This is a genomic window from Kitasatospora sp. NPDC097643 (genome assembly GCF_040302625.1).
Taxonomy (GTDB): Bacteria; Actinomycetota; Actinomycetes; order Streptomycetales; family Streptomycetaceae; genus Kitasatospora.
Genome location: NZ_JBEOSA010000008.1, coordinates 1 through 57,671, shown reverse-complemented (window position 1 = coordinate 57,671; position 57,671 = coordinate 1). Strand labels below are relative to the sequence as shown.

40 protein-coding genes and 1 pseudogene (1 of these 41 running past the window's edge) are annotated in these 57,671 nt (G+C 72.4%); 25 read left to right on the top strand and 16 right to left on the bottom strand.

The features are described 5' to 3' along the window. On the bottom strand, positions 1-298 hold the 5' portion of the coding sequence (locus tag ABTY15_RS07970; RefSeq protein ID WP_350577903.1) for a DUF6544 family protein. It extends 503 nt beyond the left edge of the window; only the first 298 of its 801 coding nucleotides appear in the window; its start codon is at positions 296-298; the stop codon falls past the left edge of the window. A gap of 496 nt (positions 299-794) precedes the next feature. On the opposite strand from ABTY15_RS07970, the gene ABTY15_RS07965 reads away from it, so the two are divergent. After that, a complete protein-coding gene (locus ABTY15_RS07965; protein ID WP_350577900.1) occupies positions 795-1,226 on the top strand; it encodes a DUF7144 family membrane protein in 432 nt (143 codons plus the stop codon). Between the two features lie 105 nt (positions 1,227-1,331). Here the strand turns inward: ABTY15_RS07965 and ABTY15_RS07960 are convergent, their stop codons facing one another. From ABTY15_RS07960 to ABTY15_RS07945, 4 genes are all read right to left on the bottom strand, one after another. Continuing rightward, positions 1,332-2,204 carry a hypothetical protein gene (locus tag ABTY15_RS07960; protein WP_350577897.1) on the bottom strand — a complete coding sequence of 291 codons (873 nt, stop codon included), beginning with the start codon at positions 2,202-2,204 and terminating at the stop codon, positions 1,332-1,334. 657 nt (positions 2,205-2,861) lie between these two features. Next, positions 2,862-3,188 carry a carboxymuconolactone decarboxylase family protein gene (locus ABTY15_RS07955; RefSeq protein ID WP_350577894.1) on the bottom strand — a complete coding sequence of 109 codons (327 nt, stop codon included), beginning with the start codon at positions 3,186-3,188 and terminating at the stop codon, positions 2,862-2,864. A 397-nt stretch (positions 3,189-3,585) separates the two neighbouring features. Continuing rightward, positions 3,586-6,309: a beta-L-arabinofuranosidase domain-containing protein gene (locus ABTY15_RS07950; protein WP_350577892.1), complete on the bottom strand. Its 2,724-nt coding sequence runs from the start codon at positions 6,307-6,309 to the stop codon at positions 3,586-3,588. Positions 6,310-6,392: 83 nt separating this feature from the next. Beyond that, entirely contained in the window at positions 6,393-8,105 is a 1,713-nt protein-coding gene (locus ABTY15_RS07945) for a glycoside hydrolase family 27 protein (protein ID WP_502893446.1), read from the bottom strand. A gap of 798 nt (positions 8,106-8,903) precedes the next feature. Between ABTY15_RS07945 and ABTY15_RS07940 the strand changes: the two genes are divergently transcribed. Then, positions 8,904-9,422, top strand: a complete 519-nt coding sequence (locus ABTY15_RS07940; RefSeq protein ID WP_350577888.1) for a hypothetical protein — start codon at positions 8,904-8,906, stop codon at positions 9,420-9,422. Continuing rightward, the gene (locus ABTY15_RS07935; protein ID WP_350577885.1) at positions 9,422-10,078 is read left to right on the top strand and encodes a hypothetical protein; all 657 of its coding nucleotides are present in this window, start codon (positions 9,422-9,424) and stop codon (positions 10,076-10,078) included. The genes ABTY15_RS07940 and ABTY15_RS07935 overlap by 1 nt, the downstream gene beginning before the upstream one ends. A 34-nt stretch (positions 10,079-10,112) precedes the next feature. Here the strand turns inward: ABTY15_RS07935 and ABTY15_RS07930 are convergent, their stop codons facing one another. Together ABTY15_RS07930 and ABTY15_RS07925 are read right to left on the bottom strand one after the other, a co-directional pair. Further along, on the bottom strand, positions 10,113-11,489 hold the full coding sequence (locus ABTY15_RS07930; RefSeq protein WP_350577882.1) for a wax ester/triacylglycerol synthase family O-acyltransferase: 1,377 nt from the start codon (positions 11,487-11,489) through the stop codon (positions 10,113-10,115). Between the two features lie 235 nt (positions 11,490-11,724). Continuing rightward, the gene (locus ABTY15_RS07925) at positions 11,725-12,558 is read right to left on the bottom strand and encodes a ZIP family metal transporter (protein WP_350577880.1); all 834 of its coding nucleotides are present in this window, start codon (positions 12,556-12,558) and stop codon (positions 11,725-11,727) included. Positions 12,559-13,035: 477 nt separating this feature from the next. Between ABTY15_RS07925 and ABTY15_RS07920 the strand changes: the two genes are divergently transcribed. Then, the gene (locus ABTY15_RS07920; protein WP_350577877.1) at positions 13,036-13,704 is read left to right on the top strand and encodes a DUF4389 domain-containing protein; all 669 of its coding nucleotides are present in this window, start codon (positions 13,036-13,038) and stop codon (positions 13,702-13,704) included. Continuing rightward, entirely contained in the window at positions 13,701-16,259 is a 2,559-nt protein-coding gene (locus tag ABTY15_RS07915; protein WP_350577874.1) for a cation-translocating P-type ATPase, read from the top strand. Before ABTY15_RS07920 ends, ABTY15_RS07915 begins: the two co-directional genes overlap by 4 nt. 34 nt (positions 16,260-16,293) lie before the next feature. On the opposite strand, the gene ABTY15_RS07910 is transcribed toward ABTY15_RS07915, so the two are convergent. Both ABTY15_RS07910 and ABTY15_RS07905 read right to left on the bottom strand, forming a co-directional pair. Beyond that, entirely contained in the window at positions 16,294-19,215 is a 2,922-nt protein-coding gene (locus ABTY15_RS07910; RefSeq protein ID WP_350577871.1) for a cation-translocating P-type ATPase, read from the bottom strand. Further along, a complete protein-coding gene (locus tag ABTY15_RS07905) occupies positions 19,212-20,093 on the bottom strand; it encodes a universal stress protein (RefSeq protein ID WP_350577868.1) in 882 nt (293 codons plus the stop codon). Before ABTY15_RS07905 ends, ABTY15_RS07910 begins: the two co-directional genes overlap by 4 nt. A 169-nt stretch (positions 20,094-20,262) precedes the next feature. Between ABTY15_RS07905 and ABTY15_RS07900 the strand changes: the two genes are divergently transcribed. Next, on the top strand, positions 20,263-20,991 hold the full coding sequence (locus ABTY15_RS07900; protein WP_350577865.1) for an ABC transporter ATP-binding protein: 729 nt from the start codon (positions 20,263-20,265) through the stop codon (positions 20,989-20,991). Positions 20,992-20,994: 3 nt separating this feature from the next. Next, complete coding sequence (locus ABTY15_RS07895; RefSeq protein ID WP_350577862.1) at positions 20,995-23,928, top strand: ABC transporter permease; 2,934 nt, start codon at positions 20,995-20,997, stop codon at positions 23,926-23,928. Positions 23,929-24,068: 140 nt separating this feature from the next. On the opposite strand, the gene ABTY15_RS07890 is transcribed toward ABTY15_RS07895, so the two are convergent. After that, on the bottom strand, positions 24,069-24,626 hold the full coding sequence (locus ABTY15_RS07890) for a TetR/AcrR family transcriptional regulator (RefSeq protein WP_350577859.1): 558 nt from the start codon (positions 24,624-24,626) through the stop codon (positions 24,069-24,071). A 419-nt stretch (positions 24,627-25,045) separates the two neighbouring features. On the opposite strand from ABTY15_RS07890, the gene ABTY15_RS07885 reads away from it, so the two are divergent. Then, the gene (locus ABTY15_RS07885) at positions 25,046-25,276 is read left to right on the top strand and encodes an FAD-dependent oxidoreductase (RefSeq protein WP_502893445.1); all 231 of its coding nucleotides are present in this window, start codon (positions 25,046-25,048) and stop codon (positions 25,274-25,276) included. Next, on the top strand, positions 25,273-25,851 hold the full coding sequence (locus ABTY15_RS07880; protein WP_350577854.1) for a flavin monoamine oxidase family protein: 579 nt from the start codon (positions 25,273-25,275) through the stop codon (positions 25,849-25,851). The genes ABTY15_RS07885 and ABTY15_RS07880 overlap by 4 nt, the downstream gene beginning before the upstream one ends. 201 nt (positions 25,852-26,052) lie before the next feature. Here the strand turns inward: ABTY15_RS07880 and ABTY15_RS07875 are convergent, their stop codons facing one another. Further along, positions 26,053-26,586 carry a flavodoxin domain-containing protein gene (locus tag ABTY15_RS07875; protein ID WP_350577852.1) on the bottom strand — a complete coding sequence of 178 codons (534 nt, stop codon included), beginning with the start codon at positions 26,584-26,586 and terminating at the stop codon, positions 26,053-26,055. 165 nt (positions 26,587-26,751) lie between these two features. On the opposite strand from ABTY15_RS07875, the gene ABTY15_RS07870 reads away from it, so the two are divergent. Continuing rightward, entirely contained in the window at positions 26,752-27,255 is a 504-nt protein-coding gene (locus ABTY15_RS07870) for a flavodoxin domain-containing protein (protein WP_350577849.1), read from the top strand. A gap of 41 nt (positions 27,256-27,296) precedes the next feature. On the opposite strand, the gene ABTY15_RS07865 is transcribed toward ABTY15_RS07870, so the two are convergent. Together ABTY15_RS07865 and ABTY15_RS07860 are read right to left on the bottom strand one after the other, a co-directional pair. Next, the gene (locus tag ABTY15_RS07865; RefSeq protein WP_350577847.1) at positions 27,297-27,602 is read right to left on the bottom strand and encodes an MBL fold metallo-hydrolase; all 306 of its coding nucleotides are present in this window, start codon (positions 27,600-27,602) and stop codon (positions 27,297-27,299) included. 109 nt (positions 27,603-27,711) lie between these two features. Beyond that, a complete protein-coding gene (locus ABTY15_RS07860) occupies positions 27,712-28,158 on the bottom strand; it encodes an MBL fold metallo-hydrolase (RefSeq protein ID WP_350577845.1) in 447 nt (148 codons plus the stop codon). 159 nt (positions 28,159-28,317) lie between these two features. On the opposite strand from ABTY15_RS07860, the gene ABTY15_RS07855 reads away from it, so the two are divergent. The 10 genes from ABTY15_RS07855 to hypE are packed head-to-tail and all read left to right on the top strand — an operon-like array spanning position 28,318 to position 38,226. After that, complete coding sequence (locus ABTY15_RS07855) at positions 28,318-29,013, top strand: CBS domain-containing protein (RefSeq protein WP_350577842.1); 696 nt, start codon at positions 28,318-28,320, stop codon at positions 29,011-29,013. Further along, positions 28,970-30,124 carry a 4Fe-4S dicluster domain-containing protein gene (locus ABTY15_RS07850; RefSeq protein ID WP_350577831.1) on the top strand — a complete coding sequence of 385 codons (1,155 nt, stop codon included), beginning with the start codon at positions 28,970-28,972 and terminating at the stop codon, positions 30,122-30,124. The genes ABTY15_RS07855 and ABTY15_RS07850 overlap by 44 nt, the downstream gene beginning before the upstream one ends. After that, complete coding sequence (locus ABTY15_RS07845) at positions 30,124-30,930, top strand: FAD/NAD(P)-binding protein (protein WP_350577828.1); 807 nt, start codon at positions 30,124-30,126, stop codon at positions 30,928-30,930. The genes ABTY15_RS07850 and ABTY15_RS07845 overlap by 1 nt, the downstream gene beginning before the upstream one ends. Positions 30,931-30,935: 5 nt before the next feature. Beyond that, complete coding sequence (locus ABTY15_RS07840; RefSeq protein ID WP_350577825.1) at positions 30,936-31,715, top strand: NADH-quinone oxidoreductase subunit B family protein; 780 nt, start codon at positions 30,936-30,938, stop codon at positions 31,713-31,715. Continuing rightward, positions 31,712-33,007 carry a Ni/Fe hydrogenase subunit alpha gene (locus ABTY15_RS07835; protein ID WP_350577822.1) on the top strand — a complete coding sequence of 432 codons (1,296 nt, stop codon included), beginning with the start codon at positions 31,712-31,714 and terminating at the stop codon, positions 33,005-33,007. The genes ABTY15_RS07840 and ABTY15_RS07835 overlap by 4 nt, the downstream gene beginning before the upstream one ends. Further along, entirely contained in the window at positions 33,004-33,501 is a 498-nt protein-coding gene (locus ABTY15_RS07830) for a hydrogenase maturation protease (RefSeq protein WP_350577819.1), read from the top strand. The genes ABTY15_RS07835 and ABTY15_RS07830 overlap by 4 nt, the downstream gene beginning before the upstream one ends. After that, a complete protein-coding gene (gene hypF, locus ABTY15_RS07825) occupies positions 33,498-35,783 on the top strand; it encodes a carbamoyltransferase HypF (RefSeq protein ID WP_350577816.1) in 2,286 nt (761 codons plus the stop codon). Before ABTY15_RS07830 ends, hypF begins: the two co-directional genes overlap by 4 nt. After that, positions 35,784-36,065, top strand: coding sequence for a HypC/HybG/HupF family hydrogenase formation chaperone (locus ABTY15_RS07820; protein ID WP_350577814.1), 282 nt, complete (start codon positions 35,784-35,786; stop codon positions 36,063-36,065). Next, on the top strand, positions 36,062-37,165 hold the full coding sequence (gene hypD / locus ABTY15_RS07815) for a hydrogenase formation protein HypD (protein ID WP_350577811.1): 1,104 nt from the start codon (positions 36,062-36,064) through the stop codon (positions 37,163-37,165). The genes ABTY15_RS07820 and hypD overlap by 4 nt, the downstream gene beginning before the upstream one ends. Next, positions 37,162-38,226, top strand: coding sequence for a hydrogenase expression/formation protein HypE (gene hypE, locus ABTY15_RS07810; RefSeq protein WP_350577808.1), 1,065 nt, complete (start codon positions 37,162-37,164; stop codon positions 38,224-38,226). The genes hypD and hypE overlap by 4 nt, the downstream gene beginning before the upstream one ends. A 103-nt stretch (positions 38,227-38,329) precedes the next feature. Here hypE and ABTY15_RS07805 read toward each other — a convergent pair whose 3' ends face one another. Next, complete coding sequence (locus tag ABTY15_RS07805) at positions 38,330-38,758, bottom strand: aquaporin (protein ID WP_350577806.1); 429 nt, start codon at positions 38,756-38,758, stop codon at positions 38,330-38,332. A 266-nt stretch (positions 38,759-39,024) separates the two neighbouring features. Between ABTY15_RS07805 and ABTY15_RS07800 the strand changes: the two genes are divergently transcribed. Beyond that, positions 39,025-39,702 (top strand): helix-turn-helix domain-containing protein, encoded by a 678-nt coding sequence (locus ABTY15_RS07800; RefSeq protein ID WP_350577804.1) that lies wholly within the window; start codon positions 39,025-39,027, stop codon positions 39,700-39,702. 108 nt (positions 39,703-39,810) lie between these two features. Here the strand turns inward: ABTY15_RS07800 and ABTY15_RS07795 are convergent. Further along, positions 39,811-39,948 (bottom strand): annotated as a pseudogene (locus ABTY15_RS07795) (exodeoxyribonuclease III); the annotation flags it as partial. A gap of 315 nt (positions 39,949-40,263) precedes the next feature. Next, complete coding sequence (locus tag ABTY15_RS07790; RefSeq protein WP_350577799.1) at positions 40,264-41,316, bottom strand: helix-turn-helix transcriptional regulator; 1,053 nt, start codon at positions 41,314-41,316, stop codon at positions 40,264-40,266. Positions 41,317-41,476: 160 nt separating this feature from the next. Here ABTY15_RS07790 and ABTY15_RS07785 point away from each other — a divergent pair, with 160 nt between their 5' ends. The 4 genes from ABTY15_RS07785 to ABTY15_RS07770 form a co-directional block, all read left to right on the top strand. Then, on the top strand, positions 41,477-41,899 hold the full coding sequence (locus tag ABTY15_RS07785) for a VOC family protein (RefSeq protein WP_350577794.1): 423 nt from the start codon (positions 41,477-41,479) through the stop codon (positions 41,897-41,899). A 99-nt stretch (positions 41,900-41,998) separates the two neighbouring features. After that, positions 41,999-43,093 carry a winged helix DNA-binding domain-containing protein gene (locus tag ABTY15_RS07780; protein ID WP_350577791.1) on the top strand — a complete coding sequence of 365 codons (1,095 nt, stop codon included), beginning with the start codon at positions 41,999-42,001 and terminating at the stop codon, positions 43,091-43,093. 24 nt (positions 43,094-43,117) lie between these two features. Further along, positions 43,118-44,305 (top strand): FAD-dependent monooxygenase, encoded by a 1,188-nt coding sequence (locus ABTY15_RS07775; RefSeq protein ID WP_350577787.1) that lies wholly within the window; start codon positions 43,118-43,120, stop codon positions 44,303-44,305. Positions 44,306-45,662: 1,357 nt separating this feature from the next. After that, positions 45,663-57,671: type I polyketide synthase (locus ABTY15_RS07770; RefSeq protein ID WP_350577784.1), on the top strand; the 12,009-nt coding region annotated here is incomplete at its 3' end.

Here is a 57,671-nt window from a genome sequence, read left to right as displayed (position 1 = left end):
GTGCCGCGAGGACCTGCCGGGCCCGGAAGCTCCGCCAGCCCGCCAGCCGGATCCTGCCGCGGAGCTCCAGCCCGACAGCCGGGTGGCAGAGCGTCCCGGCCGGGACGGCGTGCCGGAGCCAGCGGCGCGCAGGCTCCGGCAGGGCGTCGAGTGCGGCCGGCTCGAAGCGGTACGCCGAACCGCCCGAGAACAGTGCCGACCAGGCGGCGCGGAGCGAGTCGGGCAGCACGCGCGGTGGCGGGAAGCGGTCCGACGCCGCGGACGCGGCAGCGAGGTCGGTAGTGCCGAGCCCGGTCATGGCGGTGCCTCCGTCGCGGATTCCTGTCTGCCGCTACCCACGCTAGGCGGAGAACCGTGCGCTGCGCCGGGCCGAAAGGCCCGGACCTCCCGGGTCCAACGTCGTCCGGCCGTGAGCCCTTACGCAATGACGTACTTCGTATAGATATCAATTGTCACACGAGTAAGCCGTCCGTCAAGGCCCTGGCTCGGTGATCTCCGTTGGCGCCCCCGGCGTGCACGCCGACAGCCACCACCGGCACGCGTCCTCTCCGCCCGGGACACCCGGGACATGACGGTGCGTCACCCGTCACTCCTGACTGTCGGGGCCCCTCCCCTTCACGGGCGGTGTGATCGACAAGGCCAGGCCGTCCGCACGGCGCGGTGGGCCGTACGGGCGCCCTGCCAAGCGCTCTCGGAGTAGCAGTCAGGAGCCTGCCATGGCAGCGTGGAAGACAGGAGGACTCCGCACGGGTCGCGATAAGTCGGCGACAGCACTCTTCCGAAGGAGACCTGAAATGGCCAGCAACGCCACGGGAGCACCGACGAGTGCTCGAACCTCCCGGAAGCCCTTCGCTACCGGTCTGACCGTGTTCGCCGCATGCCTGATGCTCTTCGGCGGCACGATGGCGATCTTCGAGGGCATCGGCGCGATCGTCAATGACGACCGGTACGTCATCACCGGTAGTTACGTCTACAAGTGGGACAGCACCGGTTGGGGCTGGATGCACCTCATTCTCGGCATCCTGATCGTGCTGGCAGGCTGCGCGCTGTTCACCGGCGCCGTGTGGGCACGGGCCATCGGCGTGGTGATGGCGGGCCTCAGCATGATCGCCAACTTCCTCTGGCTGCCCTACTACCCCTTCTGGGCCATCGTCCTGATCGCCCTCGACGCCTTCGTCATCTGGGCGCTGACCGCCGGCACACACCGGGGATCCGCCGGAGGCTAGAAGAGCAGGAGCAGGAGTTGGGACACCCGCCGTCGACCTCGGCCTTCGCGGGCGTCGGGGTCGCGCTGCTGGTGACGTTCCTGGCCGGTCTGCTGGCCAAGCGGGCTAGGGCCCAGCCGCAGCCTGCGGACCGGACCGGGGGATAGTGGGCCGGTGGCGGGCTTCCTCGGTGCGCTCGGGGAGCAGGAGGACGGCGCCGACGAGGAAGCACAGTGCACCGATCAGGGTCTGGGTGTCGGCCCGGTCGACGTTGTGGACCTGGCCGGTGACCGGGTCGATGTAGCCGGCCACCGCGGAGACGCCGAATGCGACGGACCCGATCAGGTTGGCGAGCGTGATCCACCAGGCCCAGGACCGGGGGCGCCAGGCGAGCCAGCCGTGGCAGGCCTCGTACCAGGCGAGCGCGCTGGCCACCAGGAAGCAGACGGAGCCGATCGCGTCGGGCCGCCACACGTGCTGGTGCGCGGCCTCGGCGGACAGGTTGTCGGCCATGGCGAGACCGGTGCTGACGTTGAAGTAGACGGTTCCGACGAGTTGCACCGCGGTGGCCCACCAGTCGATCCGGTGCGGCTGGTAGGTGAAGAACCGCCGGTGGTGGGGGTTCTGTGCCGGCGGTGCGGCGTCGACCGTCTCCCGGTAGCAGAGGAAGGACGCCGACGTGAAGAACAGGGAGCCGACGAAGTACGTGACGGTGTCCCCCCGGGTGCCGACGGCGTCGGCATAGCCGGGGACCGAGCCGACGGCGAACAGCAGCGACCCGACGGCGAACAGGACCGCGATCCACCAGCCGCGGGCTGCGGGGGCCCACCAGGTGGAACCGGCGGCAGGCTGCTGGTGCTTGCGGTGACGGCGCGATCCGCGACGGACGACCGTGCTGTCCTCGCGGACGTGGTCGACGAACGTTGCCGGGGCTCGGTGGTGGCGGCGGGCGGTGCGCCCCCGCGCGGTCGGTGGCGTTGCCCTGCCTGCTCGGCTCATGGTCCCTCCTTCGGAAGCCGGGGCGGGTCATGCCGCTGCCGGCATGGGTGAGGCGCGTTCCCGAGGCCCTCACCGACCGAAGGCAGTGAGAATGACGGACGAGATCGGTCGAGTCGGTTGGTTCACCATCGGTGTCACCACGATGGCACTCGCTGGCGCCGGCCGTGCCGTGGCCCGTACCGGGCGCATCGCCAGGGAGGCGCTGCGGACGTCGGCGGCGGAGAGCCGCGCTGCCGCGTCGGGTCGCCGGACTCTCGAGTCGGCCAGCGGAACGGGCGGCTGGGTCCTGTTCAGTGCCCTGATTCCGGCAGGTGCGGTCGTCCGCCGCTGGCCGGCTCCGAGACGATCGTCAAGGAACTCATGGAGCCGGCGGCTCAGTGACCGGCACCGGGCGGACACCCGTGCGCGCCCTGTACGGGGCGCAGCGATCGCAGCCCGGGCGCTCTTGGGCAATGCACCTGGGGCGACCGTCGGTCGCGACACGCAGCAGGTTGGCCGATTGTCAGCGCTGCGGGGTAGCGGGTGCCACTCCGCTGTCGGCCGTGACCGTCGGCTCCGCGCGCCCGGTGCCCGCACAGGCACGCGCCCAGTGTCGGCCCGGGCGCGTGCCGGTGCGGCCTCCCCAGCGCTGAACTCCGTCGGGCGGCTGTAGGGCGCCTACGCCTTGTTGGACATGTCCTCGTTGGCGACGGCGATGGCGATGCCGAGTGCTTCGGCGATGTGCCCGGCGGCGGACATGACGCGGGCGGTGCCGACGATCGGGGCGATGGCGACCAGGACGTCCTGGAGCTTGTCGGCGGTCAGGCCGCTCTTCATCGCGGGTTCGATGTGGGCGAGGTAGGAGAGCGGGGGCGCGTCCATGGCGGCGAGCGCCGCGATGCGGGTCAGGATGAGCATGTCCTGCGGGAGGCCGCAGCGCTCGATCGAGTCCATGGTCATGGCGGCGAGGGTGTCGAGGACAGGGGTGTCGGATTGCGTGGTCACGTGGATCTCCTCATGCGGGGGCGCCTCCGCACCGGCCGGGTCCTTCAGACGCGGGGGACCGGGCTGGTGCCGGCAGCGGCGTGGAATCGGCCGTGCTCAGACCTTAGGAACTGGCTCGGTCGGCTGCAGGGCGGTCGGGGCGTTCGGGTGACGCTGTTCCGGGGCCCCGCCCTCCCGGTCGGATCTCTTCGGGGTGGTCGCGATGCGAGCCGACGATCTGCTCCGGCGGGAGATCTGCCTCGAGGGCGCTCCCGAAGCCGTGCTCGACCCGGCCGTGCTCGACCCGGCCGTGCTCGACCCGGCCGTGCTCGGGGCGGACGCGGTGACAGCCGCGACGGAGCGGCTTCCTGTGTGGCGCCGCGGTCGCCCTGCGGCGACCGCGGGACCCGACGTCGGATCAGATGAACCGCCACAGGTGGTCGCTGGTGCCGTTGTCGTCCCAGAGCACGGCCTGCGCTCCCGCGGCGGTGGAGGCACCGGAGATACCGAGGACGCGGCCGCTGCCGGCGCACTGGATCCGGAAGGTGTCGCCACCGCCGTGGCGCAGACGCCACCGGTGGTCGGCGGCGCCGTTGTCGGCCCACTGGACGATCCGGGTGCCGTTGGCGGTGCCGCCGTTCTCCACGGCGAGGACCTTGCCGCTGTTGGAGTTGCGCAGGCGCAGGTAGCCGCCGGTGTCGAGGTCGGCCGTCCAGAGGTGGTCGGCGGTGCCGTTGTCGTCCCACTGGATGGCGAGGCCGCCGTCGGCGGTGGACATGTTCTGGATGCCGAGGACCCGCCCGCTGGCGACGTTCTGGATCCGCCTGGCCCCGACGGGGGCGAACTGCCACTGGCCGGCGGCGGCACCGCTGTCGGGCAGCTGTACGGCTGCGGCGCCCTGGGCGGTGGAGCCGCCGGCGATGCCGAGCAGCTTCCCGGTGTGGACGTTCTGGACCTTGTGGTAGCCGTTGCCGGCGTCGACGACGGTCCACCGGTGGTCGGCGGTGCCGTTGTCGGCCCACTGGAGGATCGGGGCGTTGTCGGCGGTGGACATGTCCCTCACGCCGAGGACCTTGCCGCTGTTGACGTTGCGCAGCCGCAGTGCGGTGCCGTCGACGACGAGGGCCCAGTTGTGGTCGGCGGTGCCGGTGTCGCCCCACTGCAGGGCGAGGCCGCCGTCGGCGGTGGACATGTTCTGGATGCCGAGGACGAGTCCGCTGGCCGCGTTGACCAGACGGAAACTCGCACCGCCGGTCCGCCAGTAGACGGTGTAGTTGAAGCCCTGGGCGTCGTGGAACGGGCCGAGGTCGACCGTCGCCCCGTCGGCGGTGGCCGTGAAGGCGAGGGCGGTGCCGCTGGTCCGGGTGATCGTGGCGGCGTCCAGGGCCGGGAGGGCGGACAGTGCGGTGCTGCCGTAGTTGCCGGCCAGGACGATGGGGCCGTAGGTGATCGCCGCGACGTCGGGGCTGTCGTTGGCGGCTTGGAGGGCCACCCGCATGGGGAGCTTCACGGTGACGGTGTCGCCGGAGACCCAGGATCGGGTGAGGGTGGCGTACGTGCCCGGGGCGGGCGCGACGCTCTGCGCGACGCCGTTGACGCTGACGACGGCGCCCGAGGTCCACCCGGGGATGCGGACGCGCAGGGACCACGTACCGCCGACACTGCCGGTGACCTTGAGCGTCGTGGTGTCCTCGGCCGGGAACGCGGTGGTCTGGGTGACCGTGATGCCCCGCTGGGTCCAGTCCAGGATCGACGGGAGGAACAGGTTCACCGTGAGGGTGGTGCCGTCGTGGAAGTAGATGGAGTCCATCAGCTTGGTGTTGGACTCGACCCCCGTCCCCTGGCAGCACCAGAAGCTGCTGTAGTCGGTGCTCCAGGTGCCGCCGCCCCAGGCCGGGCCCTTGCCCCGGCGGCCGCCCGGGTTGAGGGAGCTGAAGTACGTGATGTGGCCGTGCGGGTCGGCCGGGTTCTGGGCGCCGATGACGTGGTTGAGCAGCGCCTTCTCGTAGAAGTCGAAGTACGGGGCCCGGTCCGGGCTCAGCTGCCACAGCTCCCGGGTCAGCTTGAGCATGTTGTAGGAGTTGCAGAGCTCGCAGGTGTCGTCGGTGAGGTAGCCGGAGATGGCGTTCGGGGCCCGGAAGTGCTCCGCCTGGCTGTTGCCGCCGATGGCGTAGGTGTGCGCGCCGGTGGTGATCGACCAGGCGTTGGCGGCGATGTCGCGGTAGCGGGTCGTCCCGGTGGCCTTGTACTCGCGGACGGCTCCGATCCACTTGGGCACCTGCGTGTTGGCGTGGATGCCGTTGAGCTGGTCCAGGTTCGCGGCGAGCGGGTCGAAGGCCGCGGCGTGGTCGAACCGCTGAGCGACCGTCAGCCAGCGGGTGTCACCGGTCTGTTGGTAGAGCGCGGCCAGCACGTCGTTCATGCCGCCGAACTCGGTGCCCAGCATCGACTGCATCGTGCCGTAGCCGAGCGCGGCGGTGCGGCGGTCGACCCAGCCGGCGAGCGCGAGGAGCACGTCGCGGGCCTGGGTGTTGCCCAGGAGGCGCCACACGTCGAGCAGACCGGCCATGGTCTTGTGGACGCAGTAGTACGGGACGTTGCCGTTGCTCAGCCTGCCCGCTTCGAGGCTGGCGAAGTCGGCCTCGGGGAAGCCCGACAGGTAGCCGGCGGAGAAGCCCGCGGCAGCGTTGTTGGCCTGGCACTTGGCGAGTTCGGCCACCATCCGGTCGGCCTTGTCGCGGCAGGTGGTGTCCCCGAGCGCGGCCGCGGCCTGGGCCCACGCCGCGAGGAAGTGGCCCTGTACGTGGGTGCGGAAGGGGAACCCCGGGTCGTCCCAACCCCCGTTCGCGGCAGCGGCATTGGTGGAGAGCCGGTGGTTGGCGCGGAAGTTGTACAGCAGGCGGTCGACGTCGATGAAGCGGAGGTAGGCCAGGGTGCGGTTCTGGTTGTCGAGCCATCGGCTGCTGGTGAGCCGGACCTGACCCAGCTCGAACGGGAGCGCCGACACTCCGACGTCGGACCTGATCGGGGGCGTCTGCGCCGCGGCGGAGACGGGGCCGAGGGCGGGGCCGGCGGCCGCGGCCACGGCCGCGACGCCGGTCGCCCTGAACATGGTGCGGCGGCTGAAGGGTCGAGCCGGCATGGCGAACTCCAGGGTGCGTGAGAGAGGCCCGGTAGCGGAGATCGGCTGGGGAGCCCTTCGGGCGGAAGTCATCCGAGCGGAAGTCATCCGAGCTTCCACTGCTGGTTGGTCTGGCCGTTGCAGGTCCACAGGTCGATCAGCGCGCCGTTGGCCGTGGATTTGGCGGTGACGTCGAGGCAGAGTCCGGACTGGGCACTGGTGATGGTGCCGTCGGCGTTCACCTTCCACTGCTGGTTCGCCTGGTTGTTGCAGGTCCAGATCTCGACCTTGGTGCCGGGCGCGGTCTGGCCGTTGTACGCGTCCAGGCACATCTGGGTGCCGCCCGAGACGAAGGTCAGCTGGCCGGAGGGGGTGCGGGTCCAGGTCTGGTTCGGTTGGCCGTTGCAGCCCCAGATGATCACCTGGGTGCCCGGGGTGGTGGTCGAGTTCGGCACGTCCAGGCACTTGTCCGCACCGACCGCGCGCACCGGGCCGGCCGGGTTCGTCCCGCCGCCGGTGCCGCCCGAGACGCGGAACATGGTGGTGCCGTGCGCCGGAACCGAGGCGCTGATGGTGCCGGTGGTGGTCGAAGTCGCGCCGGACCACAGGTCGGTGAGGCCGTAGCCGGAGGCGTCGGTCTTCCCGATCGCGGCGGCGGAGGTGCTGATGGTCGCGGTCGATCCGGTCTCGTTGAACAGGGCCACCGAGACGTCGCCGTTCGCCAGCGGCTTGGCCAGCACGTCGAGACCGCCGGCGGAGGACACCAGGGTGCCCTGCTTGCCGAGCGGGTCCTGGTCCACCGCGATCACCCGGGCATTGGTGAGCGTGGCCAGGGTGGTCGGACCGGCCGAGGCGATGTTGGTGCCGGCGATCAGCGGAGCCGCCATCTCCGCCCACAGGCTGAACTCCGAGCGGGCCTCGGTGTCGGTGAGCGGGCCGTTGCCGACCTCCAGCATGTCCGGGTCGTTCCAGTGACCGGGCCCGGCGTAGGCGGCCAGGTTCACGTTGCTGTGGAAGATCGACAGCATGCTGGAATAGCTGGCGTTGATGTCGCCGGTGGTGCGCCAACTGTTGCCGACGCCGGCGCCCCAGGTCCACACGCTGTCCTCGCCCCAGCTGCACAGGCTGAACAGGATGGGCCGGCCGGTCGCGGCCAGGGCGTCGCGCATCGTGGTGTAGCGGGTCTGCGCGGGCGCCTTGTTGCCGTTGGGGCAGGTGTTCAGCCAGCAGCCCGGCCCCGCATAGCAGTTGTCGTACTTGAGGTAGTCCACGCCCCAGGCGGCGAAGGTCTGCGCGTCCGTGCTCTCGTGGCCCAGGCTGCCCGGGAAGCCGGCGCAGGTCTGCAGTCCGGCGTCCTCGTAGATGCCCAGCTTCAACCCCAGCGAGTGGACGTAGTCGGCGGTGCCCTTGATCCCGTCCGGGAACTTGTTCGGATCAGGTACCAGGCGCCCGTCGGAGCCCCGGGTGTGGGTCATCCAGCAGTCGTCGATGTTGACGTACTCGTACCCGGCGCTCTGCATGCCGTTGTTGTGCATGGCCAGCGCCGTGTTCTTGATCAGCGGCTCGGAGACGTCGCAGCCGTAGGCGTTCCAGTCGTTGAAACCCATCGGCGGCGTGGTCGCCAAACCGTTCCCCAGGGCCGCAGCCGCCGGGGCCGCGCCCAGGGCCGCGCCCAGGGCCGCGGCCGGTGGAGCCGCGCCCAGCGAAAGCAGCGGAATCGCCAAGGACAGGAGTAACGCCGAGAGTACGCAGGCAAGCGTCCTCCGCGGCCGTGTGCGCGCCGATGGCCGGGTGACGCGCAGGTCCGCGTGGAGCATGTGATCGCCTCCTGGTGGAGTAGTTGTGAGCATGACAAACGCATTTCGGTGGACGGCCCCGAAGAAATGGAGGACTGTGCGCCGGCATTTCCGGTGCGGCTTCCCCGGCATGTCCGGGCGTCGAATCCAGCCCGGGTCTCCGATTCGCCCTCGTGGATGCCGGAAGAAGCGGAAGAAGTCGGCGAGTTGGCGCGACTCCTCGCTCGCCGTCCGGCCGCGCAGCGCCCCGGGTGGCCGCACGAGGCCCGTCGGCGGCCGGTCGTGGCGCTCAGGTCCGCATGCCGTCCTCCCGATCGGCGGTGGATTCGACGATTGGATGTTAGCGCTAACAATCAATCGCAAAAAGATCACCGGGGGAATGCCCCCGGCGTCGGCCAAGGGGAGCTTCCAATGCCCTGCGCGCAGTGTCAACCCTTCTTGCAACAATGCGCGCCCGGTGGCCTGAATCGCCCCGGGTTCGGTGGAGATTTCAGGTTGTGGCCGTGGCCGGGGGTTTCGTGTTCGTCAGGTAGTAGTTGGTGTCGTACTCGACGGCGATTTTGTGATGCCGCCCTCGAGTCACCCCCGCTGCAGCGCAGCAGTCCGATGGCGCCACCGCGTCGGATGAGTGACTGTCGAAGTGTGCGCGAACACCGAGCCATGGTCGGGCCGACCGTCATCGCGTCCGTCGCGGTCGTCTTGGTCCTGCATGCCCTGGTCCTGCGGCCGAGGATGCTGACCTGGGGCGCGACGAGCGAGGAGGCTGCGCGGTCCTATCCCGGGGATGACCTCGTAGCTGGTGCCGGGAGCGGCTCGACCATGGCCACGACCCTGCCCGCGCCGCCGTCGACGGTGTGGCCGTGGCTGGTGCAGATGGGCTGCGACCGCGGCGGCTGGTACAGCTGGGACCGGCTGGACAACGGCGGACGGCCGAGCGCGGATCGTATCGTCGCCGCGTGGCAGAGCCTGGCGGTAGGGCAACGGCTTGCATCGGTGCCGAGCGGCCGCGCCTGGTTCACGGTCGCGGTACTCGTGCCGGAACGGACCCTGGTGCTTCGCGACGACACGAGTGTGCCGTCGGGCCGCCCGTTTGATCCGACCAACGAACGCGCGCCGCGGGCGTTCGTCAGCTCGGTCTGGGGCTTCCACCTCGAACCGGCGGGCCCGAACACCCGCCTGATCGTCCGCACGTTCGGCCGGAGCCGCCCGCGCGTGCTCACCGGACCGACCGACCTGCTGTTCTGGGAACCCGCCCACTTCGTGATGCAGACCCGCCAGTTCCGCAACCTGCGCACGCGGCTCCGGCGGGCCGTGACCGGGCATCCGGGGAGGCCGTGATGAGCGCCGACTCCACCTTCGATCCGGCGGGCGGCACGCTGCTGCTGGACGGTGCGCTGCCCGAGTTCGGATTCTCCCGGCTCGAGTACGTGGCGGTCGCCGCGGCACCCCCTGTGGTGTACGAGGCGGCGCGAGGGCTGGACCTGCTCACCCTTGATTCCCCGCTCCTCAACGCGGCCATGTGGGCGCGCGGGCTGCCGGACCGGCTGCGAGGCCGGCCCATCCCCACCCCGCCGTCGATGCGCGTGGCCGACCTGTTCGACGGTACCGCGGAGGCGTGGGAGGACCAGCCCTGGGTGGCGCTGGGCGAGAGTCCCGGGCGTGAGCTCGTCTTCGGGGCGGTCGGCAAGCCGTGGCAGGCCTCGATCGACTGGCGGCGGGTCGAACCGGAGGAGTTCGCGTCGTTCGACGAGGTCGGCTGGGCGAAGATGGCGGCGGCTTTCGTGGTCCATCCGTACGGCACCCGGCGGTCCCTGCTCACCTACGAGGCGCGCACGGCCTGCACCGATCCGGAGTCCACCGCCCGCTTCGGCCGCTACTGGAGGCTCGTCTCCGCGGGCGTCGGCGTCGTTCTGCGCGGGACACTCCGAGCGATCAGGACGGCGGCCGAAGAACAGGCCGGAGCTCATCGGTCGGACATGCCGCCAGCCCGGTGACTCGATCACACGGGCAGCGCGGTGCCTCTTGCTATTACCCCGCTTCGGCATGTGGCCGGGAGGGCCTGAACGCCTGGAGGTGTTTCCGCACGCCGTCGGCGAGGACCTCGACGTCGGGACAGGCGTTCGCGTCGACGACCACGCCGATGTTGAACTGCTCGGCGTAGGAGAGCGCGGCGATGGCGAGGGTGAAGTTCCCGGTGATCGGCACCACTGGGAAGATCTCGGTGATCCGCGCTCCGGCGAGGTAGAGCGGGATCGGAGGGCCGAAGATGTTCCCGACGTAGAGGTTCGCCCAGCGCTGATGGCCGAGGCCGCGCATCATGGCCCGCTGGACGAAGCGGTTGCGCCCGAGGATTCCTTCGGGCGGGCCGACGACGTAGTGCTTCTGTCGGGCGCTCGCAGCGGCGATCAGCCGCAGTCGGCGGACCGGATCGGGCTCACCGATCGGGAGCGGAACGAACATCATTCCGGACCGGTTGCCGCGTGCCCAGCCGGATTCCTCCTGGTGCAGGGATACGGGCACGAAGGCCCGCAGGACCAGGTTTTCGACGCGTTCCCCGTGGCTGAGCAGGAGTTCTCGAAGACCGCCGGCGGTGGCCGCCATCAGCACGTCGTTCAGTTTCACCTCGTGGCTGTGAGCGATCTGTTTGACGTCGTCGAGACTGCTGCGGACGAGCGCGAGCCTGCGGTGCGGACCAACGGGGATGTTGAAGCTCATCTGCGGCGCTCGCCCCTTGAAGTAGTTCTCGCGTACCGCGGGCCACCTGTCCCGGGCCTGGTGCAGCGTGGTGGCGGGTCGCCGGAGCTTCGACAGCGTGCCTTCCGTTGCTTGGACACGCCCACGGAGGTTGTCCTCGAACAGGTCGCGGTTGGAGGGCGCCGGCACCGGGGTCCAGGGCCGGGCGGGCGTCGTCGGCGCATCAGCGCTCGGATCGAGGAACGCGCCGAGCAGAGCCACGCCCGCCGCGCCGTCGGCGATCGTGTGGTGCACCTTGATGAACACGGCCACCCGGTCGCCGGTCAGGCCGGGCAGGAACCACATCTCCCACAACGGCCGCGACCGGTCGAGGGGAAGCGCCCGCAGGTGCTCCACAGCCTGAAGAAAACCTGCCTCATCGGGAGGAGCGGCGAAGGGGAGGACCCGGACGTGCTCGGTGAGATCGAAGGCCGGGGTGTCGACCCACAGCGGCCGGCCGAGCCCGCGCCGAGGTGTGAGGAGTAGCTGACGGAACCGAGGGACCAGAGGCAGACGGCTTCCGATGATCTCGCGCGCCGCTTCGACCCGGAAGCGACCGTCCGGATCGAGCAGCGCGGTGCCATCGAGGATTGCGAGGGCGCCGATGACCTCGGGCCAGCCGAAATCATCCGACCACAGGAGCATGAGATCCTGTGGGCTCAGCCGTTCCATGACCGGTAGCCGGGCCTTGGGCTGAGTAGGTCCAGGCGTACCGCTGACCGCATTCATGACCTCACCTCCGCCCGGGACGAAGATCAGGAACCTGCCTGCCGCGCTTTCAATTGTCTCGCTCGCCCGAGTCGCGGTAGAAGGTCGCGAAGTCCGGCCGTGAGGAGAAGCAGCTGGCGGGACGCGAGACTACTGGCGGGGTGCCCTGATCTGCGCACGGCTCTGGCTAGGCCGGGCTTCACACTCCGGCGGCGGTGACGACGGCGTCGGTGGCGAAGCCGAGCAGGAGGCCCGCCAGGATCATCCAGGTGGTCAGTTCCTTCATGCCGGCACGGCGGGACACCGCGATCAGCTCGATGATCACGTAAATGATGGAGCCGGCGGCCAAGCCGAGGAAGGCGACGCCGGCGGTCTCGTTGACCACCTGCTGGCCGATCAGGGTGCCCACGAAGGTGGGGCCGCCGCCGATGAGGCCGAGCAGCACGAGGCTGCCCCAGGACGGTCGCTCGCCTGTTGCGGCCAGCGGGGCGACGATGCCGAAGCCCTCGGTGGCGTTGTGCAGGCCGAAGCCGATGATCAGCAGGACGGCGAGCGAGACCTCACCCTTCGCGGCGGAGTTGCCGATGGCGAGACCTTCCGCAAGGTTGTGCAGGCCGATGCCGATGGCGATCATCAGGGCAAGACGGGCGGCCCTGGATCTGGCTCGGGGAGCAAGCTGTTCGGTCAAGGCCGACGCACCCGGACCCTGCGACACCGAGAGCCGCGATGCCTGACGGCGGGCGATCCACCGGTCGTAGTACACCAGGCCCATCAGGCCACCGGCCAGGCCGGTGGTGAGCACAAGGCCGCCGGTGACGGCGCTGGCCCAGCGATGGTCGCCGAGTGCGGCGTCGGTCGGTTCCCAGGCGGCCGTCAGGATGTCCCAGAGCAGGAAGAGCAGGATGCCGATGGCGACCGCGTTCAGCGCAGTCCTCAGCCGTGGAGCAGGGCGTTGCAGGCGTCCGACCGGAAGGCCGAGGAAGATGGTGAGGCCGGCGACGGCGCCGAGCAGGGCGATCTGCGGACCGGACATGATGGGCTCCGAGAAGCGACGGCCAGGGCAGACTGGATCAAAGGTAAGCCTTGCCTAAGAAGTCTTGCTCTGTCTGCTCCCGGTCGCAATCCCGGGTCTGGACGAGCACGGCCGGTCCCGGCTGTTAGGCCTGGTCGCCGCGGACGACGACGACCGGGCACGGCGCGTGCTTGGACGGGGACGATCCGTCGACGCCGACGACGATCCGTCGCTCGTGAGGGACTGCGGTGTCCATCTCGTACCTGCTCTCGGCTCGGGAGGAATGCGGTCGCCCCTGATCCGACCGTGCACTGCCGGGTGCCGCAACCCAAAGGGCCGGCCGCCCCCACCTCGGGACCCGTCCGGCCCTCGCGCGAGGGTCCCGAGTCAGGGCGAGCATGAGAGATGTGCGAGAAAGCGCCCGCTCGGGATACGCCCACGGCACAGCCAAGGTCGGCCATGCCCCTCCCTGGCGTGTCGCTCAGGAGGTTGATCGCCATGGCTGCTCCCGCCCCGTCGCCGGTCCGAGTGGAAGCCCGGCTGGATCTGCCGCTCTCGCGCTGGCTCTGGCTGGTGAAGTGGGTCCTGGTCATCCCGCACTTGATCGTCCTGTGCATCCTGTGGGTGGCCTTCGTTCTGCTGACCGTGGTCGCGTTCTTCGCGATCCTGTTCACCGGCCGGTACCCGCGCGGCATCTTCGACTTCAACGTGGGCGTACTGCGCTGGTCCTGGCGGGTGTCGTACTACGCGTACGGAGGCCTGGGCACCGACCGTTACCCGCCGTTCAGCCTCGGTGAGGAGCCCGACTATCCGGCGCGGCTGGACATCGCCTACCCCGGTGAACTCTCGCGCGGGCTGGCGCTGGTGAAGTGGTGGCTGCTGGCGCTGCCGCACTACCTGGTGGTCGGGGTCTTCCTGGGCGGCTTCCGTGAGGTGTGGGGTGGCGGGCTCATCGGCCTGCTCGCGTTGTACGCGGGTGTTTCACTGGCCGCCACCACGCGGTACCCCATGGGTATCTTCGACCTGCTGGTCGGAATGAACCGGTGGGTGTTCAGGGTCGCCGCGTACGCGGCCCTGATGACCGACGACTATCCGCCGTTCCGGCTCGACCAGGGCGGCTCCGATCCGGCCAGCGGCCCCGTTGCGGGGGAGTGGGCCGAGCGGTGACAACCGCTGCCCATCGTGCGGGGCTCACCGAGCAGCAGGCGCAACGGCTACTCGCGGATCACGGGCCGAACGAGGTCGGTGCACCACCGAGCCCGCCGCTGTGGTCGCGCGTCGCCGCCCAGCTGCGCGACCCGCTGATCCTGGTCCTGCTCGCCGCGATCGTCCTCACCGTGGCGACCGGTGACCACCCCGACGCGATCGTGATCGGGCTGGTGATCGTGGTCAACACCTCGGTGGGCGTCGCCCAGGAGATCCGAGCGGCCAATGCGGTGGCCGCGCTGTCCGCGCTCTCCGCGCCCACGGCGCGGGTGCTGCGCGACGGTGAGGAGCGGGAGGTGGCGGCCGCCGCCGTGGTACCCGGCGACGTCCTGCTCCTCGCCGAGGGGGCCGTCGTCCCGGCCGACGCCGAACTGGTGGAAGCCTCCGCGCTGCTGGTGGACGAGTCGATGCTGACGGGGGAGTCGGTTCCGGTGGAGAAGGACGTGGTCGGTGCCGTCGGCCTCAGCGCCGGGACGACGGTGCTCCGCGGCAGGGCGGTCGCCGTCGTCACGGCCACCGGTCCGTACAGCGCGCTGGGTCGGATCGCGACCTCGTTGCACCCACGGCCCCGGCCGACGCCGCTGCAGCACCGGCTGGCGGGGCTGGGCCGAGTGCTGGCGCTCGTCACGGTCGGCCTGTGCTCGGTGGTGTTCGCGCTGGGGTTGGTGCGCGGCCAGGCACTGGAGGTGACGGCGGTCACCGCGATCAGCCTTGCCGTCGCAGCCGTCCCCGAGTCGCTGCCCGCCGTGGTGACGCTCGCGCTGGCGCTCGGCGCGCGCCGGATGGCTCTGCGGCACGCCGTCGTCCGCAAACTTCCGGCGGTGGAGACGCTGGGCTCGGTCACGGTCCTCGCGACCGACAAGACCGGCACGCTCACCGAGGGCCGGATGGTGGTCGAGCGGCTGTGGGCACCCGGATGGCAGGCGACGGTCACCGGCTCGGGCTACCAGCCGGTGGGGGAGGTCCAGACAGAGGGCACTGCCGCACTGCCGGCGGCGCGGACCCTGTTGCGGGTGACCGCACTGTGCAATGACGCCGCCCTGCGGCCGCCCGAGGGGGACGACGGTCAGTGGACCGCCCTCGGCGACCCGACCGAGGCCGCGCTGCTGGTGGCCGCGGTGAAGGCCGGATGTGACCTCGCGCGCCTCGCCGAGGAGTACCCCCGGGTCGACGAGCTGCCCTTCGACAGCATCCGGAAGCGGATGGCCACCGTGCACCGCACCCGCTCCGGCCAGTGGGAGATCTGCCTCAAGGGCGCTCCCGAGGCCGTCATCGACCCGGCCGTGCTCGCCGCCGACCCCGATGAGCTGGAGCAGACCCGGCAGGCGGCCGCCAGGCTCGCCGCCGACGGCTACCGGGTGCTGGCTGTCGCGTCGGGGCTGCGGGACGAGGCCGGTGGTCCGGTGGAGTCGAAGCTGCGGCTGCTCGGACTGGCCGCGCTGAGCGACCCGCCCAAGCCGGCGGCCGCCGCGACCGTCGCGGCCTGCCGCCGGGCCGGCATCACCCCGGTGCTGATCACCGGGGACCACCCCGCCACCGCCCGCGCGATCGCCGGCCGGATCGGGCTGCTGGAGGACGGGGGGAGGGCGGCCGAGGTGGTCACCGGCCGGGAACTCGCTGCCGGGGCCGCGCCGGACCTGTCGCGGGTGCGGGTCTTCGCACGCACCGATCCGCAGCAGAAGCTCGACCTCGTCGAAGCCTGGCGCGCAGGCGGAGCGGTCACCGCGATGACCGGCGACGGGGTCAACGACGGTCCGGCATTGCAGCGGGCGGACATCGGGGTGGCGATGGGCCGCCGCGGTACCGAGGTGGCCAGGCAGGCCGCCGACCTGGTTCTGGCGGACGACGAACTCGCCACCGTGGTGGCGGCGGTGGAGGAGGGCCGGCGGGTCTACGACAACATCCGCCGCTTCCTCGTCTACGCGCTGTCAGGCGGCGCGGCGGAGATCCTGGTCATGCTGCTGGGCCCGTTCATGGGCCTCGCGCTGCCCCTGCGAGCTGGCCAAATCCTCTGGATCAACCTGCTCACCCACGGGCTGACCGGGGTCGCGGTCGGCGCGGAGCCCGTCTCCGGCCGGGCGATGCAGCGTCCGCCACGGCCGCCGAACGAGCATGTGCTGGGGGCCGGCGTGTGGCAGCGTGTCCTGTGCCTTGGAGCGGTGGTCACACTGGTCGCGCTGGGGGCGGGCCGGTGGGCCCACTGGGCCGGACACGCCTGGCAGAGCGTGCTCTTCCTCGCCCTGCTGACGGCGCAGCTGGGTGTGGTGCTCGGCCTGCGGGAGCGACTCTTCACGAGGGCGAATCCGCTCCTCCCGCTGGCTGTCCTGGCCTCGGCGGGGCTCGGTGTCGCGGCGCTCTACGTGCCGTTCCTCCAGGACGTGTTGGAGACCGAGCCGGTGTCCTGGGCGGACGGCGGCGTGGTGACCGCCGCCGCACTGGTCGCCTTCGCCGCCGCTCGTGCAGCCGGCCGACCGGAACGGGAGGGCCTGGCCGGCCCCGGTGCTGGGAGGCGGTGAGGAGCCGGGTGGTGCCGTGAGCTGGGCAGCGAGATCAGAGTGTCCGGTGCCCGTGCTCGGCAGCGATCCTGCGGGCGTGGGCGACGATCTCGGCCGCCGCGTGCTCGCTGACGCCCAGCGCGTGGACGAGGCGGTGGGCGCTCCAGCCGTGGCGGGCGAGCAGGACGGTCAGCGGGTGGTGGGCGGGCTCCTCGGCGGCAGGCCGGGCCGGCGGGGGCGCAGGCGGCACTGGGATCGCTGTCGTGCGGCGCCGCACGAGGGCACGCCGCAGTTCGTCCGCGCCCCAGACCACGAACGGGAAGGGGACCACGATCGCGAGTTGCGCGGGGCTGAGCGCTGCGGTGCCGAACACCCGGTGCAGGGCGGGGACATAGACGATCGCGGCGGCGAATGTCAGGGCGAAGGCGATGCCGCCCAGAAGGTGCGGGTTGCTGAAGGCCCCGATCGTGCGCAGTGCGGCACGCTCGGTGCGGGCCGCGAAGGCGGTGCCGATCTGGCAGAAGACGATGCCGAGCCAGACGACGGTGGTGGCCTGTTGGTACGGCAGGTGCAGCGCGGTGCCCGTGCCGGTCGGATCGCCGGGGTGCCAGCCGCCCGTGGTGAGGGTGAGGAAGTAGCCGCCCATGACGAGGGCGGCGGAGATCAGCCCGAGGAACCCCCAGGACCGGGCGAGCATGGCGCCTCGGATCACCCGCTCGTCACGAGGGCGGGGTGGACGGTCCATCAGTCCGGGCTCGGCCTTCTCCCGACCGAGGGCGAGGGCGGGCAGGGTGTCGGTGCCGAGGTCGATGGCGAGGATCTGCATCACTGTGAGCGGGAGCGGGATCGCGCCGCCGGCGAGGGCGAACACCAGGAAGGGGACGACCTCGGGGACGGCGTGGGTGAAGATGTAGACGATGAACTTGCGGATGTTGTCGTAGGTGCGCCGCCCCTCCTCCACCGCCGCGACGATGGTGGCGAAGTTGTCGTCGGTGAGGACCATGGTGGCCGACTCGCGAGCGACCTCCGTGCCGGAACGGCCCATGGCGACGCCGATGTCCGCTCGCCGCAGGGCGGGCGCGTCGTTGACCCCGTCCCCGGTCATCGAAACGGTGTGTCCCTCGGCGCGCAGCGCGTCGGCGATCCGCAGCTTGGCCTCCGGCGAGGTGCGGGCGAAGATCACCTCCTCGCCGCGAGCGAGCAGGGCGTCCAGCCGGTCGTCGGGCATCGCGTCGAGCTCGGTGCCGGTGACGATACGCATGCCTCGGTGGCCGATGCCGACCTGCTCGGCGACGGCCGCTGCGGTCAGACCGTTGTCGCCGGTGACCACGTGCACGGTGATCCCGGCCCGATGGGCCTGCTCGATCGAGCGACCCACCTCTGGCCGGGGTGGGTCGGCCATGGCGACCAGGCCGATCAGGCACAGGTCGTGCTCGGCCTCCTCGCGGCGGCTCGGCGGTTCCTGCCCAGGGGTGAGTGGCCGCCGGGCCACGGCGAGCACCCGGAGCCCGCGTGCGGCCAGCCGGCCGACGGCGTGGACCACCTCGGTGCGATCCGCGGGGGTGAGCGGATGCTCGGTGCCGTGGTCGAGCACCCGGGTGGCGTGGGCGAGGACCTCCTCCGGAGCGCCCTTGGTGTGCAGGACGACCGTGCCGTCGCGGGTGTCGGCGGTGGTCATGAGCTTGGTGTGCGGGTCGAAGCGGAACAGTGCCCGGCGCTCACGGTCGCGTCGGTCGATCGGTCGGGGCGTTCCAAGGCGTGAGGCCAGGTCGAGGAGGGCGAGTTCGGTCGGGTCGCTGTGCCCGGCCGCCGGGTCAGCCGTGGTGCAGATCGCTGCTGCGTCCGCCAGCAGACATACCTCGGCGGGTGCTTCTGACGGCCCGCCGACGGCGTGTTCTCCGGTCGGGGTCCACACCGTGGTGACGCGCATCCGGTTCTCGGTCAGTGTGCCCGTCTTGTCGGTGCAGATCACCGTGGTGGAGCCCAGTGTCTCCACGGCGGAGAGCCGCTTGACCACCGCTCCGCGTCGGGCCAGCTCGCGGACCCCGGTGGCGAGTGCCAGCGTGATCGTCGGCAGGAGGCCCTCCGGGACGTTGGCCACCAGCAGGCCGATCGCGAAGCTCACTGCTGCCGCGAGCGAGAGACCGGCGGCCAGGCCCATCGGCAGGAAGGCGAGACCGACCCCCACGGCAATCACGGCGATCAGCCGGGCCACCCGCTTGACCTGGTGCTCCAGCGGGCTCTCCTCGCGCCGGGTGCGCTGGCTGAGCGCGGCGATCCGGCCCAGCTCCGTGTGCATGCCGGTGGCGGTGACCACGGCCAGAGCCTGCCCGCCGGTACAGGCGGTGCCGGAGAAGAGCAGGTCACGAGCGTCCAGGACCAGGCCCTCATGGTCGACGAAGTCAGCCGAGCGCACCACGGGCACCGACTCGCCGGTCAGCGCCGAAAGATCCACCTCCACACTGCCGGACAGGAGCCGAGCGTCGGCCGAGATCCCTCCGCCTTCCTCCACGAACAGCACATCACCAGGGACGAGAGCGACGGCCGGCACCTCTCGGCGCGCCCCCTCCCGCACCACGGAGGCCTGCTCGGGCAGGAACGCGGCCAGCGCCTCCACCGCCCGTTCAGCCTGCTGTTCCTGGGCGAAGGCGAGCAGGGCGTTGAGCAGGATGACCACGAGGATCGCAACCGCCAGTGCGAGCGTGCCACTGACTGTGGCGAGTACGGCGGCGAGCGCCAGGAGCAACGCCAGCGGGTGGGTGAACTGCTGCGCGAGCTCCCGGGGCCAGCGCCGGACTCCGCGCCGGGCGAGGGCATTGGGACCGTACACGGCCTGACGGCGGGCCGCCTCACGTTCCGGCAGCCCCCGTGGCGAGGTCCGCAGATCCCGGAAGAGCAGGGCCAGCGGCTCACGCGGATCCGGCGCGGCGTCCAGGAGAGGCGCCTGCTGCCGGGTGCCGGGCCCGCCGCCGGTCATGCCCCGGAACCGTCCGGGGCGGGCACCGTGATGATCGGGCACTGGGCGCGGTGCAGCAGCCCGTGCGGGACGGATCCGAGCTTCATGCCGGTGAAGCCGCCGTGGCCCCGACGGCCGACCACGACCGCGAGCGAGTGTTCCGCCGCCTTCGCCAGTTCCTCGACCGGATGGCCGCGGATCACCTCGTGGGTCAGGGCGACGTCGGGATGCGCGGCGATTCGGCCGGCCGTGTGCTCGGACAGTTCCCGCCGCAGGGTCTGGACGGCGGTGTGCTCGTCGATGCTCGCGATCAACTGGGACTGCCACACCCACACCGCGCGCAGGGCCGCTCCGCGCCGGCTCGCGAAGTCGAAGGCGAAGTCCACGGCTGCGGCGGACGACCGGCTGCCGTCAACGCCGACGACCACGTACGGCGGATCCTGGGTCACGTGCTCCGGATCGCGCACCACGACCACCGGGCAGGCGGCCTGCGCGCTCACCGGGACGGTCACGGAGTAGGTGCTCAGGACCTCCTCCAGCCGCCCCATCCGGCGCGATCCCAGGACGACCAGTTCGGCGTGCGATGACTCCCGGCAGAGGACCTGACCCGGATTCCCGTCGATGACGGATGTCACCACCTCGAGGTCCGGGTGACGTTCACGGACCACGGCGGACGCCTTGTCGAGCGCTTCATCGCCGAGCTCGCGCAGCGCCTTGCGGTACCGGGCCTCCTCGAATGCCCGGAGATCCCGGATCATCACCGGTACCGCATGGACCAGCCGCAGGGGCAGCCCCCGGCGTTCCGCTTCGTCGCCGGCCCACACCGCCGCCATCGGGCCCGGATGGGCCGCGTCCACGCCGAACACGATCGGACGGCGCTCGCCGGCTTCTGCTGGCATGGCTTCCTCCACCGGTCGGGACGGGATGCCTTCGCCCGCCTCACTCGCACCGTACGGTCGCCGGCCGGGCGCGGACAGGGCCGACCGGACCTCCGGTCGGGGCCGTCCAGACCTTCAGGTGACCGGACCGCCCGACGGACGGTGAAGAGGTGTGGAGGAGGTGAGCCCGGTGACCGAGACCGAGACCGAGAGCAGGTCGCGCCCGCTGCTGGCGGCCACGGGGGTACGCAAGGTCTACCGCACGGGGTCGGTCGAGGTGACGGCGCTGCGCGATCTCGACCTGACCGTTGAGCGGGGCGAGCTCGTCGGGGTGATGGGCCCCTCCGGCTCGGGGAAGACCACCCTGCTCAACTGCCTCTCCGGCTTGGACGACATCGACGCCGGCCGGGTCGAGGTCGACGGCCGCGACCTGTTCGCGATGTCGGACGCGGAGCGGACCGAGCACCGGGCCCGGGCGATGGGCTTCGTCTTCCAGGCGTTCAACCTGATCCCCGTGTTCTCCGCCGCCGAGAACGTCGAACTGCCGCTGCTGCTCACCGGGACTCCGCCGCGCGAGGCCCGCGCCCGTGCCGAGGCCATGCTGGAGCGGGTCGGCCTGGGCCATCGTGTCGCCCACCGGCCCAACGAGCTGTCCGGCGGTGAGCAGCAGCGCGTCACCATCGCTCGTGCCCTGGTCGCCCGGCCCGCCGTGGTCTGGGCCGACGAGCCCACCGGAAACCTCGACAGCGGCATGGCAGAGCAGGTGATGGAACTGCTCCAAACGCTCAACCGTGAGGAGGGCCAGACCATTGTGCTGGTCACGCACGACGAGGCGATCGGACGACGGCTGCCCCGGCTGGTACGGATGCGCGACGGCCGCCTGGTGGCTGACACCCTCCAGGCGTTTCCGGTGGGCTGAGCCGTGTACCCGAACCTCCTCCTCCCGCTGCTCGGCCTGCTGGCCGTGGCCCTGCTGGTCCTGCTAGCGGTCGCCGTGCGCCAGCCGGTGGTACGCCGGCTGGCGCTGCGCCAGGTCGCCCGGCGTCGTACGGAGGCCGCCCTGGTGATCACGGGCTCCATGCTGGGCACCGCGATCATCGTCGGCGCCCTGGTCGTCGGTGACACCCTCAACTTCTCGGTCCGTCAGGAGGCTTACCGGACCCTCGGACCGGTGGACGAGCGGATCGTCAGCACCGACGCCTCCGCCGGTCAGGCCGTCGCCACCCGGTTGCAGGCGCTCGCCGCCGACCCGAAGATCGACGGGGTACTGAGCGGCGAGGTCGCCCAGGCTGCGGCCGCGAGTACCGGCGGTGGTCGACCGACGGCCGAACCGCGCGTACTGGCCTGGCAGTTGGACCTGAACACGGCAGGCCGCTTCGGCGCGGCCGGCGGTGACTCCGGGCTGCGCGGACCGACCCCGCCGCCCGGGCAGGTGGTGCTGAACGAACCGCTCGCGCACGCCCTGCGGGTCGGCAGCGGCCAGCTGATCACCCTCTACCTGTACGGGCATCCGACGGACTACACCGTGGCACGGGTCGTCCCCCAGGAGGGCCTGGCGGGCACCGGCCTCGGTGGCCGGGTCAACCGCAACGTCTTCCTGCCGCCCGGAGCCCTGGACAGCGCCGCGCGGGCCGCGGGCGCGCAGCCGCAGTCGGTGACCCTGGTGTCCAACCGCGGCGGCGTCGAGTCGGGCGAGAAGCTCACCGACACCGTGACCTCGGACATCCGTACCGCGCTCGGCGCCGACGCGAGCCGGGCGGCCGTCGACACCCCCAAGCACACCGTGCTCGAGGCGGCCAAGAAGACCGGCGACTCGCTCGGTGCGTTGTTCCTGATGATCGGCAGCTTCAGCATCATCGCCGGCGCCCTGCTGCTGGTGAACATCTTCGTGATGCTCGGCGAGGAGCGGAAACCGCAACTGGGCATGCTGCGCGCGGTCGGACTCAAGCGCTCCCGCCTGATCGGCTCCTTCACCCTGGAGGGCGCGCTGTACGCGATGGCCGCCGCCCTGCCCGGGGTGGCGATCGGCATCGGCGTCGGCTGGGCCGTAGCCCTGGTCGCCGCCCAGATCTTCCGCAGCTGGTCGACCAGCGGCAGCGGGCTGGACATCGTCTTCTCCGTCACCCCGACCAGCCTGCTCAACGGCGCCGCCCTCGGCTTGGTGATCGCCCTCACCGCCATCGCCGCCACCAGCACCAGGATCAGCCGCTTCAACGTGATTGCCGCGATCCGCGACCTGCCCGCCGACACCGGGCGCAGGCCCCGTCGCCGGTTGGTCGCCGTCACCAGCACGCTCAGCGTCCTCTGCGCTCTCGCGGCGATCCCGGCGGTCGCCCGGAGCCAGGCCGAGCAGACCTACCTCCTGCCCGCCCTCGCGATCGGACTCGCCGTCCCCGCCGCGCGGCGGGTGCTGCCGCGGCGCCTCGTCGACAGCCTGGCGGCCGGACTGGTGCTGACCTGGACGCTGGCCGCGAGCGTGATCCGCCCGCGGATCTTCGACACGCCGTCGATGGCGGTCTACGTCCTCATCGGCACCCTCGCCGCCTTCTCCGGCGTCGTCCTGGTCAGCGAGAACCAGCAACTGCTGCTCCGCCCGCTGAGATGGCTGATGAACCGGCCCACGCAGCAGGGCCTGGCCACCCGCCTCGCCGCGGCCTACCCACTGGCCAAGCGGTTCCGCACCGGCTCGACCCTGGTGATGTACACCCTGATCGTCCTCGTCCTGGTACTGCTCACCCAGATCACCGGCATCATGAACGCCGGCATCGACCGGTCCGTGGCCGACGCGACCGCCGGGTACACCCTGCGCCTGGACTACAACCCGCAGGCGGGCCAGGACCCACTGGCCGATCTGCGCGGCCCGTCCCACAGCGGCCAGATCGCCGCCGTCGCTCCGCTGCTCAACGCGCGCGGCCAGTCCACCGACCCCGGCCACCGCACCGCGCAGCCGCTCGAGACCTCGGTCGTCGGAATCCCCGACGGCGCCGCCACCGGGATCGCCTTCCATGACCGGCTCCCCGGGCTGGCGAATGACACGGCGGTCTGGGATGCCCTCGCCGACCACCCCGACTACGTCGTACTCGACGGCTTCTTCGGCGCCACCGGCGGTCCCGCCGGCAAGTTCTACGCCCCCGGAGACACCCTCACCCTCACCGACCCGCTCACCGGACGCGCCGAACAGAAGACCATCGCAGGCGTCCTCAACAGCGGCCTCGCCTTCTACCCGGGCAACGGCACCAGCGCCACCGTCTACCCGCTGATCGAGAGCGAGCAGAGCGCGGCCGCGCAGTTCGGTCCCCAGGCACAGACGGCCAGTGCCCTGGTGCGCACCGCGCCCGGCACCTCGCCGGACGCCCTGGCCTCCCAGTTGCAGGGCGGTCACCTTTCCGCGAGCCTGGTGGCCACCCCGATCGCCACCGACGTCCACCGGCTGTTCGCCGCCAACACCGCCTTCTTCCGGCTGATGCAGGGCTTCCTGGCCCTCGGCCTGCTGATCGGCATCACCGGCCTCGGGGTGGTGATGGTCCGGGCCGTCCGCGAGCGGCGCCGCACCATCGGCGTGCTGCGGGCGCTGGGCTGCCAGGCCCGGACGGTCGAGCGGTCCTTCCTCTGGGAGAGCGGATTCGTCGCACTGGAGGGCACCGTCCTCGGCAGTGTGCTCGGGGTGCTCACCACCTGGCTGATGTACCAGAAGAGCTCCGCCTTCGCCGGCCTGAACGGCGGCTTCCCGATCGAGTGGGGCGCCATCGCACTGCTCGCCGCCGTCACCTTCGCCGCCTCCCTGCTCGCCGCCCTCGGACCCGCCCGCCACGCCGCGCGCATCAGACCCGCACTGGCCGTGCGTCTCCCGGACTGACCGGCTGACGGCCGGAAGTGCTGAGTGAGCTGCGGTCGGCGGGGAGGATTCCGGTGCCCGGTCTTCGGCCTTGGCCGGTGCCGCTCCTGCCCCGGGTGAGCCGGGGCCACCGGCGACGGACCGGTCGGAGACCGTCGCTCCTAACGCTCCGGACGGTGCTTGGCAGTCGCGCCATCCAGCAGGATCGCCGTGATGAAGTCCGGGGCTTGGCGGGTGCCCATGTGGCCTTCGAGGGTCAGCTCCCATGCGGTCTCGGCCAGGCCGCAGAATGTTGAGGCCAGCCAGGTGGCCGGCATGTCCTTGCGTAGCAGCCCCGCGCCTTGGCCGCGTTCGACGAACTCGACAGTGCGGGTGAAGATCGTCTCGGCGCGCGCGCTGGCCTCGGGTACACCCAGGACGTCGGGTTCGACGTAGACCAGGTTCCACAGCTGGGCGAACGGCGGGTAGTCGGCGACGAGTGCGGCCAGGGCCCGTTCCGCGGGGATGGTGTCGGCCTCGGCCCGGGTCAGGGCCCGGTCGCAGTCGTCGAGGATCTTCTGTGCCATCGCCTGCACCAGGTGCTGGCGGGTGGGGAAGAGACGGACCAGGGTCGCCCGGCTGATGCCCGAGCGTGTGGCGATGACCTGCATCGAGGCCGCCCGGTCCTTGGCGAGAATCGGGATCGCCGACTCCAGTACTTCTGTCGCGTCGGTACGCATCGCCGCGCCCAACCCCCAATGCCTCTATTGACACATCAGTGTGTCAATATATCCTCTGCTGTATCAGCCTCATTGTACTGAAGGTCGGCATGCCGCTGATCGGTGTCCGCGCGGCGTAGGCCGGTGGACCCCGACCCCATCCCCGCTGCCATGCATGGACGGGGTGCCCATGAAGCCCGTGCGGCTTCCTCGCCCACGGGCGGCTCGCCGAACGCAACGGAGCGTTCGATGACGTTCCTCTGTCAGTCCGTGTCAGATCGCAGATTGGTTCACAGTCATGACGATGCATCGCCGGCGCTTCTTGCAGAGCGTGGGCCTGGGCCTGCCCAGTCTCGCGCTTCTTGCCTCCCCGGCCGCCTGCGACGACAACGGGAGACGGCGAGGAGAACGGTACGCCGGGCTCGTCCGGGCGGCAGAAGGTGATCGTCGTCGGCGCCGGGATCAGCGGCCTGGGCGCGGCCCGACACCTGGTGGACAAGGGGCACGAGGTGTCGGTGCTCGAAGCGCGCGACCGGATCGGCGGGCGCATCTGGACCGGTCAGCAGTGGTCCGGCACATCACTCGATCTCGGGGCGTCGTGGATCCACGGCGTCGACGGCAACCCGATCGCTGACCTGGCGAAGAAGGCGGGCGCCAAGAAGGCGGGGTGACGGTCACCACCGACAAGGCCGCCTTCCAGGCCGACCACGTGGTGGTCACGCTGCCGCTGGGCGTCCTGCAGAGCGGCGCGGTCACGTTCGGCCCGGGCCTACCCCAGGCGAAGACCACCGCCATCGGCAAGCTCGGCACGGGCGTGCTCAACAAGTGCTACCTGCGCTTCCCCAAGGTGTTCCGGGCGGGTACCGACTGGCTGCAGTACGTGCCCACCGTGGACAAGTACGGGCAGTGGGCTCAGTGGATCAACGTCGCCCGCCCCACCGGCCAGCCGGTCCTGCTCGGCTTCAACGCCGCCGACTTCGGCCGCACCATCGAGGGCTGGAGTGACACCCAGATCGTCGACAGCGCTATGGCCACCCTGAAAACCATCTACGGCAGCGGCATCCCCGCCCCGACGGACCATCAGATCACCCGCTGGGCCTCCGATCCGTACGCGTGCGGCTCGTACTCGTTCACGAAGCTCGGCGCCACGAGAACGGGTTCTGGTCCGACTTCTGTTGGACCAGAACCCGTTCTGCTGAACAAAGCCACTTGGGCTCCGGAGTCGGATGCGCAGCTCAGTACCTGACAATCGTTCAGGCACATGAGGCACACGCGTAGCCGTCCGACCGCTACAGCGAACGGGCTGTCGTTCGGGAACCACCACTTCAACGATCGCACGTCATCGGTTGTTGTTGTCGCCCACCGTTGTGCCTGCCGGTTCGTGCCGCAAGCACCCCCGGAATCCCGGAACCTGTCTGCATCCATCGTTCACACGGAGTGAGCGGTGTCAGCCGGCTGCGAGTGCCTGTGCAATCTCCCGGCCCCAGTCGTCGACCTCTGCCCAGTCGCGATGGTCGCCGAACCGCCCGCCCATCAGGCGGAAGACCAGGCGCCCCGTGACCGGCCAATGGCCGGGCTCCACCGCGCCAGCGAAATCGTGCTCGCCCAACGGGCGGACGGCTCGCCGGATGGGGGCCGCCTGCTCAGGCAGATGCCGAGCCCGCATCCTCCGCAGTCGCCGGGCCATGCGTGGGTGGAAGGCGCTGCTCCGCTCGCCCACGAGGCTGACGCTGAACAGCCACACCGGGCGCTGCGCGAGCGCGTCCGCGTTCCGCCGGACGAACTCCTCGGCCTCGGGCAGCCACCGCCCGTCGTGGATCGCGCTGCCGAGCACGGCGGCGTCGAAGGCGCTCGGGTCAGGGGCGTGGGACAGCGCGCTGACCACAACCTCGTAGCCATGGCCGCGCAGGTCGGCGGCGATCCGCTCCGCAATGCCCGTTGTGGAGCCGTGCGCGCTGGCACAGCCGACGAACAGTCGCATGACGACCTCCCGGTGGGGCTCCGGCATCCGTATCTCAATGGCACCCGTTTGCGCCGGCTCCCGGCAGGGCCGGCTGGTCGGAAGTCCGGGGGCGTTGGGCCCTTTCCGGCGCGAGTCGAGCGGCTGACCCTGATCGTGAGGGACCGAATCCACGGAGGAATCACCATGAAGAAGCAACGGATCCTGGTGGCCTACGGCAGCAAGCACGGTGCCACCGCGGGGATCGCCAAGGAGATCGGCCGCACGCTGGAACAGGACGGCTTCGAGACCGCCGTGGTCCCCGCCGGAGACGTCCGGGACGTGTCCGAGTACGACGCGGTGATCCTCGGCAGCTCGCTCTACGCCGGCCACTGGCACCGTGATGCCCTGCACTGCGCCCACCGCAACGCCGAGGCTCTGCAGGACCGGCCGGTATGGCTGTTCAGCAGCGGTCCCCTGGACAGTACGGCCGAACAGCGCGAGATCCCACCCGTGCGGGCTGCCGCCAAGGAGATCGAGCACCTGCACGCCCGGGGCCATGTCACCTTCGGCGGGAGCATCACCGCGGAGACGCCCGGGTGGATCGCCCACAGCATCGTGCGGCACGGCAAGGGCGGCGACTACCGCAGCCCCGAGCACATCCAGCGCTGGGCGCACCAGGTCGGTGACGAGCTCCGGAACGAGGGATAGCGGCTGGGCCGACCGGCCCCGCAGCAGGTCCTTGCCGGGCCCTACAGCGGGGCGCGGCTTCCCCGACAGACCGAGGTTGCGTGGACAGGCACGTAGGTGCCGTACATCTTCAGCACCCGAGCTCCGTCCACGAGATCGCGCGCGCGAGTGCCCCCGGCGGCAAAGCCGACCACGACCACGGTGTTGCGCGGGTCGGGCAGCAGACGGCGCAGGTGGTGCACCACGCGCCCGCCGGTGGCCGTGCCGGAGGCGGAGACCAGGATCGACGGCACGCTGGAGTGCTCCAGCGCCATCGACTCCTGGAGGGAGCGGATGAGCTCGAACGGCTCGGGGTCGAGGGCCGCCACCCCCCGCTCCAGGATGTCGGGCCGGAGTTCAGGGTGCGCTCGATCGCCCGGGCGAACCACTCTCGGGCGGCTGTCTCCTCGTGGTGCCGGTTGCCGTACGTGGACTCCATCAGCAGCACGTCGGCGCCGCCGAACGGCTCCGGTGGGAGCAGCAGGGGTGGACGGGTCGGCCGAGGTCGCCGCTGACGGCCAGGGTGTGACCGTCCTCCAGCGTCAGATGCGCCCAGGACGAGCCGAGGATGTGCCCGGCGCGGTGGAGGCGGAGCACGGCGCCGTCGGTGATCTCCACGTCGGTGTCGTGCGGGACGGGGTCAAGAAGGTCGAGCGCGAGTTCGACGTCCTGTTCGTCGTAGAGAGGTTCGGCGGGGCGGTGCTTGGACCAGCCGTGCTGGTTGGCGTGGTCGGCGTCCTCCTTGAGGAGGTGGGCGCTGTCGCGGAGGATCAGCTCGGCGATCCGGGCGGTGTACGGGGTGGTGAGCGCCGGTCCGCGGAACCCGTCGGCGACCAGGCGCGGCAGGTAGCCGCAGTGGTCCAGGTGGGCGTGTGTGAGCACCACGGCGTGCACGTCCTTCGGGTCGAGCGGGAGCGGTCGGCGGTTGCGCCGGCGCAGCTCCGCGTGAGCGGCCCAGGAGGTGGGACCGAACGGCCCTGTCCGGGCCGAGCGGCGGGGCGGAGAGTTTGAGTACCGGCACCACCCTGCGGAGGAGTGATGACCATGCAGCACCGCAGCGTCCACGACGTGATGACCCAGGAGGTCATCACCGCCCGGTCCGGCACGCCGTTCAAGGAGATTGCGGCGCTGTTCCACCGCAACGACATCACCGCGATCCCGGTCATCGACGACCAGGGCCACCCGATCGGGATGGTCTCCGAGGCCGACCTGATCCGTAAAGCGGCCGTCCTGCCCGACCCGGAGGGACGCACCCCGGGACGGTGGCTCGACGCGAAGGACCGGGCCCGCGCGGAGGCGGAGACCGCGGGCGGCCTGATGACCAGCCCGGCTGTCACCGCTCGTGCCACGTGGTCCGTCCCGGAGGCCGCACGCCAGATGGACAAGCACAAGGTCAAGCGGCTGCCAGTGGTGGACGACGTCGGCCGGCTGGTCGGCATCGTCAGCCGCCGCGACCTGCTCCAGGTCTTCCTGCGGCACGACGCCGCGATCCGCGAGGAGATCACCCACGACGTGCTCGGCCAGACCCTCTGGCTGGCCCCCGGAGACGTCCAGGTCGTCGTCCGCGACGGCGTCGTCACCCTCACCGGGCGCCTCCCGCGCCGCAGCATGATCCCGATCGCCGAGCAGCTGTGCCGCGCCGTCGACGGCGTGGTGGCCGTGCACCAGACGCTCGACTTCACCGAGGACGACACCGATGTCCACCTTGAACAGCCCCACGCCTACCGCTCCGGCCGCTGACCGCGAGCTGGACGAGCAAGGCCTCGAGGCGTTGTTCGAGGCTCTGCAGCGACGCGGGCTGACGGTGGTCGGGCCGACCGTGAGGGGCGACGCGATCGTGCTCGCCGAACTGTCCTCGGCCGACGAACTGCCGTACGGCTGGAGCGTGGAGGTCGAAGCGGGCACCTACCGGCTGCACCGCCGCCCGGACCGGGCCGCGTTCGCGCACTCGGCCGGGCCGCAGTCCTGGAAGACCTTCCTGCACCCGCCCCGCGCCCGGCTCTGGCAGGCCGACCGCGCCGAGGACGGTGCTGTCACGTTGCGCGAGGACGACACCCCGCCGCCCCGGTACGCCTTCCTCGGCGTGCGGCCCTGCGACCTGCGGGCGATCGCTGTCCAGGACCGGGTGTTGACCGGCGGGCGGTACACCGATCCTGTGTACGGGCCGCGCCGGGCCGCGGTGTTCCTCGTCGCCGTGGAGTGCACCGAGCCGGGTGGGGTCTGCTTCTGCACCTCCATGGGCACCGGCCCCGGCCTGCCCGGGGGCGCCGTGTACGACCTGGCGTTGACCGAGACCGTGGACGAAGACGGGCTCCACTACCTGATCCGTTCCGGCAGCCCGGACGGTGACGAGGTGCTCGCCGAGCTGCCGACCCGTCCCACGGACGGCGAGACGGCCCGAGCGGCCGTCCGGGAGGCCGCCGGACGGATGGGCCGGGCGATGGACGCTACCGACCTGCGCACGCTGATGGCCGGCACCATGACCGCCGAGCGGTGGGACCAGGTCGCGGGCCGCTGCCTGACCTGCGGCAACTGCACGATGGTCTGCCCGACCTGTTTCTGCACCACCACCGAGGACACCACTGATCTGACGGGCGATCATGCCGAGCGCTGGCGCCGCTGGGACTCCTGCTTCGACCTCGACTTCTCCTACCTGCACGGGGTCGGCCCGGTGCGTTCGTCCGCCCGAAGCCGCTACCGCCAGTGGCTCACGCACAAACTCGGCACCTGGTACGACCAGTTCGGCTCCTCGGGCTGCGTCGGCTGCGGGCGGTGCATCGCCTGGTGTCCGGTCGGCATCGACCTCACCGAGGAGGTCGCCGCCCTGCGCGAGGAAGCCGGTGAACCCTGATGCACGCCGTGACCCCGATCCCGTACCGGGTGGCGGCGCGCCGCCACGAGAGCGCCGACACCGTGACTCTCGACCTCGTCCCGGCCACCGAGCCGCTGCGTCCGTTCCGCCCGGGCCAGTTCGCGATGCTGTATCCGTTCGGGGCGGGGGAGATCCCGGTCTCGGTCAGTCGCATCGCCGACGGGGTGCTGGGGCACACCGTGCGCGCCGTCGGAAAGGTCAGCGATGCACTCTGCCGGGCCGAAACCGGGTGCTGGATCGGCGTGCGGGGGCCCTACGGCACCGTCTGGCAGACACCGCCGGCCGGTAGCGACGTCGTGATCGTGAGCGGCGGCATCGGGCTCGCCCCACTGCGCCCGCTGATCCACCAACTCCTCGGCCAGGCCGATGCGTTCGGCCGGATCTCGGTCCTGGCCGGCTTTCGAAACCCGGGCGAAGTGCTCTTCCTGGACGAGCTCCCGCGCTGGCGCTACCTGACCGACACCCGGCTCACCGTGGATCACCCGGAGCCTGGCTGGCGGGGCGGCACCGGCCTGGTGACCACGCTGCTGGCGGATACCGCCTTCCGCCCGGACCATTGCGCCGCGTACCTCTGCGGACCGGAGCCGATGATGCGCGCCACAGCCCGCGCCCTACTGGCCCGGGGCGTGCCGGGGGAGCGAATCCGGGTGTCGCTGGAACGCAACATGCGGTGCGCCACCGGTTGGTGCGGCCACTGCCAGCTCGGCCCCACGCTGGTGTGCCGCGATGGTCCGGTGTTCGGCTGGGACCGGGTCGCCGATGATCTCGCCATCCCCGAGCGGTGAGCGCCATGAGCGTCCCGCGACTGGCCGTGTGGAAGTTCTCCTCCTGCGACGGCTGCCAGCTCACCCTCCTCGACTGCGAGGACGAACTGATCGAGCTCGCCGGGAAGGTCGAGATCGGCTACTTCCTGGAGGCCACCCGCCGCGAGCTGCCACCGCCGTACGACCTTTCGCTGGTCGAGGGCTCCGTCGCCACCAGCGCCGACCTGGAGCGCATACGGCGGGTGCGCGAACAGTCGAAGTACCTGGTCACCATCGGCGCGTGCGCCACCGCAGGCGGCGTCCAGGCTCTGCGCAACCTGGCGAGCCTGCCCGAGTACCAGGCCGTCGTCTACGCCTGCCCCGAGTACATCGACAGCCTCGCCGACTCCGCCCCGATCTCCGCCCACGTACCGGTCGACCTCGAACTGCGCGGCTGCCCGATCGACAAGCGCCAGCTCCTGGAGGTGATCACCGCCTACCTGGCCGACCGCAAACCCGACATCCCCGCCCACAGCGTCTGCTTCGAGTGCAAGCTGCGCGGCACCACCTGCGTCACCGTCGCCCACGGCACCCCGTGCCTCGGCCCGGTCACCCACGCCGGCTGCGGGGCGCTCTGCCCGGCGTACGGGCGCGGCTGCTACGGCTGCTTCGGTCCGATGGAGACGCCCAACACGCGGGCGATGCTGCCGCTGCTGCGACGTGACGGCATGTCGGACACGAACATCACCCGTCTCTACCGTACCTTCAACGCCGAGGCCCCCGCCTTCGCCGCGGCAGCCCGCGACGCCGAGGAGGCGGACGGATGACCCACCGCAGCCACCGCCTGCTCACCGTCGGCTCGCTCGCGCGGGTGGAGGGCGAGGGCGCGTTGCACATCTCCGTACGCGGCTCGCGGGTGGCGGACATCCGGCTGGAGATCTACGAGCCGCCGCGCTACTTCGAGGCGTTGCTCCGCGGCCGTGCCTACACCGAACCGCCCGACATCACCGCCCGGATCTGCGGAATCTGCCCCGTCGCGTACCAGATGAGCGCTTGCCGGGCCGTCGAGGACGCGTGCGGCGTCACCGTGGACGGGCAACTCGCCGAACTGCGGCGGCTGCTGTACTGCGGGGAGTGGATCGAGAGCCACACCCTGCACGTCTACCTCCTCCACGCACCCGACTTCCTGGGCCTGCCCGACGCGCTCGCCCTCGCCCGTACCCGGCCCGAGCTCCTGAAGCGGGGCCTGCGGCTGAAGAAGGCCGGCAACGAGATCGTCGAACGGCTGGGCGGTCGAGCCATCCACCCGATCAACGTCCGGCTCGGCGGCTTCCATCGCCTCCCCGAGCGAGCCGAACTCGACCGTCTCACCGCCGTACTGCGGCAGGCACGGACCGATGCGGAGGACACCCTGGGCTGGGTGGCCGGCTTCGAGTTCCCGGAGCTGGCAGTCGGTCACGAGCTGCTCGCCCTGCGAGGACGCGGCGGCTACGCGATCGACGCCGGCGTCCCGTACGGCAGCCGGACCGGTGCTTTCACCGCGGCCGACTTCGAGAGCCACGTCCTTGAGCGCCAAGTACCGCACTCCACCGCCCTCCACGCCGAACTCGACGGCCGCCGCTACCTGACCGGGCCGCTCGCCCGCTGGTCGCTCAACGGCGCGCTGCTCCCGCCGCCGATCCTGGCATTGGCCGCCGAGGCCGGACTCGGCCCGACCTGCGACAACCCGTTCCGGAGCATCCTCGTCCGGGCGGTCGAGGTGCTGTGGGCCGTGACCGAGGCCCAGCGCATCATCGAGCGGTACGAGCCCCCGCCGGTCCCCGCCGTCCCCGTGCCACCCCGGGCGGGTACCGGCCACGGCGCGACCGAGGCGCCGCGCGGACTGCTCTACCACCGCTACCAGCTCGACGGCGACGGCACGATCCGGGCCGCCACGATCATTCCGCCCACTGCCCAGAACCAGGCCGCCATCGAGGCCGACCTGCGCACCTTCGTCCAGGACCGGCTTCACTTGGACGATGTGGAGCTGACCCGCCAGTGCGAGCAGGCCATCCGCAACTACGACCCCTGTATCTCCTGCGCCGCCCACTTCCTCGACCTCACCGTGGAGCGGGCATGAGCGACCGGATCGTCCTCATCGGCGTCGGCAACGAGTACCGCCACGACGACGGCGCCGCCGTCGCCGTGCTGGCCGAGCTCGCCGCCGAGGACCTCCAGGTCGACCGCATCACCCTCTGCGACGGCGAACCGACCCGGCTGATGGAGCTGTGGGAGGGGGCAGAGCTCGCCATCGTGGTCGACGCCGTACACAGCCACCCCGGCGAGCCGGGCCGTATTCACCAGGTCACCGTCGACGCGGACCACCTGTTGGCCGACCCCCTTGCCGACAGCAGCGCCGCGGCGGGTACCCACGGTCTGGGCCTCGGACACGCCGTCGCGCTGGCCGCCGCACTCGCCCGGCTGCCCCGCGAGCTGCTGATCGTCGCTGTCGAGGGCACGGACTTCTCGATCGGCGAGGGGCTGAGTCCGGCCGTCTCCGAAGCGGTACCCCGCGCCGCCGCGGAGGTCCGCCGCTCGGTGGACGCCCATCGGGCGAAGGAGACCGGCCCATGACCACCGAACTGCGCCGGGTCGAGGTCCACGGCACCGTCCAGGGCGTCGGCTTCCGCCCCTTCGCCCACCGGCTCGCCACCTCGCTGGGCCTGTCCGGCTGGGTGCGCAACGAGGACGGCCACGTGGTCTCCCTGGTGGCCGGTCCGCCGTCCGCGCTCGCCGAGTACACCACCCGCCTGGGCACCGACGCGCCGCCGCTCGCCGTGGTCACCTCCGTACGCAGCCGCCCGGCACCCGCCGACGAAGCCCCCGGACCCGGCTTCACCGTTCTCGCCAGCACGGTCGCCACGACCGACCTGCCTCGCGAGATCCCACCCGACGCCGCGACCTGCCCCGACTGCCTATGCGAACTCTTCGACCCCGCCGACCGCCGCTACCGCTACCCGTTCCTCAACTGCACCGCCTGCGGCCCGCGCGCCACCATCATCGACGACCTGCCGTACGACCGGCGGCGCACTGCGATGCGGGCCTTCCCGCTCTGCCCGGCGTGTGCCGATGAGTGCGAGGACCCGGCCAACCGCCGCTTCCACGCCGAGCCCGTGGCCTGCCCGGTGTGCGGGCCGCACCTGAAGTGGGACGACGGCGATGTGGCGGGCGAGAGCGCGCTGGCCGCCGCCGAACAGGCCCTGCGGGCCGGACGGATCGTCGCGGTCAAGGGCCTCGGCGGCTACCAACTCGTCTGCGACGCCGCCGACGAACAGACCGTGCAGCGGCTCCGAGACCGCAAGCACCGGCCCGCGAAGCCATTCGCCGTGATGGTGCCGGACCTCGCCGCCGCCCGCCGGCTCGCGTACGTGAACCAGTCCGAGGCGGCACTGCTCACCTCCACCGCCCGTCCGATCGTGCTGCTCACCGCCCGGCCCGGCGCCCTGGCCCCGGCCGTCCACCCCGGCACCGACCGCGTCGGCCTCTTCCTGCCCTACACCCCGCTGCACCACCTGATGATGCGAGACCTCGACCAGGCGCTCGTGGTGACCAGCGGCAACCGCTCCCACGAACCGATCGCCATCGACGACGCCGAGGCCCGGCGGATCCTCGGCGACGTCGCCGACGGCTTCCTGACCCACAACCGGCCGATCCGCGCCCGCTACGACGACTCCGTCACCCACGCCCCGCTCGGCACACCGGCCGTGCTGCGCCGCGCCCGCGGATATGCCCCAGCGCCGCTCCGCCTGCCCCGGGCCACGCCCGAACCGGTGGTCGCCGTCGGCGCCCAGCTCAAGCACACCTTCGCCCTCGCGATCGGGGACCGTGCCGTCCTCGGCCCGCACACGGGCGACCTCCAGGACGCCACCACCCTCGACGCCTTCGAGACCTCCTTCCACCGGCTGGCCCGCCTCCAGGCCGTCGAGCCCGCCTGGGTCGCCCACGACCTGCACCCCGACTACCTGTCCAGCGCCTTCGCCACCCGTTGGCCGAGGAACCGCCGCATCGCCGTCCAGCACCACCACGCCCACGTCGCCTCCTGCGCCGCCGAACACGGCGTCACCGGCCCCTTTGTCGGCGTCGCCTACGACGGACTGGGCCTCGGCGACGACGGCACCCTGTGGGGCGGCGAGATCCTGCTCGCCGACCTCACCGGCTACCGCCGCCTCGGCCGTTTCGCCCGCGCCCCCCTCCCGGGCGGGGAGGCAGCCGTGCGGCGCCCGGCCCGGATGGCGCTCGGCTACCTGTACGGACTGGAGCGCCTCGGCGAACCGATCGAGGACGCCTTCAGCCACCGGCTCGACCCGCGCGAGGTCCGCACCGTCGTCCGGATGATCGAACGAGGCTTCAACTCCCCGACCGCCTCGAGCGCCGGACGGCTCTTCGACGCCGTCTCCGCCCTGCTCGGCCTGCGCGACGACGCATCCTACGAGGGCGAGGCCGCCGTCGCCCTGGAACAGGCCGCCGGATCGCTGTCCGCCGAGGCTCTGCCCTGGAGGATCAGCCGCGTCAAAGAGCTGTCGGTGTACGACCCCGCCCCAACCCTCGCTGCCGTCCTGCACCGCACCGCGGCAGGTGAGCCGACCGGGCCGATCGCCGCCGCCTTCCACACCACCCTCGCCGAGGTCACCGGCGCCCTGGTCGCCGAGGCCGTCCGGGAGACCGGCGCGGACACCGTGTGCCTGTCCGGAGGCTGCTTCCAGAACCGCCGCCTGCTCACCGAGGTCCACGACCACCTGACGCGGCAGGGCTTGCGCGTCCTCGCCAACAGTGCCGTGCCCGCCAACGACGGCGGCATCAGCTACGGCCAGGCCGCCGTCGCCGCCGCTCGCCTGTCCGCCCGGAAGGAAACCTGAATGTGCCTGGGCATCCCCGGCCGGATCATCGAGACCCATGAGAGCGCCGGACTGCTGATGGGAACCGTCGACTTCGGCGGCGTCCGGCGCGAGGTATGCCTCGCCTGCACGCCGGAGGCGGAAGTCGGCAGCTACGTCATCGTTCACGTCGGCTTCGCCATCTCGATCGTCGACGAAGCCGAGGCGCAGCGCACCCTCGCCGTGCTCCGCGCGATCCCCGACGCGATCGCCACCGAACTCGGCGAACCCCTGCCCGCTGCTCCCGGAGGTGACACCCGGTGAAGTACCTCGACGAGTACCGCGACCCGGCGCTGGCTCGCAAGCTCCTCGCCGAACTGACGGCCACCGCCACCGAGCCGTGGCGGATCATGGAGGTCTGCGGAGGCCAGACCCACACCCTGGTCCGGCAGGGCATCGACGACCTGCTCCCGGCCGGGATCCGCATGATCCACGGCCCCGGCTGCCCGGTCTGCGTCACCCCGCTCGAAGTGCTCGACCGGGCCCACGCCATCGCGGCCCTACCGGGCGTGGTGTTCACCAGCTTCGGTGACATGCTGCGCGTCCCCGGCTCCCACACCGACCTGCTCGCCCTCCGCGCGCGCGGAGCCGACGTACGACCCGTCTACTCACCGATGGACGCCGTCCGGATCGCCGTCGCGGAACCGGCCGAGCAGGTGGTCTTCCTCGCCGTCGGCTTCGAGACCACTGCACCCGCCAACGCCCTCGCCGTCCAACAGGCCGACCGGCTCGGCCTCGACAACTTCTCCGTCCTGGTCAGCCACGTCCTCGTCCCGCCCGCGATCACCACCCTGCTGGAGGACCCGGACTGCGAGGTGCAGGCCTTCCTCGCCGCCGGCCACGTCTGCGCGGTGATGGGCTGGCGTGCCTACGAACCCATTGCCGCGAAGTACCAGGTCCCGATCGTGGTCACGGGCTTCGAACCGCTCGACCTGCTGGAGGGCATCCTGATGGCCGTCCGTCAGCTGGAGGACAGCCGGGCCGAGGTGGAGAACCAGTACGTCCGGGCCGTGCGTCGCGACGGCAACACCGATGCCCAGCACGCCATCGAGACCGTCTTCCGGATCGCCGATCGGCCCTGGCGCGGCCTCGGCCCGATCCCCGACAGCGGACTCGTCCTCGCCCCCGACTTCGCCCGCTTCGACGCCGCCACCCGCTTCGAAGTCGGCGGCATCACCACCGCCGAACACCCCGAGTGCATCGCGGGCGAGATCCTCACCGGCGCCAAACTCCCCACCGACTGCACCGCGTACGGCACCCGCTGCACCCCACGGAACCCACTCGGCGCCCCGATGGTCTCGGGCGAGGGCACCTGCGCCGCCTTCTACGCCGCCGGCCGCGTACCGAGGAAGGTCGAGGCATGACCGCCCTCGAGTGCCCGCTGCCCATCGAGGAGGGCGAAGTCGTCCTGCTCGGCCACGGCGCCGGCGGGCGGCTCTCCGCCGAACTGCTGGAGGACCTCCTGTTGCCTGCGATCAGCGGCTCATCCGGCCGCGGCCTGATCGGCCGGGTCCCGCTGGAGGACGCCGCCGTCCTGCCCGCCACCGGCGGCGCCGAACTGGTTGTCTCCACCGACTCCTTCGTGGTCAGCCCGCTCTTCTTCCCGGGAGGGGACATCGGCTCGCTCTCCGTTCACGGCACCATCAACGACGTCGCCATGATGGGTGCGATGCCGACCGCGCTGACCGTCTCCCTGATCATCGAGGAGGGCCTGCCGCTCGCCACCCTCGAACGCGTGGCCCGCTCCCTCGGCGAGGCGGCGCGCGCGGCCGGCGTGGCGGTGGTCACCGGCGACACCAAGGTCGTCAACCGGGGCGCAGCCGACCAGCTCTTCATCACCACAACCGGCCTCGGCACCCGCCTGCCGGGCACCCGAACCTCCGCCGCGTACGCCGCGCCCGGCGACGTGGTGCTGCTCTCCGGTCCGATCGGCCTGCACGGTACGACCGTCCTGTCCACCCGCGAGGGCCTGGGCTTCGAGTCCGACATCGCCACCGACTCCCGGCCGCTGCACCACCTGGTCCGCGCCATCGCGAAGGCCGGCGGCAGCGCTGTCCACGTCCTGCGCGACCCCACCCGCGGCGGGCTGGCCACCACGCTCAACGAGATCGCCCGCGACTCGGCCGTGACCGTCGAGATCGACGAGGCCGCCATCCCCGTGCCCGAGGCGGTCGCCGCCGCCTGCGACCTGCTCGGGCTGGACGTCCTCCACGTCGCCAACGAGGGCTGCCTGGTCGCCTTCGTCGCCGCCGACAAGGCCGAGGACGTGCTCACCGCGATGCGGGCTGTCCCCGGCGGCGAGGGTGCAGTCCGGATCGGCCACGTCGCCGACTGGCCGGCCGGGCGGGTCGTCATGCGCACCCTGGTCGGGGCCCACCGCGTGGTCGACATGCTCGCCGGCGAGCAGCTCCCCAGAATCTGCTGACGACCACCCCCTGAGCGGGGCAGCGTCCAGGCGGAGGACATGAGGGCGCGGCGCCGCAAGGACGGGCGGTGTGGTAGGTGGCGCTGCACCGGAACGGCCGGATTCAACACTGCGGAGGTGGACGTGGCGCGCGGTGACACGGAAGCTTCGGCACGACGGCGATGGGCTCTGGTGGCGTCGTTGGCGGCCCTGCTCCTGACGGCGGTGCCGACCACGCCGCCGCGGTCGCCGCCGGGCGGCCATTCGCGCTCGGCGTCGGCCACCCGCTGTTTGAGGCGGCGAAGCTGTCCGGGGTGACGGAGATCGAGTCGATCCCGGCCCGGTCCAGGACGCGGGTGAACGCTGGGTCGTTGCTGGGACGTTGGCCGCAGAGGCCGACCGGCCGGCCGGCCGCTAGCAGGTAGATCCACAGCGGGCCGCCCTGGCCGCCCACCAGCGCGGGGGCCAGGCTACGGGCCGGATTCATCGAGGCGCCGGTCGCCGCGTCGACCACACCCCCGCCTGCGGCGACCAGAACCAGGAAGAAGTTCATCGAGCAGCTCATCCAGGCGCAGCTGCGGGAGCGGGGCCGGCCCCTCGTCCGATGCGCTGCCCACCGCCGCCTCCGAGGCTCCTGACGCCCGTCTGCTGCCACTGCCCACAGTGGACGGCGGCCGTGCTGCCTGCTCGGAAGTACCGCCGAGGGAGAGGATCGTTCCTGGACAGGGCCGATCGGCCCAGGCGCCTGCCCTCCCGGCCCCAGCGTCCCCCGGCTGGTCCGGGGGACGCTGGAGGCGAACGTCCTTCCAGGAGGACACCGTGAACGAGAACACCGCAAGCCCGGCAAACCCAGCAGGCCCTCTCACGACGGCGGTCCTGAGAAGGATCGAGGTTCAGCGGCAGCACCTCGGCCTCACTACGGAAGAGCTCGCCCGTCGTGCTGGCATGTCGCCGCACTACCTCCAGCTCCTGACCGAGGCGGGAGCCGACTTCGACCCGGCCAGCCTGCTACGCATCGCCACTGCTCTGGACATGACCTACGCCGAGCTCATGGAAGGCCGAGCCGAGCCTCCGCCCGGGCAGCAGAGCGCCTCGCGCCACCCGGCGCTGATGAAGCTGACCGCGAGGGAGTGCTGGGACCGCATCGGCACCCACGGGATCGGCCGCATCGCCCTGCCCGTCCATCCGGGACCTGCCGTGTTTCCCGTCAACTACATGGTCGACCGCCGGACCGTGCTCTACCGGACGGATCCACGCGGGGCGGCGGCAGTCGAAGACAGCATTGAGGTCTCCTTCCAGGTCGATCACATCGACGAGCACCACCGGGACGGCTGGAGCGTGCTGATCACCGGAACCGCCGAGCACGTCACCGATCCCGAAACCATCCGCCATCTGGCGGACCAGCCCGGTGCCCAGCCTTGGGCCGGTGGCGTCCGCAGCCTGTGGATCCGGGTCACCCCGGCGCACATCACCGGGCGCCAGATCCACACCGTCTGATCCGGCGATGACGCATCGCTGCCGCCCGGCGGTGAGCTACGGAGCGCGGCCACGGCGCGGGGGTTCCCTCTGCGGGTGCCCGGCGCTCGACGGCGCGGGGTCGCTGGGTCAGAACGTGTGATCGAAGACCGCCGTGACGGGCGCGTGGTCGCTCCAGCGCTCGGCGTGGGTGTCGGCCCGCTCGACGTAGGCCTCGATGGCCTTGGCGGCGAGGCCGGGGGTGGTGACCTGGAGGTCGATCCGCCAGCGGAACGACACCTTTTCGAAAAAGGTCCACCCGTTCGAGTGCAGCCTGTTCGAGGGTGCTCGCTGGCCTGGGCGGTAGGGGGCCTTCTGTGAGCATCATGACGGCGTTGGCGCCGGTTCGGGCGGTTGTGGGTTCGCGCGTGTCGGACACGCACGGGGACGAGGGCAAGGTGTCGCATCTGGTCCAGGCGGAGTCGGCGGCGCGGCATGCGCTGTCGAAGGAGTGGGAGATCGTCGTCGTCGGTGATGAGCAGGGCAGCCCGCCGTGTTGCGCCGCGGGCTGCTGTGCCGAGCCCTTCGGGCGTCGTATGGGGATCAGCGATGGGTCTGTGCCGGACGTTCGACGGGCTCGAGCGGCGCGGCGGGTTTCGTTCTCACGGCATCCGGACCGGTCTCGGGTCTTGCGGCGCGGGCGTAGCGGGCGGCGAGGTCTGCGAAGGCGGTGGCCAGCTGGGGCGGGCCGACGACGTCGATGTCGGTGTCGAAGCGGCCGATGGTCGCGGCGAGTCCGGTCCATGACCAGGAGCCGAGGACAAGTCGGCAGCGGTGCGGGTCCAGTTCCTCGACGATTCCGTCCGGGGCGAAGGGTGCGACCTCGGCGGCCGGGAGGTGGAGGACGACTTCGCCTCGGCAGGGCCAGTCGGTGGTGGTGCCGTCGTTGCCGCGGAACCGGCTGGTGACGAAGGTCGACACGTTGTCGCCGGGGAGGTCACGAGGGGTGAAGCGGGGACCGGTGGGCGTGCGGGGTCGGATGCGGTCGACGCGGAAGGTGCGCCAGTCCTGGCGGTCGAGGTCCCAGGCCACGAGGTACCAGCGATGGTGCCAGGTGACCAGGTGGTGGGGTTGCACCCGGCGGGGATCGCCGCTTGAGGTGCCGGGGGCTGGGGTGTAGTCGAAGCGAAGTTCCTCGCGGGCGTGGATGACGCGGCTCAGGTCCATCAGGATCTGAGCGTCGACCTGGGGGATCTCGCCGGTGGCCTCGGGCGGTTGGACGGCGGTGACGTGCAAGAGGTCGATGCGGTGGCGCAGGCGGGGTGGCATGACCTGGCGGAGGGCGGCCAGGGCGCGGGTGGCGTCTTCGGCGACGGTGGTGCCGGCGGCGGCGGTCTGCAGCGCGACGGCCAGGGCGACGGCCTGGCCGTCGTCGAACAGCATGGGCGGCAGGTGAGTTCCGGCCTCCAGGCGGTAGCCGCCGGCCGGTCCTTTGAGGGTCCTGATCGGGTAGTCGAGTTCGCGCAGGCGGTCGATGTCACGGCGCACGGTGCGCGAGGTGATGCCGAGACGCTCGGCGAGATCATCGCCGGACCAGTCACGGGGCGTTTGAAGGAGCGCGAGCAGCGCGAGCAGCCGGGCAGATGTTTTATGCATGGCACCCATCCTCCCCGGAGTACCGGACGCAACCTGTCCTCTACCTCTGCCATCGTGACACACGAGCCGTTCGGGAGGCATAACCCCCGGTCACGGCAGCCGCCGCTCGGCACCGACGGCCGACGGCGCACATTCGTCACGCCAAGGCAAGGAACAGATCATGTCCGTCACGACCACCACCCACCTGAACTTCCGGGGCACCGCACGCGAGGCGCTGGACTTCTACCGGTCCGTCTTCGGCGGACGCACGATCGCCGTCACCTACAAGGACGCGGGCGCGGTGCAGAACGAGAGCGAGGCGGACTGGGTGATGTGGGGCGAGGTGGCCGGCGACAACGGCTTCCACGTCATGGCCTACGACGTGCCGTCGCAGCTGCCCTGGAACCAGGGTCAGGACCCGTTCTTCGTCTCCGTCCGCGGCGACGACAGCGAGGAGATCGGCGCCCTGTGGGGCAGGCTCGCCGAGGGCTCGACCGTGGTGCGTCCGCTGGAGCCCGCGCCGTGGGCGCCGCTGTACGGCATGCTCACCGACCGCTTCGGCGTCACCTGGGTCCTGGATGTCACCGCCCCGTACAACGGCTGATCCAGCCGACCTGACAGGCCTGCGCCGTCCGGGCCGCCGCTGCCCCCTGGCGGTCCGGACGGCGCGGGCATTACCCACCTGGAGAAGCGGAAGGAAGCAGTGACCGTCCTCGACAGCCGCGCCCTCAACCGCGCCACCCTGGCCCGCCAGCACCTGCTCACGCGCAGCGACACGTCCGCGCCCGAGGCGGTGGCCCACCTGTGCGGCCTGCAGGCGCAAGAGCCCCAGGAACCCTTCATCGGGCTGTGGTCCCGCCTGACCGACTTCAAGCCCGAGCAACTGGACGAAGCGCTGACCGGCCGCACCGTGGTGCGCACCCACCTGATGCGGCGCACCGTCCACCTCGTCACCTCCGACGACGCACTCGCCTGGCGAGCCCGCCACGACACCATGCTCCGCCAGCGCGTGCTGGGCACCTACCCGCGCGAACTGGCCGGCATCGACCTGGGCGAGCTCGCCGCAGCCGGCCGCTCCGTCATGGCCGACCAGCAGCCCCGCACCATGAGAGAGCTCGTCCAAGCCCTCGAACACCGCTGGCCCGACCCACCGCGCCGTGTCCTGGGCGAGCTGCTCGTCGCCGCCCTCATCCCGATGGCCCAACTCCCGCCCCGCGGCCTGTGGCAGCAGACCGCCGGCGTGCGCAACCTGCCGCTGGCCACGTGGCTGGAGCGGGACATCGACCCCCTGCCCGCCGACGGCAGTGATCCGGTCGGACAGCAGCTGCTGTTCCGCTACCTCGCCGCGTACGGGCCCGCCGCCGGCGCGGACCTACGTGCCTGGTGCGGCCTCGCCGGCCTTCCCGCCGCCGTCAAAGCCGCCCGCGAAGAACTCGCCGTCTTCCGTGACGAACGCGGCCGCGAACTGCTCGACCTGCCCGACGCGCCCCGCCCGCACCCCGACACCCCCGCTCCGGTCCGGTTCCTGCCGGCTTTCGACAACGCCGTCCTCGGCTACCACGACCGCAGCCGCATCATCGACGCCCCCCACCTCGGTCTGTCCGTCGCAGGCCACCGCATGGTCCTGGTCGACGGACGCGTCACCGCCACCTGGACCGTGCGCAGCAACCACCTGCGCATCAGTCCCCTCCGGCCCCTCACCGCCCCGGAACAGGAAGCCGTCCGGGCCGAAGCCCAGGACCTGACCGCCTTCCTCGACGAGGACATCGAGCACGTCCAACTCGACATCGGAAACTGACGATCACCCACTCCAGGTCCCGACGTGACGGGACCGTTCGCACCTCTCGGAGGACCCGTCGCCCGACCCGGGCCGCCGACCCAGATCACGCTGAAGCCGGGGACCACCGCCTTCTCCGGCCTGACGTGGGCGCCCTGCGACAAGTCGGACACCAACTGCCGGGTCCTGTCGGGCCTGGTGGTGACACCGCCGGACGAGACCACCCAGCTGACCGCCGCGGTGATCGGCACCGACGGCAAGACCGTCCCGCAACTGACGGTCTCGGCGGCCGGCCTGGAGGCCGGCACGCTGCAGCCGTCCAACCAGGGCGTGCTGCGCGTCGGCGAGCGCCGCTACCGCTGGGAGTTCCAGCTCCTGCCAGGTGAAGGCGCCGACGACTACCGCGACATGACCCGTCTGCACCCCCTCATCCGAGCTTGGGCTCAGGACGTCCCCGCGGACGAGCTGGAGATCGTGCGCACGGCGGAGTACACCTTCCGCGCCCAGATCGCCGACCGCTGGCGCAAGCAGCGCATCTTCCTGTTCGGCGACGCCGCCCACCTCACCCCGCCTTTCACCGGACAGGGCATGGGCGCCGGCTTGCGCGAAGCCGCCAATCTCGCCTGGAAGCTCGCCGCCGTCCTCGACGGCAGCCTCCCTGAATACATGCTGGACAGCTACGAGGCCGAACGCAAGCCCCACGCCCGCTCGATGATCACCCTCGCCAAGCTGGTCGGCACCGCGATGACCGCTGGCGGGGACACCAGCAGCAGGTTGCGCCGCATGCTCGCGCCCCATCTGCACCGGCTTCCCGGCCTGAGCAACCGCATTCCCGACAGCCGGACCCCGGCACTGCACCGCTCAACCCTGGTCGACCCGGAGACGGCTCGGGCTCAGCCTCGCGGGACGTCTGTGTCCCAACGCCCAGCTACCGGACAGCCAACGCTTCGACGACCTGGCCGCCGGCCGCTACGCACTGGTCACCTCCGCAGCCGTCACCCCCTCCCTGCACGCCGAGGTCCACGACCGAGGGGGTGTCCTGGTCACCGCCACCCCCGGCACTGCCCTGCACCGCTGGCTCCGCCGCGGCCGCTCCATAGCGGCGCTCGTCCACCCCGACGGCACCGTCCAGCGCACCGCACGCGACCCGAAGACCCTGTGCGAGCTCCTGCCCGCACCGAGCCCCCGCAGGCGTATCTGATAGTGATCTTGCGGCAGGGCGAGGCGAGTTGACGGACGCAGCATGGGAGCGGATTGGACCCTGTAACCGAAGAGGGGCGGACAAGGCCGTCCGTGACGCGATCACCGCCCGGCGGTCAACGGAACGCCGCGGCGGCTGCGGACCGGGCTCCATGGTTGGAGCCTTTCGTGGCCGCTGGGTTCATCAGGCCCAGGACGAGCACCGCTTCGTACTCGCCGGTCGGCGGCGACACGAGGCGCCGAGTTGACGACCGCTTGCGCGCTGACTGGTGTCGGCGCACACGGGACCTATCCGGGTACGCCGACAACTGGCACCAGCCATCAGATTCCTTGCCGGGCCGGCGAGCGACAGCTGTCGTGCAGACCGGACCGGGCAACCGGCCGTCGAGCGGAACTGCTGACGGTTACCGCCCGGCTGGGTGAGCGGGACCTACGGGTCCTCTTGACGTCGGGCCGCTACGACGTGACGGACCCTCGACGCGGTGCGTCCGCCGGCCGGGGCCATTCCCGGCGCGGAGCAGGGCCTCTTCGAGGAGAGTGCGCCTCTGCCGAGCGCCGAGGGGCCCGGACGATACCGCAGGACAGTCGAGTCAGTCCTCGAACGGGCGGAGGCGGCCACATCGACAGTGCCTTCTTCACCACGTAGACCTTCGCTCCCACGTCGCTCTTCGCGGTGGGGGTGGTGTCGGAGGTCTGGACCGAGGCTGCTCCATCCGACTTTTTACAAATCGAGTCGTTCCCCTGATCGGCGTCTGGCCTCTCCAGCGCGAACGGTGCGACCTGCGCCGCGTGGTGTGCGGTGCAGTGATGGGCTGTCGAACGCCCCGGTTCTACAGAGAGATGACGTGGCTGTGACCGACGGTCCCTCGCCAGGTCGCTTCATCTTCCGTCAGCGTTAGAGGAGTTGGCCGAAGTCGAATGGGGGTCGTTCGAGGACCTGGACGTCTCTGCGGAGATCACGCCGTGGATCGTGTTGGCCATGGCCGCGCGGTACTGCGCCGGTCCGGCGGCCGCCGCGAACCGGCCCGTCAGGCCCCCGCCCACCTCCCGAAACGGGGCGCAGCGCCGCGGTTCGTAGGGGAGCGGTAGGGGTTGTTCGGCCCCGGGGCGGCTCCTAGCGTGGCGCCGGAAATGGTTTCCGATGAGCTGGGGGAGCGTCGCGGGCGGCAGGCGGATCGGGCCTGCCGGCGAACGCGGGCTCCGGACACCGTGAGGCCTCCGGCGGGGCGCCCGCTCCTGCGCGGAGCGGCGACCGCCCGGGGCCTTCCGGCTGCCCGGACCGCCTTCGCCGCGGCGCTGCCCCGCCACGTCCCGCCGCCCGGTCGGAACAGCCCTGCACGGGGCGAACATCCGCTCGCAGCCGCAAGGCCGTAAAGAGGTCACAGTAACGATGGCGAATGAAGAGACACTCCGCGGCTACCTCAAGCGGGTGACGGCAGACCTGGCCCAGACGCGGCTGCGCCTGCGGGAGGCCGAGGCCAGGGACCAGGAACCGATCGCCATCGTCGGGATGAGCTGCCGCTACCCCGGCGGCGTCCGCTCGCCCGAGGACCTGTGGCAGCTGGTGGCGTCGGGCGGCGACGCGATGTCCGGCTTCCCGGCCGACCGCGGCTGGGACCTGGAGAACCTCTACCACCCGGACCCGGACCACCCGGGCACCTGCTACACCCGCGAGGGCGGGTTCATCCACGACCTCGCCCGGTTCGACCCCGCCGTGTTCGGCATCTCGCCGCGCGAGGCGCTGGCGATGGACCCGCAGCAGCGGCTGCTGCTGGAGACCTCCTGGGAGGCCTTCGAACGGGCCGGCATCGACCCGCTGTCGCTGCACGGCACCCGGACGGGTGTCTTCGCCGGGACCAGCGGGCAGGACTACCTGACCGTCCTGCTCGGCTCCACCGACGACGTCGAGGGCTACCTCGGCACCGGGATCGCGGCCTCCGTGGTCTCCGGCCGGATCGCGTACAGCCTGGGCCTGGAGGGCCCGGCGGTCACCGTCGACACCGCGTGCTCCTCGTCCCTGGTCGCGCTGCACCTGGCCGTGCAGGCGCTGCGCAACGGTGAGTGCGGGCTCGCCCTGGCCGGCGGGGTGACCGTGATGAACTCCCCGGGCACCTTCGTGGACTTCAGCCGCCAGCGGGGCCTGGCCGCCGACGGCCGGTGCAAGTCCTTCGCGGAAGCGGCCGACGGCACCGGCTGGGCCGAGGGCGCCGGCATGGTGCTGGTGGAGCGGCTGTCGGACGCCCGCCGCAACGGCCACCCGGTGCTGGCGATCGTCCGCGGCTCCGCCGTCAACCAGGACGGCGCGTCCAACGGCCTCACCGCACCCAACGGCCCCTCCCAGCAGCGCGTCATCCTCCAGGCCCTGGCCAGCGCGCGGCTGACGCCCGACCAGGTGGACGCGGTCGAGGCGCACGGCACCGGCACCACCCTCGGCGACCCGATCGAGGCGCAGGCGATCATCGACGCGTACGGCCGGGACCGGCCCGAGGGCCGCCCGCTCTACCTCGGCTCGCTGAAGTCCAACATCGGCCACAGCCAGGCCGCGGCCGGCATCGGCGGCGTCATCAAGTCGGTCATGGCGATCCGGCACGGGCTGCTGCCGCAGACCCTGCACGTGGACCGGCCGACCGGCAACGTCGACTGGTCGGCCGGGACGGTGGAACTGCTCACCGAGGCCCGCGACTGGCCGGAGACCGGCGCGCCGCGCCGCGTCGGCATCTCCTCGTTCGGGTTCAGCGGCACCAACGCCCACACCATCATCGAGCAGGCGCCGCCGGAGACCGAGCAGGCGCCGGACGGGCCCGACACGGCGCCCGGCGTGCTGCCCTGGCTGCTCTCCGGCAAGGGTGAGGCGGCGCTACAGGCCCAGGCCGCGCGGCTGCGGGAGCGGCTGACGGCCGCGCCCGACCTGCGTCCGCTGGACGTGGCGTACACCCTGGCGACCGGCCGCGCCGCGCTGGAGCAGCGCGCGGTGCTGGTCGCGGACGGCCGCGAGGAGCTCCTGGCCGCGCTGGACGTCCTTGCGGCGGGGGGGAGTTCGGGCGACCTGGTGCTCGGCTCGCCGGTCGAGGGCCGGACGGCGTTCCTGTTCACCGGTCAGGGCAGTCAGCGGGTCGGGATGGGCTTCGAGCTGTCGGAGGCCTTCCCGGTGTTCGCGGCTGCGTTCGACGCGGTGTGTGCGGAGTTGGACCCGCTGTTGGACCGTCCGCTGCGCGAGGCGATCGCGGATGCGGAGCTGATCCACGAGACGGGGTACACCCAGCCGGCGTTGTTCGCGCTGGAGGTGGCGCTGTTCCGGCTGGTCGAGTCGTGGGGTGTGCGGTCGGACTTCCTGGCCGGGCACTCGATCGGCGAGCTGGCCGCCGCACACGTCGCGGGCGTCTTCTCGCTGGCGGACGCGTGCAGGCTGGTGGCCGCCCGCGGCCGGCTGATGCAGGCGCTGCCGCGCGGCGGCGCGATGGTGGCCGTGGAGGCGTCCGAGGCGGAGGTGCTGCCGCTGCTGACCGACAGCGTCGGCATCGCCGCGGTCAACGGGCCCACGTCCGTGGTGCTGTCGGGCGCCGAGGACGCCGTCCGGGCCGTACTGGAGCAGCTGCCGGGTCGCAAGTCCAGGCGCCTGACGGTCAGTCACGCCTTCCACTCGCCACTGATGGACGGCATGCTGGCGGACTTCCGAACGGTCGCCGCCCAGGTCGCCTACGAGGCCCCGCGGATCCCGCTCGTGTCCACCCTCACCGGGGCGCTCGCCGCCGAGGAGTTGACCGACCCCGCGTACTGGGTGCGCCACGTCCGGGAGGCCGTCCGCTTCGCCGACGCGGTCACCGCCCTGGAGGCCGAAGGCGTCCGGACCTTCCTGGAGATCGGCCCCGGCGGCACACTGACCGCCCTCGGCGAGGAGAACGCCCGGCACCGCGACTCCGCCTTCGCCGCGGCCCTGCGCGCCGACCGGCCCGAGGCACGCGCACTGACCACCGCGCTCGCCCGGCTCCAGGTACGAGGGGTCCGGCCCGACTGGCAGGCGTACTTCGCCGCCACCGGCGCACGCCGGGTCGACCTGCCGACCTACGCCTTCCAGCAGCGCCGGTTCTGGCCCACCACAGGGGCGTGGGACGAGGGCGCCACCGCCGGGGCGACGGCCGGCTCACCGGCCGACGAACAGTTCTGGGCGGCCGTCGAGCGCGGCGACCTGGAAGCGCTCACCACGACCCTGGCCGTCGCCGGGGACCAGCCGCTCCATGCCGTCCTGCCCGCACTGACCGCCTGGCGCCGCAGCAGCCGGCTGCGCTCGACCGTCGACGACTGGCGCTACCGGATCACCTGGCGGCCCGTCCCGGACACGCCGACCGGGCGGCTCACCGGCACCTGGCTGCTCGTCACCCCGGCCGACGCTGCTGCGGACACCGACGCATGGAGCTCCGCGGCCGCCGCGGCCCTCACCCGGCGCGGCGTGCGCGTACGGCACCTCGCCGTCGACCCCGCGGCCACCGACCGGGCCGCCCTCGCCGACCTTCTGCGCGCCGAACTCGCCTCTGAGGGGGAAGAGTTCACCGGCGTGCTCTCGCTCCTCCCGCTGGCCGCCGGAACGCATCCGGAGCACCCGTCCGCGCCGCTCGCACTGACCGGGACGCTCGCCCTGGTCCAGGCGCTCGGCGACGCCGGCATCGAGGCCCCGCTCTGGTGCGCCACCCGGGGCGCGGTCACCACCGGTGGCGCGGACCGGCTGGATAACGCCGTCCAGGCCCAGGTCTGGGGCCTCGGCCGGGTCGTCGTCCAGGAGTACCCGGACCGCTGGGGCGGCCTGATCGACCTGCCGCCCACCCCGGACGAGCGGGCCCAGGACCGGCTCGCCGCCGTGCTCGCCGGCCTCGGCGCCGAGGACCACCTGGCGATCCGCCCCGCCGGGATCCTGGCCCGCCGCCTGGTCCGCGCCCCGCGCACCGACGCCCCGGCCGAGGGCTGGTCGCCGCGCGGAACCGCCCTGGTCACCGGCGGCACCGGCGCGCTCGGCGCCCACGTCGCCCGCTGGCTGGCCGGTCGCGGCGCCGAGCACCTGGTGCTGACGAGCCGCCGCGGCCGCGACGCCGCCGGCGTGACCGAGCTGGAGGCCGAACTCACCGCCCTGGGCGCCCGGGTGACCGTCGCCGCCTGCGACGTCACCGACCGCGCCGCGCTCGCCGGCCTGCTGGCCGACATCCCCGAGCAGTACCCGCTGACCACCGTCGTCCACGCGGCCGGCGTGCTGGACGACGGCGTGCTGGACGCCCTCACCCCGCAGCGACTCGCCCGGGTGCTCGGCCCCAAGGTCGACGCCGCCGTCAACCTGCACGAACTCACCCGGGAGCTCGACCTCTCGGCGTTCGTCATGTTCTCCTCCTTCGCCGGCACCTTCGGCGGGCCCGGCCAGGGCAACTACGCGGCCGCCAACGCCTTCCTGGACGCCCTCGCCGAGCAGCGGCGCGCCGCCGGCCTGCCCGCCAGCGCGATGGCCTGGGGCGCCTGGGCGGAGGGCGGCATGGCGGTCGACGACACCGTCAAGGACCGGCTGCGCCGCGGCGGCGTCCCGGCGCTCGACCCGGCCACCGCCATCGCCGCCATGCAGCACGCCCTCGACCTCGACGAGACCTTCTCCCTCGTGGTCGACGTGCTCTGGGACCGCTTCGCACCCCAGTTCACCGGCATCCGCGCCAGCACGCTCTTCGACGAGCTGCCCGAGGCGCTGCAGGCCATGGCCGCCGCCGACAGCGAGTACGGCGAGCAGTCCGGCGGCGCCACCTTCCAGCAGCGGCTGGCCGCGGCGGCGGAGAGCGAACGGCCGCGCATGGCACTGGACTTCGTCCGCACCCAGGTCGCCGCCGTGCTCGGCCACGCCGGACCGCAGGACGTCGAACCCGCCAGGGCCTTCCGAGAGTTGGGATTCGACTCGCTGACCGCCGTCGAGCTGCGCAACGTGCTGGTCGCGCTCACCGGCCTGAGGCTGCCCGCCACCCTCGTCTTCGACCACCCCAATGCGACGGCCCTCGCCGACCTGCTCCGCGCCGAACTGCTCGGCGCTGCGGCCCCCACGGCCGGGCAACCCGAGCACACCGGGAGCGCCGCCGCGGACGACGAGCCGATCGCGATCGTCGGCATGAGCTGCCGGTTCGGCGGCGGCGTGGACTCGCCCGAGGCGCTGTGGCGGCTGCTCGCCGACGGCTCCGACGCGCTGGTGCCCTTCCCCGGCGACCGCGGCTGGGACCTCGACGCCGTCTATCACCCCGACCCGGACCACCCGGACACCAGCTACGTTCGCGAGGGCGGCTTCCTCGCCGACGCCGGCGCGTTCGACCCCGGCTTCTTCGGCATCTCGCCGCGCGAGGCGCTGGCGATGGACCCGCAGCAGCGGCTGCTGCTGGAGACCGCCTGGGAGGCGATCGAACGGGCCGGCATCGACCCGACCACCCTGCGCGGCAGCCGCACCGGAGTCTTCGCCGGCACCAACGGCCAGGACTACCTGCCGCTCGTGGTCAGCGCCCCGGACGGCTCCGAGGGCTTCCTCGGCACCGGCAACGCGGCCAGTGTGCTCTCCGGCCGGATCGCGTACACCCTCGGCCTGGAGGGTCCGGCGGTCACCGTCGACACCGCCTGCTCCTCCTCGCTGGTCGCCCTGCACTGGGCCGTCCAGGCGCTGCGCTCGGGCGAGTGCGAACTGGCGCTCGCCGGCGGCGTCACCGTGATGTCCACGCCCGGCAACTTCATCGACTTCAGCCGCCAGCGCGGCCTGGCCGCGGACGGGCGCTGCAAGGCCTTCGCCGCGGGCGCGGACGGCACCGGCTGGGGCGAGGGCGTCGGCCTGCTGCTGGTCGAGCGGCTCTCCGACGCGCAGCGCAACGGGCACCCCGTGCTGGCCCTGGTCCGCGGCTCCGCCGTCAACCAGGACGGCGCGTCGAACGGCCTGACCGCCCCGAACGGGCCCTCCCAGCAGCGGGTGATCCGCCAGGCACTCGCCGCGGCGGGCCTGTCGGGCCATGAGGTCGACGCGGTCGAGGCGCACGGCACCGGCACCGCGCTCGGCGACCCGATCGAGGCCCAGGCGCTGCTCGCCACGTACGGCCAGGACCGGCCGGCCGAACAGCCGCTCTGGCTCGGCTCGGTGAAGTCCAACATCGGCCACACCCAGGCCGCCGCCGGCGTGGCCGGCATCATCAAGATGGTCATGGCGATGCAGCACGGCGTCCTGCCGCGGACCCTGCACGTGGACGAGCCGTCGCCGAACGTCGACTGGGCGTCCGGCGCCGTCGAACTGCTCACCGAGGCCCGTCCCTGGCCCGAGAGCGGACGGCCCCGCCGGGCCGGCGTCTCCTCCTTCGGCGTCAGCGGCACCAATGCGCACACCCTCCTGGAACAGGCCCCGGCGCCCGAGCCCGAGCCCGCGCCCGAACCCGCGGCTGGGGACGCTGCGCCGACGGCCGTGCTCTGGCCGCTCTCGGCCCGCAGCGCCGAGGCGCTGCGCGGCCAGGCGGCCCGGCTGTCGGCGCTGCTCGCCGAGCGGCCCGCCCTGGACCCGGCCGACCTCGGCCACTCCCTGGCCACCACCCGCGCCGCCTTCGAACACCGGGCCCTGATCACCGGAGCGGACCCGTCCGCCCGGCAGGCCGCGCTCACCGCCCTCGCCGAAGGCGCCGAGGCGCCCGGTCTGGTCCGCGGCACCGCGGCGCTCGGCCGGACCGCCTTCCTGTTCACCGGCCAGGGCAGTCAGCGGGCCGGGATGGGTGCGGAACTCCACGCGTCCCAGCCGGTGTTCGCGCACGCCTTCGACGCGGTCTGCGCGGAGCTCGATCCGCTGCTGGACCGCCCGCTGCGCGAGGCGATCGCCGACCCCGAGTCGATCAACGAGACGGCGTACGCCCAGCCGGCGCTGTTCGCCGTCGAGGTGGCCCTGTTCCGCCTGCTGGAGGCCTGGGGACTGCACCCGGACGTGCTCGTCGGCCACTCGGTCGGCGAGATCGCCGCCGCACACGTGGCCGGCGTGTTCTCGCTGTCGGACGCGGCGCAACTGGTCGCGGCCCGTGGCCGGCTGATGCAGGCGCTGCCGCGCGGCGGCGCTATGGTGGCCGTTGCGGCGTCCGAGGCGGAGGTGCTGCCGCTGCTGACCGGGGGCGTCGGCATCGCCGCGGTCAACGGGCCCACGTCCGTGGTGCTTTCCGGAACCGAGGACGCCGTCCGGGCCGCATTGGAGCAGCTGAAGGGCCGCAAGTCCAAGCGGCTGACGGTCAGTCACGCCTTCCACTCGCCGCTGATGGACGGCATGCTGGCGGAATTCCGCACGGTCGCCGCCCAGCTGCGGTACGGGACGCCCCGCATCCCGATCGTCTCCACGCTCACCGGCGCCCCCGCGTCCGCCGAACTCACCGACCCCGAGTACTGGGTGCGCCACGTCCGCGAGGCCGTCCGCTTCGCCGACGCCGTCCGGGCGCTCGACTCCCGGGGCGTCGGCACCTACCTGGAGCTCGGCCCCGATGCCGTCCTCAGCGCACTCGCGCAGGAGAGCACCACCGGACCGGCTGCCTTCCTGCCCACGCTGCGCCACGGCCGACCGGAACAGCAGACGCTCACCGCCGCGCTCACCGAGGCGTACGTGCGGGGGGCGAACCCGAACTGGCCCGCGGTCCTCGCCGGGCAGCGCGCCCGCCGGGTCGACCTGCCGACCTACGCCTTCCAGCGCGAGCGCTACTGGCCGAACGTCCCGCCGGCGGACGCGGGCGACGTCACCCTGGCGGGTCTCGGCGCCACCGGACATCCGCTACTCGGCGCCGCTGCCGAACTCCCGGACTCCGGCGGGTTGGTGTTCACCGGGCGGCTCTCCCTGGGCACCCACCCGTGGCTGGCCGACCACACCGTGATGGGTGCGGTGCTGCTGCCCGGGACCGCCTTCGTCGAACTCGCCCTGCGGGGCGGCGACCAGGTCGGCTGCGACCTGCTGGAGGAACTCACCCTCGCCGCACCGCTGGTGCTGCCCCCGCAGGGCGGTGTCCAGCTGCGGCTCGCCCTCGGCGCACCCGCCGCCGACGGCCGCCGCGACCTCAGCCTGCACTCCCGCCGCGAGGACCTCTCCGCCGAGGAGCCGTGGACGCGACACGCTACCGGGGTGCTCGCCACGGCCGGCACCCCCGCGCCCGCCCCCGCGCCCGGCCCCTGGCCGCCCGAGGGCGCTGTCGCGGCCGACCTGGCGGGCCGCTACGAGGCCATGGTCGCGGTGGGCTTCGACTACGGCCCGGCCTTCCAGGGCCTGCGCCGCGCCTGGCGGCACGACGGCGAGGTGTACGCCGAACTGCGCCTGCCGCAGCAGGCCGAGGCCGACGCCGCCCGCTTCGGACTGCACCCCGCGCTGCTGGACTCCGCCCTGCACACCCTCGGCCTGACCGTCGCCGACGGCGCCGACTGGCAGGCCGGCCTGCCGTTCTCCTGGACGGGCGTGCGGCTGCACGCCGCCGGGGCCGCCGCCCTCCGCGCCCGGATCACCCCGCACGGCACGGACGGCGTCACCCTGCGCCTGGACGACGAGGACGGCCGGCCCGTCGCCACGGTCGACGCGCTGGCCCTGCGGCCGGTGACCGCCGAGCAGGTGAACGCCGCGCAGACCCTCCACCACGAGTCGCTGTTCCGCCCGGAGTGGGTCGCGCTGCCCCTCGGCGAGCCGGCGGCCGCCGGGGGCGAGCGCTGGGCCGTGCTCGGCGGCGACGCCCCGGCCGGCCTCGGCCTCCCCGTGGAGCACCACCCCGATCTGGCCGCGCTCGCCGCGGCGGGCCCCGTCCCCGACGTGGTGCTCGCCCCCTGCCTGCCGCCCGCCGACCCGGACCCGGCGGCGACCGCCGGCGCGCTCCACCGGGTGCTCGCCCTCGTCCAGGGCTGGCTCGCCGAGGAGCGGACCGCCGACGGCCACCTGGTGGTGCTCACCCGCGGCGCCGTCGCCACCGCCGACGACCCGGACGTCTTTGACCCGGCGCACGCCGCCGCCTGGGGACTCGTCCGCTCCGCGCAGACCGAGAACCCCGGACGGATCAGCCTGGTCGACCTCGACGGCGACCCGGCCTCCGCCCGCGCCCTCCCCGCCGCCCTCGACGCCGGGGAACCGCAGCTCGCCCTGCGCAGCGGCACCCCGCACGCCCTGCGGCTGACCCGGGTCGCCGTCCCCGCGACCGAGTCCGGGCCGCCCGCCCTCGACCCCGACGGTACCGTCCTGGTCACCGGTGGCACCGGCGCGCTGGGTGCGCTGCTGGCCCGCCACCTGGTCACCCGGCACGGGGTCAGGCACCTGCTGCTCACCAGCCGGCGCGGCGCCGACGCCCCCGGGGCGGCGGAGCTGGTCGCCGACCTGGCCGCGCTCGGCGCCGAGGCGACCATCACGGCCTGCGACACCGGCGACCGGGCGGCGCTCGCCGACCTGCTCACCGCTGTCCCCGCCGCCCACCCGCTGACCGCCGTCATCCACACCGCCGGCGTCACCGACGACGGCGTGATCGGCTCACTCACCCCCGACCGGCTGGACGCCGTCCTGCGCCCGAAGGCCGACGGCGCCCGGCACCTGCACGAGCTGACCGCCGGGCTCGACCTCGCCGCCTTCGTGCTCTTCTCCTCCGCCGCCGGCCTCTTCGGCGGCCCCGGCCAGGGCAACTACGCCGCCGCCAACGCCGCCCTGGACGCCCTCGCCGAGCACCGCCGCGCCCGCGGCCTGCCCGCCACCTCGCTGGCCTGGGGCCTGTGGGCGCAGGCCAGCGGCGTCAGCGGCCACCTGACCGAGAACGACCTCGCCCGGATGGAACGCTCCGGCCTCGGTCCGCTCCCCAGCGACGAGGGCCTGGCCCTGTTCGACGCGGCCCTCGCCGCCCAGCGGGCGCAGGACGGCGGCGCCGTCCTCGTCCCGATGCGGATCAGCACCGCCGTCCTGCGGAGCAGGGCCGCCGACGGGCAGGTCCCGCCGCTGCTGCGCGGCCTGGTCCGCGCCCCGCTGCGCCGGGCCGTCCGCACCGCCACCGGGCCGGCCGCGGCCGGCGCCGCCGGGCAGCTCGCCGACCGGCTCGCCGCACTGAGCCCCGCCGACCAGGAACGCGAGCTGCTCGACCTCGTCCGCGGCCGGGTCGCCGCCGTCCTCGGCTACCCGAACGCCGCCGCCGTCGATGCCGAACGGGCGTTCAAGGAGCTCGGCTTCGACTCGCTGACCGCCGTAGAACTGCGCAACCAGGTCGGCGCGGCGAGCGGCCTGCGGCTCCCCGCCACCCTCGTCTTCGACTACCCCAGCCCCGCCGCGCTCGCCGTCCACCTGCGCGCCGAACTCCTCGGCGACCGCCCCGATCCGGCCGGCCACGCACCCGCCGTGGCCGCCACCGGGCTCGACGACGACCCGATCGTGATCGTCGGGATGGCCTGCCGCTACCCCGGCGACATCGACTCGCCCGAGGCGCTCTGGCAGCTCGTCGCGGGCGGCCGGGACGGCATCTCCGGCTTCCCCACCGACCGCGGCTGGGACCTCGACGCGCTGTACCACCCCGACCCCGACCACCCCGGTACCTCGTACACCCGCGAGGGCGGCTTCCTGCACGACGCCGCCGACTTCGACCCGGCGTTCTTCGGCATCTCGCCGCGCGAGGCGCTCGCCATGGACCCGCAGCAGCGGCTGCTGCTGGAGACCACCTGGGAGGTCTTCGAACGGGCCGGCATCGACCCGGCCACCGTGCGCGGCAGCCGTACCGGCGTCTTCGCCGGCGTGATGTACCACGACTACGGCACCCGGCTGCGCGCCGCCCCCGATGAGGTCGAGGGCTACCTCGGCACCGGCAGTTCCAGCAGCGTCGTCTCCGGCCGCGTCGCCTACACCTTCGGCCTGGAGGGTCCGGCGGTCACCGTCGACACGGCGTGCTCCTCCTCGCTGGTCGCCCTGCACCTGGCCGTCCAGGCACTGCGTAGCGGCGAGTGCACGATGGCGCTGGCCGGCGGTGTCACGGTGATGTTCACCCCCGGCACGTTCGTGGAGTTCAGCCGCCAGCGCGGCCTCGCCGAGGACGGCCGCTGCAAGTCCTTCGCCGCGGCGGCGGACGGCACCGGCTGGGGCGAGGGCGCGGGCATGCTGCTCGTCGAGCGCCTCTCGGACGCCCGCCGCAACGGCCATCCGGTGCTGGCGGTCGTCCGCGGCTCGGCGATCAACCAGGACGGCGCCTCCAACGGCCTCACCGCCCCCAACGGCCCCTCCCAGCAGCGGGTCATCCGGCAGGCCCTCGCCGACGCCCGGCTCACCCCCGACGAGGTGGACGCGGTGGAGGCGCACGGCACCGGCACCACCCTCGGCGACCCGATCGAGGCACAGGCCCTGCTCGCCACCTACGGCCAGGACCACACCGACGACCGGCCGCTCTGGCTCGGCTCGGTGAAGTCCAACCTCGGCCACACCCAGGCCGCCTCCGGCGTGGCCGGTGTGATCAAGATGGTGATGGCGATGCGCCACGGCGTGCTGCCGCGGACGCTGCACGTGGACGAGCCCTCGCCGCACGTGGACTGGGCGGCGGGCGCGGTCGCGCTGCTCACCGACTCCGTGCCGTGGCCGGAGACCGGCCGCCCGCGCCGCGCCGCCGTCTCCTCCTTCGGCATCAGCGGCACCAACGCCCACACCGTCCTGGAGCAGGCCCCGGAGACCTCGCCTGCCGCGGCCGCCGATGGGCAGCCGCCCGTCCAGGCACAGCCACCCGTCCTCGCATGGCCGCTCTCCGCCAAGGGGGAGACCGCCCTGCGCGGCCAGGCTGCCCGCCTGCTGGCGCACCTGACCGGCCACCCCGAGCCGTCCCCGGAGGAGGTCGGCCACGCACTGGCGACCACCCGCGCCACCCTGGAGCAGCGGGCCGTCCTGGTCGCCGCCGGGCACGACGACCTCCTGGCGGCCCTGGCCGCCCTGGCCGAGGGCGCCGAGGCACCCGGTCTGGTCCGCGGCGCGGCCGCGCCCGGCCGCACCGCCTTCCTGTTCACCGGCCAGGGCAGCCAGCGGGCCGGCATGGGCGAGGAACTGTTCGCGGCCTTCCCGGTGTTCGCCGAGGCCTTCGACGCCGTCTGCAGGGAGCTGGACCGCCACCTGGAGCGTCCGCTGCGCGAGGCGATCGCGGACGCCGAGCTGATCGACGAGACGGCGTACACCCAACCCGCCCTGTTCGCCCTGGAGGTGGCGCTCTTCCGGTTGACGGAGGCCTTCGGCGTCCGGCCCGACCTGCTCGCCGGTCACTCGATCGGTGAGCTGGCCGCCGCGTACGTCGCCGGGGTGTTCTCGCTCTCCGACGCGGCCAGGTTGGTCGCGGCGCGGGGCCGGCTGATGCAGGCGCTGCCGCGCGGCGGCGCGATGGTCGCCGTGGAGGCGGCGGAGGACGAGGTCCTCCCGCTGCTG

Coding starts and splice junctions, on each gene's coding strand:
- ABTY15_RS07950 (WP_350577892.1), bottom strand. CDS start 6,309: ATGCCGGCTCGACCCTTCAGCCGCCGCACCATGTTCAGGGCGACCGGC.
- ABTY15_RS07920 (WP_350577877.1), top strand. CDS start 13,036: ATGGCTGCTCCCGCCCCGTCGCCGGTCCGAGTGGAAGCCCGGCTGGAT.
- ABTY15_RS07845 (WP_350577828.1), top strand. CDS start 30,124: ATGCACGCCGTGACCCCGATCCCGTACCGGGTGGCGGCGCGCCGCCAC.
- ABTY15_RS07930 (WP_350577882.1), bottom strand. CDS start 11,489: ATGGAACGGCTGAGCCCACAGGATCTCATGCTCCTGTGGTCGGATGAT.
- ABTY15_RS07785 (WP_350577794.1), top strand. CDS start 41,477: ATGTCCGTCACGACCACCACCCACCTGAACTTCCGGGGCACCGCACGC.
- ABTY15_RS07870 (WP_350577849.1), top strand. CDS start 26,752: ATGAAGAAGCAACGGATCCTGGTGGCCTACGGCAGCAAGCACGGTGCC.
- ABTY15_RS07890 (WP_350577859.1), bottom strand. CDS start 24,626: ATGCGTACCGACGCGACAGAAGTACTGGAGTCGGCGATCCCGATTCTC.
- ABTY15_RS07935 (WP_350577885.1), top strand. CDS start 9,422: ATGAGCGCCGACTCCACCTTCGATCCGGCGGGCGGCACGCTGCTGCTG.
- ABTY15_RS07805 (WP_350577806.1), bottom strand. CDS start 38,758: ATGAACTTCTTCCTGGTTCTGGTCGCCGCAGGCGGGGGTGTGGTCGAC.
- hypE (WP_350577808.1), top strand. CDS start 37,162: ATGACCGCCCTCGAGTGCCCGCTGCCCATCGAGGAGGGCGAAGTCGTC.
- ABTY15_RS07945 (WP_502893446.1), bottom strand. CDS start 8,105: ATGCTCCACGCGGACCTGCGCGTCACCCGGCCATCGGCGCGCACACGG.
- ABTY15_RS07820 (WP_350577814.1), top strand. CDS start 35,784: ATGTGCCTGGGCATCCCCGGCCGGATCATCGAGACCCATGAGAGCGCC.
- ABTY15_RS07910 (WP_350577871.1), bottom strand. CDS start 19,215: ATGACCGGCGGCGGGCCCGGCACCCGGCAGCAGGCGCCTCTCCTGGAC.
- ABTY15_RS07940 (WP_350577888.1), top strand. CDS start 8,904: ATGGCCACGACCCTGCCCGCGCCGCCGTCGACGGTGTGGCCGTGGCTG.
- ABTY15_RS07960 (WP_350577897.1), bottom strand. CDS start 2,204: ATGAGCCGAGCAGGCAGGGCAACGCCACCGACCGCGCGGGGGCGCACC.
- ABTY15_RS07965 (WP_350577900.1), top strand. CDS start 795: ATGGCCAGCAACGCCACGGGAGCACCGACGAGTGCTCGAACCTCCCGG.
- ABTY15_RS07850 (WP_350577831.1), top strand. CDS start 28,970: ATGTCCACCTTGAACAGCCCCACGCCTACCGCTCCGGCCGCTGACCGC.
- ABTY15_RS07835 (WP_350577822.1), top strand. CDS start 31,712: ATGACCCACCGCAGCCACCGCCTGCTCACCGTCGGCTCGCTCGCGCGG.
- hypF (WP_350577816.1), top strand. CDS start 33,498: ATGACCACCGAACTGCGCCGGGTCGAGGTCCACGGCACCGTCCAGGGC.
- ABTY15_RS07790 (WP_350577799.1), bottom strand. CDS start 41,316: ATGCATAAAACATCTGCCCGGCTGCTCGCGCTGCTCGCGCTCCTTCAA.
- ABTY15_RS07925 (WP_350577880.1), bottom strand. CDS start 12,558: ATGTCCGGTCCGCAGATCGCCCTGCTCGGCGCCGTCGCCGGCCTCACC.
- ABTY15_RS07855 (WP_350577842.1), top strand. CDS start 28,318: ATGCAGCACCGCAGCGTCCACGACGTGATGACCCAGGAGGTCATCACC.
- ABTY15_RS07830 (WP_350577819.1), top strand. CDS start 33,004: ATGAGCGACCGGATCGTCCTCATCGGCGTCGGCAACGAGTACCGCCAC.
- ABTY15_RS07840 (WP_350577825.1), top strand. CDS start 30,936: ATGAGCGTCCCGCGACTGGCCGTGTGGAAGTTCTCCTCCTGCGACGGC.
- ABTY15_RS07905 (WP_350577868.1), bottom strand. CDS start 20,093: ATGCCAGCAGAAGCCGGCGAGCGCCGTCCGATCGTGTTCGGCGTGGAC.
- ABTY15_RS07875 (WP_350577852.1), bottom strand. CDS start 26,586: ATGCGACTGTTCGTCGGCTGTGCCAGCGCGCACGGCTCCACAACGGGC.